This window comes from Bordetella genomosp. 4, from assembly GCF_002261185.1.
Taxonomy (GTDB): domain Bacteria; phylum Pseudomonadota; class Gammaproteobacteria; order Burkholderiales; family Burkholderiaceae_B; genus Bordetella_A.
Genome location: NZ_NEVQ01000016.1, coordinates 56,608 through 113,038, shown reverse-complemented (window position 1 = coordinate 113,038; position 56,431 = coordinate 56,608). Strand labels below are relative to the sequence as shown.

Annotated in this window: 53 protein-coding genes (2 of these 53 running past the window's edge); 26 read left to right on the top strand and 27 right to left on the bottom strand. The window is 58.5% G+C overall.

The annotated features are described in order from the left end of the window. A protein-coding gene (locus CAL20_RS17270) for an MFS transporter (protein ID WP_217903913.1) crosses the window boundary here: on the bottom strand, positions 1-520 show its 5' end (the start). 710 nt of this gene lie to the left of the window's left edge; only the first 520 of its 1,230 coding nucleotides appear in the window; it begins with the start codon at positions 518-520; its stop codon lies beyond the left edge, outside the window. A 168-nt stretch (positions 521-688) separates the two neighbouring features. Then, positions 689-2,272, bottom strand: coding sequence for a GGDEF domain-containing protein (locus CAL20_RS17265; protein WP_094838491.1), 1,584 nt, complete (start codon positions 2,270-2,272; stop codon positions 689-691). A 283-nt stretch (positions 2,273-2,555) separates the two neighbouring features. Between CAL20_RS17265 and CAL20_RS17260 the strand changes: the two genes are divergently transcribed. Then, entirely contained in the window at positions 2,556-3,473 is a 918-nt protein-coding gene (locus tag CAL20_RS17260; protein WP_094838485.1) for an MBL fold metallo-hydrolase, read from the top strand. An 18-nt stretch (positions 3,474-3,491) separates the two neighbouring features. On the opposite strand, the gene CAL20_RS17255 is transcribed toward CAL20_RS17260, so the two are convergent. After that, positions 3,492-4,205: a GntR family transcriptional regulator gene (locus CAL20_RS17255; protein WP_094838484.1), complete on the bottom strand. Its 714-nt coding sequence runs from the start codon at positions 4,203-4,205 to the stop codon at positions 3,492-3,494. Between the two features lie 193 nt (positions 4,206-4,398). Here CAL20_RS17255 and CAL20_RS17250 point away from each other — a divergent pair, with 193 nt between their 5' ends. Continuing rightward, on the top strand, positions 4,399-5,640 hold the full coding sequence (locus CAL20_RS17250; RefSeq protein WP_094838483.1) for a pyridoxal-phosphate-dependent aminotransferase family protein: 1,242 nt from the start codon (positions 4,399-4,401) through the stop codon (positions 5,638-5,640). A gap of 35 nt (positions 5,641-5,675) precedes the next feature. On the opposite strand, the gene CAL20_RS17245 is transcribed toward CAL20_RS17250, so the two are convergent. Further along, the gene (locus CAL20_RS17245; protein WP_094838482.1) at positions 5,676-6,737 is read right to left on the bottom strand and encodes an NAD(P)H-dependent flavin oxidoreductase; all 1,062 of its coding nucleotides are present in this window, start codon (positions 6,735-6,737) and stop codon (positions 5,676-5,678) included. A gap of 126 nt (positions 6,738-6,863) precedes the next feature. Here CAL20_RS17245 and CAL20_RS17240 point away from each other — a divergent pair, with 126 nt between their 5' ends. The 6 genes from CAL20_RS17240 (at position 6,864) to CAL20_RS17215 (ending at position 13,894) form a co-directional block, all read left to right on the top strand. Further along, positions 6,864-7,727 (top strand): LysR substrate-binding domain-containing protein, encoded by an 864-nt coding sequence (locus CAL20_RS17240; RefSeq protein WP_094838481.1) that lies wholly within the window; start codon positions 6,864-6,866, stop codon positions 7,725-7,727. Between the two features lie 140 nt (positions 7,728-7,867). Continuing rightward, complete coding sequence (locus CAL20_RS17235) at positions 7,868-8,731, top strand: SDR family NAD(P)-dependent oxidoreductase (protein ID WP_094838480.1); 864 nt, start codon at positions 7,868-7,870, stop codon at positions 8,729-8,731. A 21-nt stretch (positions 8,732-8,752) separates the two neighbouring features. Then, positions 8,753-11,041, top strand: coding sequence for an alpha-ketoacid dehydrogenase subunit alpha/beta (locus CAL20_RS17230; RefSeq protein ID WP_094838479.1), 2,289 nt, complete (start codon positions 8,753-8,755; stop codon positions 11,039-11,041). Then, the gene (locus CAL20_RS17225; protein ID WP_094838478.1) at positions 11,041-12,381 is read left to right on the top strand and encodes a pyruvate dehydrogenase complex dihydrolipoamide acetyltransferase; all 1,341 of its coding nucleotides are present in this window, start codon (positions 11,041-11,043) and stop codon (positions 12,379-12,381) included. The genes CAL20_RS17230 and CAL20_RS17225 overlap by 1 nt, the downstream gene beginning before the upstream one ends. Before the next feature lie 21 nt (positions 12,382-12,402). Beyond that, positions 12,403-13,164, top strand: a complete 762-nt coding sequence (locus CAL20_RS17220) for an SDR family NAD(P)-dependent oxidoreductase (protein ID WP_179266693.1) — start codon at positions 12,403-12,405, stop codon at positions 13,162-13,164. Then, positions 13,151-13,894 carry a FadR/GntR family transcriptional regulator gene (locus tag CAL20_RS17215; protein ID WP_176456470.1) on the top strand — a complete coding sequence of 248 codons (744 nt, stop codon included), beginning with the start codon at positions 13,151-13,153 and terminating at the stop codon, positions 13,892-13,894. The genes CAL20_RS17220 and CAL20_RS17215 overlap by 14 nt, the downstream gene beginning before the upstream one ends. An 82-nt stretch (positions 13,895-13,976) precedes the next feature. Here CAL20_RS17215 and CAL20_RS17210 read toward each other — a convergent pair whose 3' ends face one another. From CAL20_RS17210 to CAL20_RS17185, 6 genes are all read right to left on the bottom strand, one after another. Beyond that, a complete protein-coding gene (locus CAL20_RS17210) occupies positions 13,977-14,738 on the bottom strand; it encodes an SDR family oxidoreductase (RefSeq protein ID WP_094820643.1) in 762 nt (253 codons plus the stop codon). A gap of 5 nt (positions 14,739-14,743) precedes the next feature. After that, positions 14,744-15,739: an NAD(P)H-quinone oxidoreductase gene (locus tag CAL20_RS17205; RefSeq protein ID WP_094820644.1), complete on the bottom strand. Its 996-nt coding sequence runs from the start codon at positions 15,737-15,739 to the stop codon at positions 14,744-14,746. Positions 15,740-15,771: 32 nt separating this feature from the next. Then, complete coding sequence (locus CAL20_RS17200) at positions 15,772-16,476, bottom strand: ABC transporter ATP-binding protein (RefSeq protein ID WP_094820645.1); 705 nt, start codon at positions 16,474-16,476, stop codon at positions 15,772-15,774. Beyond that, positions 16,469-18,250, bottom strand: a complete 1,782-nt coding sequence (locus tag CAL20_RS17195) for a branched-chain amino acid ABC transporter ATP-binding protein/permease (RefSeq protein ID WP_094820646.1) — start codon at positions 18,248-18,250, stop codon at positions 16,469-16,471. Before CAL20_RS17195 ends, CAL20_RS17200 begins: the two co-directional genes overlap by 8 nt. A gap of 13 nt (positions 18,251-18,263) precedes the next feature. Continuing rightward, the gene (locus CAL20_RS17190) at positions 18,264-19,130 is read right to left on the bottom strand and encodes a branched-chain amino acid ABC transporter permease (RefSeq protein ID WP_094820647.1); all 867 of its coding nucleotides are present in this window, start codon (positions 19,128-19,130) and stop codon (positions 18,264-18,266) included. 143 nt (positions 19,131-19,273) lie between these two features. Next, the gene (locus tag CAL20_RS17185) at positions 19,274-20,473 is read right to left on the bottom strand and encodes an ABC transporter substrate-binding protein (protein WP_094820648.1); all 1,200 of its coding nucleotides are present in this window, start codon (positions 20,471-20,473) and stop codon (positions 19,274-19,276) included. 334 nt (positions 20,474-20,807) lie between these two features. Between CAL20_RS17185 and CAL20_RS17180 the strand changes: the two genes are divergently transcribed. Genes CAL20_RS17180 through CAL20_RS17170 form a run of 3 tightly spaced genes read left to right on the top strand, consistent with a single transcriptional unit; the run spans position 20,808 to position 23,470 of the window. Further along, positions 20,808-21,590 (top strand): SDR family oxidoreductase, encoded by a 783-nt coding sequence (locus tag CAL20_RS17180; protein ID WP_094820649.1) that lies wholly within the window; start codon positions 20,808-20,810, stop codon positions 21,588-21,590. A gap of 13 nt (positions 21,591-21,603) precedes the next feature. After that, a complete protein-coding gene (locus tag CAL20_RS17175) occupies positions 21,604-22,548 on the top strand; it encodes a 3-hydroxyacyl-CoA dehydrogenase (RefSeq protein ID WP_094820650.1) in 945 nt (314 codons plus the stop codon). Further along, entirely contained in the window at positions 22,535-23,470 is a 936-nt protein-coding gene (locus tag CAL20_RS17170; RefSeq protein ID WP_094838477.1) for a 3-keto-5-aminohexanoate cleavage protein, read from the top strand. The genes CAL20_RS17175 and CAL20_RS17170 overlap by 14 nt, the downstream gene beginning before the upstream one ends. A 132-nt stretch (positions 23,471-23,602) precedes the next feature. Here CAL20_RS17170 and CAL20_RS17165 read toward each other — a convergent pair whose 3' ends face one another. Both CAL20_RS17165 and CAL20_RS17160 read right to left on the bottom strand, forming a co-directional pair. Continuing rightward, the gene (locus CAL20_RS17165) at positions 23,603-24,670 is read right to left on the bottom strand and encodes a glycerol dehydrogenase (protein WP_094838476.1); all 1,068 of its coding nucleotides are present in this window, start codon (positions 24,668-24,670) and stop codon (positions 23,603-23,605) included. A 9-nt stretch (positions 24,671-24,679) separates the two neighbouring features. After that, positions 24,680-25,384 (bottom strand): GntR family transcriptional regulator, encoded by a 705-nt coding sequence (locus tag CAL20_RS17160; RefSeq protein WP_094820772.1) that lies wholly within the window; start codon positions 25,382-25,384, stop codon positions 24,680-24,682. 114 nt (positions 25,385-25,498) lie between these two features. On the opposite strand from CAL20_RS17160, the gene CAL20_RS17155 reads away from it, so the two are divergent. The 4 genes from CAL20_RS17155 (at position 25,499) to CAL20_RS17140 (ending at position 29,840) form a co-directional block, all read left to right on the top strand. Next, the gene (locus tag CAL20_RS17155) at positions 25,499-26,371 is read left to right on the top strand and encodes a transketolase (protein ID WP_094820653.1); all 873 of its coding nucleotides are present in this window, start codon (positions 25,499-25,501) and stop codon (positions 26,369-26,371) included. 2 nt (positions 26,372-26,373) lie between these two features. Beyond that, the gene (locus CAL20_RS17150; protein WP_094820654.1) at positions 26,374-27,354 is read left to right on the top strand and encodes a transketolase family protein; all 981 of its coding nucleotides are present in this window, start codon (positions 26,374-26,376) and stop codon (positions 27,352-27,354) included. A gap of 81 nt (positions 27,355-27,435) precedes the next feature. After that, positions 27,436-28,242: a shikimate dehydrogenase family protein gene (locus tag CAL20_RS17145; RefSeq protein ID WP_094820655.1), complete on the top strand. Its 807-nt coding sequence runs from the start codon at positions 27,436-27,438 to the stop codon at positions 28,240-28,242. Beyond that, the gene (locus CAL20_RS17140; protein WP_094820656.1) at positions 28,242-29,840 is read left to right on the top strand and encodes a GMC family oxidoreductase; all 1,599 of its coding nucleotides are present in this window, start codon (positions 28,242-28,244) and stop codon (positions 29,838-29,840) included. Before CAL20_RS17145 ends, CAL20_RS17140 begins: the two co-directional genes overlap by 1 nt. A gap of 3 nt (positions 29,841-29,843) precedes the next feature. On the opposite strand, the gene CAL20_RS17135 is transcribed toward CAL20_RS17140, so the two are convergent. From CAL20_RS17135 to CAL20_RS17115, 5 genes are all read right to left on the bottom strand, one after another. Next, on the bottom strand, positions 29,844-31,328 hold the full coding sequence (locus CAL20_RS17135; RefSeq protein ID WP_094820657.1) for a SulP family inorganic anion transporter: 1,485 nt from the start codon (positions 31,326-31,328) through the stop codon (positions 29,844-29,846). 318 nt (positions 31,329-31,646) lie between these two features. Beyond that, positions 31,647-32,828, bottom strand: a complete 1,182-nt coding sequence (gene argE / locus CAL20_RS17130) for an acetylornithine deacetylase (protein ID WP_094820658.1) — start codon at positions 32,826-32,828, stop codon at positions 31,647-31,649. A gap of 51 nt (positions 32,829-32,879) precedes the next feature. Further along, a complete protein-coding gene (locus CAL20_RS17125; RefSeq protein WP_094820659.1) occupies positions 32,880-33,857 on the bottom strand; it encodes a LysR substrate-binding domain-containing protein in 978 nt (325 codons plus the stop codon). A gap of 179 nt (positions 33,858-34,036) precedes the next feature. Continuing rightward, complete coding sequence (locus CAL20_RS17120) at positions 34,037-34,708, bottom strand: DUF1028 domain-containing protein (protein ID WP_094838475.1); 672 nt, start codon at positions 34,706-34,708, stop codon at positions 34,037-34,039. A 19-nt stretch (positions 34,709-34,727) separates the two neighbouring features. Then, positions 34,728-35,141 carry a RidA family protein gene (locus CAL20_RS17115; RefSeq protein WP_094838474.1) on the bottom strand — a complete coding sequence of 138 codons (414 nt, stop codon included), beginning with the start codon at positions 35,139-35,141 and terminating at the stop codon, positions 34,728-34,730. A gap of 299 nt (positions 35,142-35,440) precedes the next feature. Between CAL20_RS17115 and CAL20_RS17110 the strand changes: the two genes are divergently transcribed. From CAL20_RS17110 to CAL20_RS17075, 8 genes are all read left to right on the top strand, one after another. Next, positions 35,441-36,205: a maleate cis-trans isomerase family protein gene (locus tag CAL20_RS17110; RefSeq protein ID WP_256981590.1), complete on the top strand. Its 765-nt coding sequence runs from the start codon at positions 35,441-35,443 to the stop codon at positions 36,203-36,205. A 99-nt stretch (positions 36,206-36,304) separates the two neighbouring features. Further along, positions 36,305-37,075 (top strand): transporter substrate-binding domain-containing protein, encoded by a 771-nt coding sequence (locus tag CAL20_RS17105; protein WP_094838472.1) that lies wholly within the window; start codon positions 36,305-36,307, stop codon positions 37,073-37,075. A 102-nt stretch (positions 37,076-37,177) separates the two neighbouring features. Continuing rightward, positions 37,178-37,891, top strand: a complete 714-nt coding sequence (locus CAL20_RS17100; protein WP_094838471.1) for an ABC transporter permease — start codon at positions 37,178-37,180, stop codon at positions 37,889-37,891. Further along, positions 37,881-38,570 carry an ABC transporter permease gene (locus CAL20_RS17095; RefSeq protein ID WP_094838470.1) on the top strand — a complete coding sequence of 230 codons (690 nt, stop codon included), beginning with the start codon at positions 37,881-37,883 and terminating at the stop codon, positions 38,568-38,570. The genes CAL20_RS17100 and CAL20_RS17095 overlap by 11 nt, the downstream gene beginning before the upstream one ends. A gap of 112 nt (positions 38,571-38,682) precedes the next feature. Next, the gene (locus CAL20_RS17090; protein WP_094838469.1) at positions 38,683-39,474 is read left to right on the top strand and encodes an amino acid ABC transporter ATP-binding protein; all 792 of its coding nucleotides are present in this window, start codon (positions 38,683-38,685) and stop codon (positions 39,472-39,474) included. A gap of 144 nt (positions 39,475-39,618) precedes the next feature. Continuing rightward, positions 39,619-40,644 (top strand): ABC transporter substrate-binding protein, encoded by a 1,026-nt coding sequence (locus CAL20_RS17085; RefSeq protein ID WP_094838468.1) that lies wholly within the window; start codon positions 39,619-39,621, stop codon positions 40,642-40,644. A 94-nt stretch (positions 40,645-40,738) separates the two neighbouring features. Continuing rightward, the gene (locus CAL20_RS17080; RefSeq protein WP_094838467.1) at positions 40,739-41,593 is read left to right on the top strand and encodes an ABC transporter permease; all 855 of its coding nucleotides are present in this window, start codon (positions 40,739-40,741) and stop codon (positions 41,591-41,593) included. Then, positions 41,593-42,414: an ABC transporter permease gene (locus tag CAL20_RS17075; protein ID WP_094838466.1), complete on the top strand. Its 822-nt coding sequence runs from the start codon at positions 41,593-41,595 to the stop codon at positions 42,412-42,414. Before CAL20_RS17080 ends, CAL20_RS17075 begins: the two co-directional genes overlap by 1 nt. Positions 42,415-42,479: 65 nt before the next feature. Here the strand turns inward: CAL20_RS17075 and CAL20_RS17070 are convergent, their stop codons facing one another. From CAL20_RS17070 to CAL20_RS17050, 5 genes are all read right to left on the bottom strand, one after another. Beyond that, positions 42,480-43,451 (bottom strand): 2-hydroxyacid dehydrogenase, encoded by a 972-nt coding sequence (locus CAL20_RS17070; protein WP_094838465.1) that lies wholly within the window; start codon positions 43,449-43,451, stop codon positions 42,480-42,482. Between the two features lie 11 nt (positions 43,452-43,462). Continuing rightward, the gene (locus tag CAL20_RS17065; protein WP_094838464.1) at positions 43,463-43,951 is read right to left on the bottom strand and encodes a type II 3-dehydroquinate dehydratase; all 489 of its coding nucleotides are present in this window, start codon (positions 43,949-43,951) and stop codon (positions 43,463-43,465) included. 73 nt (positions 43,952-44,024) lie between these two features. Next, a complete protein-coding gene (locus CAL20_RS17060; protein ID WP_218830716.1) occupies positions 44,025-44,642 on the bottom strand; it encodes a glutathione S-transferase in 618 nt (205 codons plus the stop codon). A gap of 66 nt (positions 44,643-44,708) precedes the next feature. Further along, the gene (locus CAL20_RS17055; RefSeq protein WP_256981589.1) at positions 44,709-45,707 is read right to left on the bottom strand and encodes an NAD(P)H-quinone oxidoreductase; all 999 of its coding nucleotides are present in this window, start codon (positions 45,705-45,707) and stop codon (positions 44,709-44,711) included. A gap of 3 nt (positions 45,708-45,710) precedes the next feature. Continuing rightward, the gene (locus tag CAL20_RS17050) at positions 45,711-46,832 is read right to left on the bottom strand and encodes an ABC transporter ATP-binding protein (protein ID WP_094838462.1); all 1,122 of its coding nucleotides are present in this window, start codon (positions 46,830-46,832) and stop codon (positions 45,711-45,713) included. 434 nt (positions 46,833-47,266) lie between these two features. Between CAL20_RS17050 and CAL20_RS17045 the strand changes: the two genes are divergently transcribed. Beyond that, positions 47,267-48,517 (top strand): flavin-containing monooxygenase, encoded by a 1,251-nt coding sequence (locus CAL20_RS17045; RefSeq protein ID WP_094820668.1) that lies wholly within the window; start codon positions 47,267-47,269, stop codon positions 48,515-48,517. A 161-nt stretch (positions 48,518-48,678) separates the two neighbouring features. On the opposite strand, the gene CAL20_RS17040 is transcribed toward CAL20_RS17045, so the two are convergent. From CAL20_RS17040 to CAL20_RS17025, 4 genes are all read right to left on the bottom strand, one after another. Continuing rightward, positions 48,679-49,683, bottom strand: a complete 1,005-nt coding sequence (locus CAL20_RS17040) for a Bug family tripartite tricarboxylate transporter substrate binding protein (protein ID WP_094838461.1) — start codon at positions 49,681-49,683, stop codon at positions 48,679-48,681. A gap of 26 nt (positions 49,684-49,709) precedes the next feature. Then, a complete protein-coding gene (locus CAL20_RS17035; protein WP_094820670.1) occupies positions 49,710-51,149 on the bottom strand; it encodes an FAD-binding oxidoreductase in 1,440 nt (479 codons plus the stop codon). Then, the gene (locus CAL20_RS17030; RefSeq protein WP_094820671.1) at positions 51,149-52,162 is read right to left on the bottom strand and encodes a tripartite tricarboxylate transporter substrate binding protein; all 1,014 of its coding nucleotides are present in this window, start codon (positions 52,160-52,162) and stop codon (positions 51,149-51,151) included. Before CAL20_RS17030 ends, CAL20_RS17035 begins: the two co-directional genes overlap by 1 nt. Positions 52,163-52,232: 70 nt before the next feature. Further along, positions 52,233-53,024, bottom strand: coding sequence for an HpcH/HpaI aldolase family protein (locus tag CAL20_RS17025; protein WP_094820672.1), 792 nt, complete (start codon positions 53,022-53,024; stop codon positions 52,233-52,235). Between the two features lie 83 nt (positions 53,025-53,107). Here CAL20_RS17025 and CAL20_RS17020 point away from each other — a divergent pair, with 83 nt between their 5' ends. Then, positions 53,108-54,031, top strand: a complete 924-nt coding sequence (locus CAL20_RS17020; RefSeq protein WP_094820673.1) for an NAD(P)-dependent oxidoreductase — start codon at positions 53,108-53,110, stop codon at positions 54,029-54,031. Between the two features lie 22 nt (positions 54,032-54,053). Next, positions 54,054-54,776 carry a FadR/GntR family transcriptional regulator gene (locus CAL20_RS17015; RefSeq protein ID WP_094820674.1) on the top strand — a complete coding sequence of 241 codons (723 nt, stop codon included), beginning with the start codon at positions 54,054-54,056 and terminating at the stop codon, positions 54,774-54,776. Between the two features lie 29 nt (positions 54,777-54,805). On the opposite strand, the gene CAL20_RS17010 is transcribed toward CAL20_RS17015, so the two are convergent. Further along, positions 54,806-56,431 carry the 3' portion of a TonB-dependent siderophore receptor gene (locus CAL20_RS17010; RefSeq protein ID WP_254923969.1) on the bottom strand. It continues 771 nt past the right edge of the window, so 1,626 of the gene's 2,397 nt are visible here — the last part of the coding sequence; the start codon falls outside the window, past its right edge — the gene reads right to left on this strand; it ends in the stop codon at positions 54,806-54,808.

Here is a 56,431-nt window from a genome sequence, read left to right as displayed (position 1 = left end):
CGATACTGGCGATGATCAGCATGGCGGTGCGCCAGTCATGGCCGTCCACCAGCCAGGCAGCCAATGGCGACATGGTCATGGGCGCGACGCCCATCCCTGCGGAAACCAGCGACACGGCGAGACTGCGATGGGTATCGAACCAGCCGGTGACGCTCGCCATGATCGGCACCATGATGGCCGCGCCGGAGGCGCCGACCAACAGGCCAAAAGCCAGTTGAAAGACCAGCAGCGATGGGGCTTTACTGGCCAGCGCCAGGCCAGCGGCCAGCAGCACCGAACCGGTCAGTACTACCAGCCTGGGGCCCAGCCGGTCTGACAAGGTGCCCCAGAGGGGGCTGGCAACGGCCAAGGCGAGAAAACCGATGGTCATGGCGGTGGAGATCCCCGTCGTCGACCAGCCGGTATCTTGGGCAATCGAAAATAGAAACACCGGCAGGCAAAACATGGCGCCGATGGCGATACAGCCCAGCACGCCGCCAGTCGCGACGATCACCCACCTATAGACTTGGTTCTGCAGCATGGCAATTCCTCAGTAAACGATGTCAAGAGCACGACGAATGAATCCGCCGGAAATCGACATCGTTCCGAAAATTTTGCAGCCTGGCCCCAAGCCGGAGCGCGATGCGGAGGGATCCCGGTTTTGAATCCCCAGCACCTCGCCCAGTACTGCCGCCGTGGTAATTGATTTTTATGCCGTTTGCAGCGCCCGCCTTGCCTGTTTGTCGGCATACATCAGCCTGTCCGCTTTTTTGAGCAAGTCTTCCACCGAGCTGACCGACGGATCGGCGCTGGCGATACCAAAGCTCGCGCCGGCATAGTCGAAACTGCACTCGTCGAAAGTGTAAGTGCCGATCAACAGCGGAGCCAGACGGCTGCGTAGCGCATTGGCTGTTGCATCGGGATCATCGACCTCGGCCGGAGCGGCCAGACCGATCACGACGAATTCGTCTCCACCAAACCGGCCCAGCATGTCGCTCGCGCGCAGGGCGGCAGACATGCGCCGGCCGACTTCGATCAGGAATTTGTCGCCGACCTCGTGGCCGTAGGTGTCATTGATTGTCTTGAAACCGTCCAGATCGATAAACGCCACCATTACCCACGATTGCGTTTGCTTCGCTACGGCAAACAAACGGTCCAACTGAGCTACTACCGCGCGCCGATTCGGCAGACCGGTCAAGACGTCATAGTTGGCCGCATACCGTTCGTCCTGGCGGCGTATCAACATCTGGCCCACCACATGGCTGGACAGTAGGAGCAGAGCCAGTCCGACCACCGCCACCAGCCCCGCCGTCCATGCGTGCCGTTTTCCCATGGGCGCCAAGTCATCCAGCGACGCCAGTGTGAGCAACTGGTACTGCGTATTGGGCAGCGGCTGGCTGCGCAGCAGATAGGGCCTGCCGTCGATGAACCATCCGCCGGTATGGCTCTGGAGGTCCATTGCCTGTACGTTCAGGGGGTCTCCCGACTCCTCGCCGTCGGGCGATGGTACTGTCGATCCCGGTGGCAGCAGAGCCGCTACGTTGCGTAGCATGAACGGCTCTGACGAGCTGGTGATGACACGCCCTTGGCGGTTTATGATCAGTGAAATATGCCGGCCTGTCAGATACAGCGCCATGTCTGACGCGTCGAATTTCACCGTCACAGAGCCTAGCGGCCTGTCGTTTGCGTCGTCAATCCGGCTGGACACGAAATAGGATGGCATTTTGAGCAGACGGGCGATACCGAATGAGCTGCCGTTACCTGTGCGCAAGGCGTCCATGAGGTAAATGCGGCCCGTGTAAATCATTCCCACGATACTGTCGGGCGAGGCCCAGTTGCTGGCCGTCACGGTGTCGTCCGACATATTGTTCATATAGATGCGGCCATAGCGCAGATCGCCGGCAAGCGCATTCATATAGTCACCAACCTTGCGTACCAACGGGTCACGTGTAAACTCCGCGGCACGTTGCTTATGCGTCAGCTCGGCAAAGCCGGGCGGATCCGTGCGATACCGGGTGGCGAGCTCCACGACCTGGCTTTGGCGTGCCACCATATTGGTCACGCTAACCATTTCCGTAAATAGCCGCTGTATGACGCGTGCCGTGGTTGTGGTTTCGTATTCGGCGCTGGCCCCCAGGCTGCTCAGCCACGTGTTCGTCGCCCGTTGCGACATCCACCAGCCCGCGCCGGCCACAAGCCCCAGCCAGGCCACACTCAGGCCCAGCGTCACTCGGCGCACGATCGGCCGTATCTGCCGTCCCCGAAGGCGCTGCGCAGGCGTGTCATTGTTCATGCCGCTACTACCGGCAAGATCGTGATTCAAGACGGCTTCGTTCATTATTTGTGATCTTCGGATGTAAACATCATGGGGTTGGCAGCGTCATTTCGTTAATGTAGCAATTCTAAAAAACTTGAAATGTTAGGAAATTATAAGGCTGGCCTGGTGCGTATTGGGCAACACAGTGAGCACCTTCGCATGCCTACCGGCCATTTCCCTTGCTACCTACCATGACGACGTGCGGCGTTTTGCCGCGTGGGCCCAGGCGATTGGGCCGCCACCTCTAGGAGAGTTCATCATGTTCAGCGTAGACAACACCGTGCAGTCAGCTAAGCAGCAGTTCGACGAACAAGTCCCTTCACGTTATGCATTGCGTATTGGCGAGATAGAAGCGCTGGTGATCAGCGATGGAGTGCTCTTGTTGCCCGCTGAAACCATGTCTACAAATGTCGACCCAGTTGACAGGGCGGTCTGGCTGGACGACATGTTCTTGCCGCCGGATGCATTCGATTGGCCGCTGAACGTGATGATGGTGCGCCGCGGCGATCGGAACATTCTGATTGATAGCGGCCTGGGCGCAGAATACCCGGACTTCCCGCGCGCCGGGTTGCTGCCGCAGCGACTCGCGGCCGCTGGTATCGATCTCGGCGATCTGACCGACATCATCATCACTCATATGCACATGGACCATGTGGGCGGCTTGCTGGTCGAGGGGATCAAAGAGCAACTGCGTTCTGATCTGCGGATCCACGTAGCGGCATCAGAAGTCGAATTCTGGAAATCGCCGGACTTCTCTCAGGCTTGCATGCCGGAGCCCATACCGAGCGTGCTGTGCTCGGCCGCAACGCGATTCTTGAACGAGTATGGCAGCTATCTGCAGACATTCGACGAGGAATGTGAAGTCGCGCCGGGCGTCACCGTCCATCGCACCGGCGGCCACACCGCCGGCCACAGCGTGGTATGTCTGGAGTCCAGAGGCGATCGGCTGACGTTCGCAGGCGACGCCATATTCCCTGTCGGATTCGATCATCCCGATTGGCATAACGGCTTTGAGCATTACCCCGACGAGTCCGCCCGCGTCCGGGTCGACCTGCTGAAGAAAATCGCCGCCACCGGAGAACTATTGGTGGCGACGCACCTGCCGTTTCCCTCCGTTGGTCACGTGGCCATCGAGGGCGACGGTTTTCGTTGGGTGCCGGTCATTTGGGATTTCTGATTTCTGAGGATCGATTCGCTACGCGCTGCGCCGCGTTTCGCCGTGCGGCGCTGGCGCGCCGGGATAGAGCTTGCCCGCATGCAGCAATTCCAGCACCAGATCCCGTTTACGCTGCAAGTGTTCGAGCAATATCGCGCGCATTCCAGCCGAGTCGCGCTCGGATAATGCCTGCATCATTTGCTCGTGCTCTTGGATGGCATGCTTCCATTTGGCAGCATCCTGGTTGGTGCGATAGCGCAGCGACTGCACGCGCGCGTTGATCGAGTGATAGGTGCTGGCCAGCACAGGGTTGTGCGCGGCTGCATTGATGGCGTTGTGGATCTTTGCGTTGAACTCGTAATAGCCGGGCAGGTCGTTCCGCTCATAACAAGCCAGCATTTCGTAGTGCAGGGCGCGCAGTTCGGCGAGTTCTTCTTTGGAAATGCGTCGCGCGGCCAGTTCGCCGGAGGTGGCTTCGAGCACACCCAGCATTTCGAAGGTGTGCAGGACATCGGCCTCGGTCAGCCGTACAGCCACGGCCCCCCGATTAGGAATCAGGTCCACCAATCCCTCGGCAGCCAGCAGTTTGATCGCTTCGCGTAATGGCGTGCGCGATACGCGCAATTGCTCGCAGAGCTCGCGTTCATTCAGCTTGGCACCGGGTGCAATGCGACCCTCTATCAGCAGCGTGCGCAATCGCGTGACGACTTGATCGTGTAGCGCCTGTCGAGAAATTTCGAGAACTTCAGCCATAAGGTGGGCCGGACTGCTGTCCAGCTGGATTGCTTGAATAGCCGAATTATAAATACAAAAATCCGCGTCACTTTAAGGGTTCATAGGGTAAACCATGAGGTAAAAATGTATTTTGAATGCAAAAATAGGCCCCGGAGGATAGTCTCTAAAACGTTCTCGCTATTTACCACTTTCATCATTCGGAGGGGCGCCCATGATCCCGCTCGATTTCCATCCTACAGGCCGTCATTTTTTGCAGATACCCGGTCCCAGCCCCGTGCCGGATCGTATCCTGCGCGCGATGAGCCTGCCGACGATTGACCATCGTGGGCCGGAATTCGGCGCGTTGGGCCTGAAGGTGCTCAAGGGCATCAAGGATGTCTTCCAAACCAAGCATCCCGTCATCATCTATCCCGCCTCGGGCACGGGGGCCTGGGAGGCGGCCTTGTCCAATACGCTCAGTCCCGGCGATCACGTCTTGATGTATGAGACCGGCCATTTCGCGACGTTGTGGAACCGCGTGGCGACGCGCTTGGGTCTGTCTGTCGAGTTTTTGACCTGGCCGGGCGATGACGCCGAACTGCCGAACGCGGCCGGATGGCGGCATGGCGTGCAGGCCGCTCTGATCGAGGAACGCTTGCGCCAGGACACGCAGCATCGGATCAAAGCCGTCTGCGTCGTGCACAACGAGACCTCCACCGGCGTGACCTCAGATATCCCCGCCGTGCGCCGCGCCATCGATGCGGCCCAACATCCTGCGCTGTTGATGGTGGACTCGATCTCGGGGCTGGGCTGCGCAGATTTTCGTCATGATGAATGGGGCGTGGATGTCACCGTCAGCGGTTCGCAAAAGGGTCTGATGCTGCCGCCGGGCATCAGCTTTAACGCCATCTCTCCGCGCGCCTTGCAGGCCTCGCAACAAGCGAAGCTGCCGCGCTCGTTCTTTGCGTGGGACGAGATCATCGACATGAACGCTACCGGCTATTGGCCTTATACGCCCAATACGAACCTGCTGTATGGTTTGTCCGAGGCCCTGGATATGTTGCAGGACGAAGGATTGGACAATGTGTTTGCGCGTCACCAGCGCTGGGGCGAGGGCGTACGCGCCGCTGTCAATGCGTGGGGTTTGCCGATCCAGTGTGCAGACCCGGAGGTGTATTCCCCGGTGTTGACTGGCGTTATCACGCCCCAAGGCATCAACGCCGACGATGTGCGCCGATTGATTCATGAACGCTTTGATCTGTCGCTGGGAACGGGCTTGGGTAAAGCCAAAGGCCGTATGTTCCGCATGGGGCATCTCGGCGACAGCAACGACCTGACATTGCTGGCCATGGTGGCCGGTGTGGAAATGGGGCTGAAGCTCTCCGGCGTCAAATTACAGCAAAGCGGCATTCATGCCGCGATGGATTATTTCGCGGCGCACCCGGTCAGGCGGGTACTGAACCGGGCAGCCTGATCTCGGGGTACCGCGGGCAGACGTCGGTCGATGCTTTAGGCGGCCAGTTCTGTGACCAAAGTGGATACCAACTCTGCCGCCGGCATCTCGCGCGCGAGCGGCGCGCCTTGGCCCGCCCACTGAGCGGCGAATTCGTTGTTGCCTTGCTTCGTTGCAGCGGCACTCAATTGCTTTGCCGCGTCGTACGCATAGGGATATCCGGCAGGCTGGGGGCTGCCGGCTGCTTCGCCGAATTCGATGAATCGATTAACCATGCCGCGCGCTGGCCTGCCCGACAACACAGGCGTCAACCTCGTGGTGGCGGCACGGTCGCTTTTCAGGTTCTCGCGATAGCTGGCGTTTGCCGCGGACTCTGGGCATAGTATGAATGCCGTGCCGAGTTGTGCAGCGGCAGCGCCCAGGTTCAATACCGCTTTGATGCCTTGGCCGTCCATGATGCCGCCGGCGGCAATGACTGGCAATCGGGTCCGTTGCACTAGCAAGCGGACGAGCACGGATGTGCTGAGCCGTTCGTCGATCGCTTCGGGGTCGAACATGCCGCGATGACCGCCTGCCTCGATGCCTTGGGCCACGATCGCGTCAATGCCGGCTTGTTCGATCAGTGTGGCTTCGTGCAGATTGGTCGCGCTGGCGATGGTATAGATCCCGGCTTCGCGCAGCGCGTAGATATGTTTGGCCGTGGGCAGGCCAAAATGAAAACTCACGACCGCGGGGCGCTGTTGCAGCAGCATCTCAAACACCGCGTCGTCTTGCAGGAAGCTCTTGTAAATTTCCTTGAGCGCCGTGGGTGGCGCAATACCGGTCTCTGCAAACAGCGGGCTCAGATGGCGCAGCCATGCATTGTCGCGCGCGGCGTCATAGGCCGATGGCGCGTGGCAGAACACGTTGACGTTAAAGGGGCCGTCCGTCAATCGGCGGGTGTCTTCGATCGCTAGTTGCGCCTGGTCGGCGGTATTGGCGCCAATACCGAGCGACCCCAAGCCGCCCGCGTTCGACACGGCCGCGGCCAATTGCGGGGTGGACGTGCCTGCCATCGGGGCTTGAATGATGGGATGCTTGATGCCGAGCCGGCTCAGAAATGATGCGGACGTGTTCATGCAGAAATCCTCGATGGTTTAGGCAGAATGGCGGTCTAGCGGTCTGTTTAAGGACGCCGGCCCTGAAGTTCTATAATTTCAGTATTGGGAATATAATACATAAATTGTTCTCTAATTGGGAATTAAATGGATTCGGAATCGCTCAAGATTTTTTGTTCGGTGGCCAGTGAGCTGAGCATCACCCAGGCTGCCGTTCGCCTGGGCCGTGCGCCATCGAACGTCACCACGCGCATCCAGCAACTAGAGGCCGACGTGGGCACGAATCTGTTCGTGCGCACGGGAAAACGCATGGCGTTGTCGGCGGCGGGCGAGCGCTTTCTGGATTATGCGAAACGGCTGCTGGCGCTCGAGGATGAGGCGCGTCATGTCGTGACTGGCGGGCGAGAGGGCGGTGCGTTGCGCATAGGCAGTATGGAAAGCACCGCCGCGAGCCGTTTGCCTGCGTTGTTGGCACGCTATCACGCGTCCTATCCCACCACGCGCCTGACGTTGAGTACGGGGCCATCGCGCACATTATTGGAACAGGTGAGAACAGGCCGATTGGACTGCGCATTTCTGGCGTTGCCGCCGTCGTTGCAAGACGCGGCCGCATTACAGGAGGCAGGCCTGAGAGCCCAGCAGGTATGGCGCGAGGATCTCGTGTTACTGCTGCCCGCGAGCGAATCCCGCGCGCGCAAGCCCAGCGATGTGCAAGTCCGGGCCTTGGCGGCTTTTCCGCAAGGATGCACTTATCGCGGCATGGCCGAAGAACTGCTGGGAATGAACGGCGCGGCCGATTGGACGGTGCTGGAAATGGCCTCGTATCACGCCATGATTGCCTGCGTGGCGGCCGGGGCGTGTGTGACGTTGTTGCCGCAAAGTGTGCTGGCGCTCACCAGCGCGCCTGACACCTTAAAGACGCTATCCGCGGGGAAGGCCGATACGGTGTTGGTGTGGCACGAGGGGTTTGAAGCTCCCGCGTTTCAGCACCTGCTGCAATTGCTGGATTAAGCGCCGGCGATCTTTTGATATGAGGGTTTATACCTAATTGTAAGATAAGCTGATAGCAACGTATGCTGTCCTCTTAAGACGGCGGCGAGCACTGATCGACGATCAACGTTCGCACGCTGCGATAACAACGAGAGACAAGCATGTTCCTGTCAGAGTCGAGTGACCATCGATCCCGGTCATTGCCACCGGATCGCGAGGTGGACGGCCAGTCGCACGCGCAGCGCCCAAGCTACTACCCAGGCCTGGCCGGGAAAGTCGTCGTATGCACGGGCGCTGCGGCGGGCATAGGGCTGGCCATGGCGCGCGCTTTCGCGCGGCACGAGGCGCATCTGGTGTTGTTGGATGTGAATCCGGACACCTTGTCCGCCGCACAGGCTTCGCTCAGGCAGCAATATCGGAACATCGATGTCGATGCGATCTGTGTGTCCGTCATGGATAGCGAGGCGGTCGAACGCGCATTCCAGGCTATAGACGCTCGCTATGGTCGAGTCGATGTGCTGTTGAATAACGCTGGCATTTCAATGAACCGGCCCACGCTGACGCTAGCGCCGGACGATTGGCGGCGAGCGGTCGATATCAATCTGAATGGGTTGTTCTATTGCTGCCAACAGGCGGCTCAGCGTATGACTCGCGACGGTAGCGGGGTGATCCTGAATACGGCATCGATGTACGGCATCGTGGCCGCGCCCGAACGTGCGGCGTATTGCGCATCCAAGGCCGCCGTCGTGGCGCTGAGTAAATCACTGGCGTTGGAGTGGGCGCCCCACGGGGTGCGCGTCAATGCGATTTGTCCAGGCTATATCCGCACCGACTTGGTCAACGATCTGGTGGCGCGCGGTGCGCTCGATGCGGATGTGCTGGCCGCTCATACGCCGATGCGGCGATTGGGTACCCCTGAGGAAATTGCCGAGGCAGCCTTGTTTCTGGCGTCGGATGGCGCCGCCTTTGTGACAGGCCATGCCTATGTTGCCGATGGCGGGTGGACTGCCAACGGTTATCTTTGACTCAACACGACGATCACGCTTATGCCCGAACTTTGCCGCTTGACCCCGCAGTCTCCCTGGTGGGAACTGACAACGACTGATCAGGATTGGGACGAGGCTGACCCGCAATTGCTGGGCACCTTGCTGGCGCATTGTGCGCTGATAAGAGGGTTCGAGGAAACCGTACTGGATCTGGCGGCACAGGGCCTCGTGCATGGCCCGGCCCACTCAAGTATCGGCCAAGAAGGCGGCGCCGCAGGATCCATCGTAGGCCTGAAAGCGAGTGATGGCGTCAACGGCTCGCATCGTGGACATCATCAATTTTTGTCTAAAGCGTTGGCGTACCTACACCCGCGCGGAATCGATCCGAAAGCGAAAATCGATGCGGCCGTGCAAGGTCTGCTGCAGAAGGCGTTGGCCGAGATTCTGGGCCTGTCACAGGGATACTGCCGCGGGCGTGGCGGGTCTATGCATTTGCGTTGGGCCGAGGCCGGCGCGCTGGGCACGAATGCCATTGTGGGAGGCGGTGTGCCGATGGCTGCGGGCCAAGCCTGGGCGTATCGTCACGCGGGTACGGACGATGTCATGATCACCTACTTTGGTGACGGCGCGGTCAATATCGGTTCGGTGCTGGAGACGATGAACCTGGCAGCGGCGTGGAAACTGCCACTGTGCTTTTTTATCGAGAACAATCGCTATGCGGTCTCGACGGCGATCGAGGACAGCACGGCGGAGACGCGATTGTCGTCACGCGGATCGGCGTTCAATATCCCGAGTTGGAAGGTCGACGGCATGGACCCGCTGGCGGTGCACGTGGCCATGCAGCAGGCATTGGCCCATATGCGCTCGGGTCAGGGCCCGACGATCATCGAGGCCGACGTGTATCGATTCTTTCATCAAAACGGCCCCTATGCAGGCAGCGCTTTTGGCTATCGCACAAAGGAAGAAGAAGCCGCGTGGCGCCAGCGTGACCCGCTGCTGCTGCTGGCCCGCCGTATGACGGCGCGCGGACTGTTGACGGAATCGGATGTGCAAGCCTTGCATGATCGCGTAAAAGCGGCCATGGACGACGCGGTGCAAGCCTTGACAGTTATAGAGGGGCCGGCCGCAGGGGGCGATGAGGCGCCAAATGCCTCCGGTACCAGCAGCACTGCCGCGCGTCATGCCGGTAAGCGCCAGATACGCGCCGCGTTGTGGCCCAGTCCGGATTTTCGAGATGTGGGTATTCTGGGCGATCTCTCTGAAATGCAGGGCGCGCGCTACGCTGCCGAGCCGGACATGGCAGAGGGGGCGAGCGGCTCTCCGGGCAGCGCTGATGGTTCGAATCATGTCGCGGTGTCTGATCGCAAATTTATCGATGTCGTGGCCGATGTGATGGCACGTCGTATGCAGCAGGACGCGTCGGTGATTGTGATGGGCGAAGACGTTCATCGCCTGAAAGGAGGCACCAATGGTGCCACCCGTGGCTTGAGCCAGTTGTATCCAGATCGATGCCTGGGAACGCCTATCAGTGAAAACGCCTTTGTCGGATTGGCCGGCGGGATGGCGCTGGACGGCCGCTATAAGCCGGTGGTCGAGTTCATGTACCCCGATTTCATGTGGGTAGCTGCCGATCAGGTTTTCAACCAGATCGGCAAGGTACGTCATATGTTTGGCGGCGATAGCGATGTGCCGCTCGTGTTGCGGACCAAGGTCGCAATGGGAACGGGATATGGCTCGCAGCATTCGATGGACCCTGCGGGCATCTTTGCTACCAGCCCGGGGTGGCGCATTGTTGCGCCTTCCACGCCGTTTGATTACGTCGGGTTGATGAATACGGCCCTGCGCTGCAAGGATCCGGTATTGGTCATCGAGCATGTCGATCTATACAACGCCACGGCCCTGGGGCCGATCGACGATTACGACTATTGTTTGCCTGTAGGCCGAGCCTGCGTGCGTCGACGCGGGACCGAACTGACAGTCATCACGTATTTGTCTATGGTCCACCATGCCGCAGAGGCGCTGGACCAGACCGGCATATCGGCTGATCTGATCGATCTGCGCTGGTTGGATCGTGCCAGTCTGGATTGGGACACGGTGGGGGAGAGTATTCGAAAGACGAACAATGTGCTCATCGTCGAGCAAGGCGCGCGCGGGACCTCCTATGGCGGGTGGCTGTCCGATGAGATCCAACGCCGCTTTTTTGACTGGCTGGATCAGCCTGTACAGCGTGTGACCGGAGGCGAGGCTGCGCCCAGTATTTCCAAAGTGCTGGAGCGCGCCGCCGCCGCGCGAACAGAAGAGGTCATCGAAGGGTTGCGTTGTGTCATGCAGCAAAAAGGAGCCGCATAATGGCCAGTGTTGTCCGTATGCCTGAAATCGCAGCGAATGCCGAGTCCGCGACGCTCTTGTCGTGGGAGGTCGACAGCGGTGCCTCCGTACGCGCAGGAGACACCCTGGCGTTGATAGAGACGGACAAGGCGACAGTGGACCTCGTAGCCGAACATGATGGAACGCTGTCGCATATCCTCGCACCGGCGGGGCGAGATGTCGCCGTGGGGGCTGCCGTTGCCGTGTTGTTGGCAAATGGCGAGTCGGAGGCGCAAGCTCAGGCGCTGCTGGCTTCTTTTTCGGCCGAGAGTGCTTCGCTTGCCGCGGACGCCGCGTTGGCTGAAACCCCCTCACATGGTGCGGATGCATCCTGCCGCGCCGGTGGCCAGGACCTGCCTGGACCGGAGACTGCGTCCGCTGCAGATTCAACACAGCAGATGGCGTCCGTGCAGACAACAGAGAGCTCTCAACATCGGCAATTCGCCAGCCCATTGGCGCGCCGCTTGGCGGCCGAGCGCGGTATTGACCTGCGCAGTGTGCGAGGTTCGGGCCCCAATGGGCGTGTGGTGAAGCGTGATCTGCCACAGGCCGCATCGCAGCCCTCTACGCAGGCAGAGCACGACACGACCGTAGGGACTAGTGTACGAAGCGGACCAAGCGAGCAGCTTGCCGCGATTCTGAATGCCGTCGTTCGTGTGCCGCACTCCAAGATGCGCAAGACCATCGCGCGGCGCTTGTCGGAAAGTAAAGCCACGGTACCGCATTTTTATCTCGATGCAGAATGCCGCGCCGGAGCATTGCTGACGATGCGGGATCAAATCAATGGCTCGATCGAGGGAAAAATCTCGATCAATGATCTGATCATCAAGGCCGCGGCTTGTGCGTTGAGGGACCTGCCAGAGATGAATGTCACCTGGACAGAGGAGGACATGCTGCGTTATCGCGATGTCGATATCAGTGTCGCGGTGTCAACCGACAAAGGACTGTATACGCCGGTGCTGCGGCGGGTAGAAAAAATGTCTCTGACCGAAATCAGCCAGAGCGTGCGTACATTGGCGCAGCGGGCACGTGACGATGAGTTGTTGCCCCACGAGTATCAGGGCGGCGCGTTCAGTATCAGCAATCTAGGCATGTATGGGGTGTCGCGTTTCAGCGCCATCATCAACCCCCCTCAATCCGCCATTCTCGCAGTCGGCGCAGTGCAACGTGCGCCGGTGGTGGTGAATGATCAGCTCGGCATCGAGCCCGTGCTGAAGTGCACGCTATCTGTCGATCATCGCGCGATTGACGGTGCACTGGCGGCCCAATGGTTGAGCCGCTATACACGATACATCGAGCAACCCTGGGCCATGCTGGTCTGAATATCAATAAGCGATTGCATCATGGCTATCTACGATTTTTCTGGGCGCACATTGGTGGTGACCGGGGCGGCAGGCGGTATTGGGCGTGCCGTGGCGGAACGCTTTTTTCGTTCTGGCGCCAATGTGTTTCTGTTGGATCTGGATCAGAGCGCGCTAGAGGCCTTTGCCGCGACCTTGCAGGACGGCACTGATTCCGCCCATTTACCCGTCATTGCCACCTTTGCCGCCGATTTATCCGATGCGCAGTCGGCCGCCCGGGCGGCGGTTGAGATTGAGCAAACGTTTGGCGGTGTTGATTTTCTGGTGTCATGTGCGGGAATCTATCTGGCCGAGCCGTTAGCGCAGATGACGGACGAGCAATGGCGCCGCACACTGGCGGTGAATCTGGATGGGGTGTTTTACCTGACCCGCAGGCTGGTGCCGTTACTGCGCGAGAACAGTGCGATTGTGAATCTGAGCTCTATGGCGGCGCATCGAGGTGCGTTCTACAACGCACACTACAGCGCCTCGAAAGGGGCGCTGTTGAGCTTTACGCGCAGCATCGCACGCGAGCTGGGGCCGCGTACACGTGTCAATGCGGTCTCGCCTGGTATCATCGAAACCCCGATGACCTCGGCATTGCTACAGACTCGCGCCGCCGAGTCGATCGACCAATCCATCGTAAAGCGCCTGGGACAGGCTCACGAGGTCGCATCGGTGGTGGCGTTCTTGTGCAGCGATGACGCCAGCTTTATTACCGCCGAGGTCTTGCACGTCAATGGTGGACTGTATGTCTCAGGATGATCCTGTGGTGTTGCCTGATCCTTTGCGAGAGAGCCTGATTCCTCGTCCGGCAACCTTGCCGAGCGAGGTCGCCGACCGTTTGCGCCAGGCGATTTTGCAGGGCGATATCGTCGATGAAAATCACAAATTGCCATCTGAGGCGGCGTTGGCTGCTACCTATGGTGTGAGCCGGCCGGTGATCCGCGAGGCTATCTTCATGTTGAAATCGGATGGCCTGATCATCTCGCAGCAAGGCAGGGGGCAGTTCGTCAATCCACATGGCAGCAATGTGTTCCGCCTGGATACGAATATGGGCAACGGCGGCGAGATCGACGCGTTGTTCGAGTTTTTATTGTCAGTGGAGGTCTCGGCGACGCGTCTGGCGGCGCAACGCCGTACTGCTGACGATCTGGAACGTATTCGTGCATGCTATCAGCGGCTGTACGATGCCACGCGAGAGTTGGCCGACGGTTCGGAGGAGGACGGGCAGTTTCACAAGTCCATCGTGTTGGCCAGCCACAATCAGCATTTCATTGCTTTTGCGGGATTTCTGGACGGGCAGGTTCGCCGACTCATACGCACGGCGCGCAAGAATACCCGTAATCGTTCGCCGGATTTGATGTGGCAGGTACAGGCCGAGCACGAGGCGATCCTGAAGGCGATCGAAGCAGGCGATGCTGAGCAGGCCGCGCAAGCCGCCAGTGATCATCTGCAAAACGCATCGGCCCGACTGGCGTCCTATCGATCGTAGGGGTTTTGGTCTCGCCGTGGCGGTTGGGTGCGATATGGTTTTTGGACCGGCTCAACGCGACTTGCCGCAGTAACGCGCAGCGCTACGTCATCAGCCATCCTCCTGCCACATCCAACACTTGGCCGGTGACGAATCGGGCCTGGTCGGATGCGAAATACAGGCATGCATCGGCTACCTCTTGCGGAGTTCCCAGGCGCCCCAGGGCCGTGACTTTTACCACTGCATCGTTGATTTCCTCGGGGACAGTTTTCAGCAGCGGAGTGGCGATACGGCCAGGCGCCAACGCATTGACGGTGACCTGATGCGGGCCCAGTTCGGCCGCCCAATGTCGGGTCAGACCGATCAGTGCTGCTTTGGTCGCGGCATAATGTGCCGCCACGATATCGCAATACGCCCGGCCTGCGACTGACGACATATTGATGATACGACCGGTGTTTTGCTGCACCATGTGCGGGGTGACCAGGCGCGTCATGTAGAACACGCTGTTGAGGTTCACATCCACGACTTTGTCCCATTCCTGCGGGGACATTTCCCAGACATTCAGCGCACGGCCATTCGTTTTCGGGGAGATCCCGACATTGTTGACCAGAATCGTGGCCGGGCCGAGGGTCGCGGTAATGGCCTCATAGGCCTTTTGGCATGAGTCAAACTGCGAGACATCTGCCTGCACGAAATGCACTCGATGTCCCCGTTTGCGCAGGTTATCGGCATATTCATGTCCGGTCGACGCGTTGGCGTCGATCAGGCCCACCTGCGCGCCCTCGGCCAGCAGGCCCTCGACAATGGCGCTGCCGATGCCGCCTGCGGCGCCGGTCACGATCGCGATTTGATCGTTAAAACGCATGGTGGTCAGTCCTTGATCTTTAACATGATCTTGCCAATATGCTTGCTGCTTTCCATCAGTTGATGCGCCTGTACCACTTGGTCCAGCGTGAACACCTGATGGATCAATGGCAGGCAACGGCCCGATTCCATCAGAGGGAAGACCCGTTCCACCAGTGCCTGGCCGATAGCGGCTTTATCTTCGTCTGTTCTGGGACGCAGCGTAGAGCCGGTGAACGACAGTCGCTTCAGCATGATAGGCATGGCGTCGATCTGCGCCTTGCTGCCTTCCAGAAAGGCGATCTGCACCAGACGGCCGTTCAGCGCCAGGCTGCGCAGGTTTTTGTTGATATAGTCGCCGCCCACCATGTCCAGAATGACATCGACTCCCTTGCCTTGTGTGGCCTCGCTCAGTACTTTTTCAAAGTCCTGGTCGCGATATTGGATCGTGTGATCGGCGCCGGCCTTTGTGCAGGCAGCTGCCTTGTCGGCATTGCCTACCGTGGTCCATACGGTGGATCCCAAAGCGTGCGCCAATTGGATTGCCGTCAGACCTATGCCACTGGATCCGCCGTGCACCAACAATGTCTCTCCGGGCTTTAACGCCGCGCGTTCGAATACATTGGCCCACACTGTGAAGTAGTTTTCCGGAATCGCCGCTGCGTGCAGCAAGTCCAGGCCCTTTGGGATGGGTAGACATTGCCGTTCGTCGGTCAGGCAGTATTGCGCGTAGCCGCCGCCAGGCGTCAACGCACATACGACGTCACCGACGCGTCGGTCGTGTACATCCGGGCCTACGGCAATGATGCGGCCAGAGACCTCCAGGCCCAGGTGAGGCGATGCGCCGGGCGGCGGAGGATACGACCCCGCGCGTTGCAGGATATCGGGGCGATTGACGCCGGCGTAAGCGACTTCGATCAAGACCTGCCGTCCCTGGGGTTCCTCCATGGGGCGGGTGGCTATTTTCATGCAGTCGGGCGTTCCGCCCTTGCCGTGGTCGATATAGGTGCAGTTCAGCGACATGACACCGGTCCTCATAGGAAACAGATTGACGGTCAGTGGCCCAGATAGGCCTTCTTCACGTGTGGATTGACCAGCAGTTCTTCGCCAGTGCCAGAGAGGACGATGGCGCCGTTCTCCAGCACATAGCCGCGATCTGCCAGGCGCAGGGTGCGAAACACATTTTGCTCGACCAGCAACACGGTCATGCCATGTGAGGTGACGTTGCGGATGGTGTCGAACATCTGTTGCACCAGCAGCGGCGACAGGCCGAGCGACGGCTCGTCAAATACCAGCAGTTTCGGATCAGCCATCATGCCTCGTGCAATCGCGACCATCTGCTGTTCGCCGCCAGACAGCGAGCCGGCATATTGATTCAGCCGTTCCTTGACGCGGGGAAAAATGGTGAGGACTTCTTCCAGCTTGCGATTCACAATCGGCCTGGCTGCGCGTTTGTACGACCCCATCAGCAGGTTGTCGCGCACGGTGAAGTGGGGGAATAGCTGGCGGCCCTCGGGGATCATGGTAATGCCCGCGTCAACAATGTCGTAGGGCGTCAGATTGGTGAGATCCCGGCCTTCGAACTCCACTTTGCCCGCCGTGCTGGCAATGACGCCGCACAGCGTTTTCAGGGTCGTCGTCTTTCCCGCGCCGTTCGCGCCGATCAGCGTGACGATTTCCCCGGCACGGACTTCAAAATCCAATCCGTTCAGGACCTGAGTCTTGCCATAACCCGAGGTCAGGTTCGATACCTTAAGCATCTTGGTACTCCTTGCCGAGATAGGCTTCGATCACCGCGGGATTCTCGACCACTTCTTTAGGGGAGCCCGTCACGAGTACGGCGCCTTCGTTGAGAACAATGATGCGATCGGACAGCGCCATCGTGGCCTGCATCATGTGCTCGATCAACAGCACCGATACGCCGGAATCGCGAATGCGCTTGATCATTTGAATGGCTTTTTCGATGTCGGTGGGATTGAGCCCAGCCATGACTTCGTCCAGCAACAGGATGCGTGGCCGTGTGGCCAATGCGCGGGCGATTTCCAGGCGTTTCATGCCCCCCACGGTCAGGCTGCGGGCTTCCGCGTTCAGGTACTTCAACAAATCCGTCTGTTCGGCGACGGACAAGGCGATTTGTTCGGCTTGCTCGCGGTCACGGGTGTTGATGAACGCGCCTAGCATGATGTTTTCCAGCACGGTCAGGCCGGTGAACGGCTTGGCAATCTGAAAGGTGCGCCCCAGGCCTTGGTGCGCAAAGGCATCCGGCGTGTTGCACGATATCCAGTTGCCGTTCTTGTCGCGCAGCGTGACCGAGCCTTTGTCCGGCGACAGGAAGCCCGACAGCAAGTTGAACACCGTGGTTTTTCCCGCGCCGTTCGGGCCTATCATGCCCAGAATCTCGCGTTCATTCAGCTGCAGCGACACATTGTTTGTCGCGCATAGGCCGCCAAAACTTTTGAACAGCTTTTCTGCGCGCAGGACGGGCTCGCCACGATGGGGCGTGTCGGTGTGTGCCAGGCCGTGCTGCATCGGTGGTTTCGATTTTGGCGTGCCGAGATAAGGCAGCCGTGCCATCAGGCGCCCCAGCGCCGGGCCAAATGCGCCAGCCAAACCGCGCGGAATCGTCAACACCACCGCGACCAGGATCAGGCCATAGATCAATCCATGCATGCCGCTGCCGACACTGCTGAGCCAGCCGCGAGCCAGCTCTGCGATCGGCAATACGAGGAACGTGCCGGCAATGGGGCCGCCCACAGTGCCTAGGCCGCCGATCAGGGCGAACATGGCGATCTGTATGGACAGATCCAGAGAGAACGCCGAGCTAGGATCCACAAAGGTCAGATAGGTGATATGAAACGTGCCGATCAAGCTGGTCAGCATGGCAGAGACCACGGCGGCCAGGATCTTGACGCGTACGGTATGGATGCCGACGGCCAGCGCAGCGTCCTCGCGCTCGCGAATCGCGATGAGGTAATGGCCTACGCGCGATTTCCGGATGAACCACGATACCCAGACGACAAAGAGGAACAGAGCAAACGCAATGATGACGTAGTTGATTTTTTCGCGGAAGACGATCCAGGTCCAACCGATGTTCAACGGCAGACTGATACCGCTCGATCCGCCGGTCCAGCTTTCCTCATGGATGACCAGCAACCGCACGACCTCCAGGATCGCGATCGTCGCCAGGGCAAAGAACGGCCCGCGCAGACGCAGGGTAGGGTAGGCGATCACGATGGCCACCACGCCGGAAATCACCGCACCGGTCAACATGCCGATCCACGGTGAAATGCCGAAATTCTGCGTCAACAATGTGGCGGTATAGCCGCCTATGCCGTAGAACACCGCGTGGCCCAATGACAATTGGCCCGCGTAGCCGCCCACGATGTTCCAGGCCACGGACAACGACGCGTACACAAACAGCAGGACAAACAAATTGGTCCAGAAGGGCGTGCCCATGATGACGGGCACGAGGAACATCACCAGGAACAGGATGAGGCTGGTGTAAACCTTGGGATGACGGATATCGGGAAACACGGCGGGCTCCTTGTTATTCTGTGCCGATGCCAAACAGGCCGGTGGGACGCAGGACAAGGATCAGCAAAAAGATCCCGAAATACACCACCTCTTTCAGGTCGGGGGCGATGTAATAACCTGCCAGCGTATCGACGACGCCCAGAATCATTGAGCCGGCAACCGCGCCATAAAGGCTGCCCAGGCCGCCCAGCACCACAATCACAAATGCCGTGAGCACGAAATAGGTTCCCACCGTGGGAAAGACCGGGTACTGCGGTGCCAGCAATCCGGCGGCGACGCCGACAAATGCGGTGCCCAGCCCGAATGCGATGGCATAGACGGTGTGGACGTTGACACCCATCAGCATCGCGGCGTAGCGGTGTTGAGCAACGGCGCGCAGCGCGCGGCCCAGATAGGTGCGATGCATGAATAAATGCAGCAGCACGGCCAGCGTCAGACCGATAATGAATGTGATCAACTGCCCGGTCACCACGGTGTACGTCCCGACGTTGATCGTCGAGGTGCCGAGCTCTACAGGGGCACGATAGACATTGGCGCCAAAGATCACCAGGGCCAGGTTCAGCAGTATCGTCGATACGCCTACCGTGGCAAAGATCTGTATATGTTCATCGGCATTGAGCAACGGTTGAATAATTGCCTTTTGCGTCATTGCGCCGAGTGCAAACAGAATCACCGCAACCGGAATCAGGCCGGCATAAGGGTGTACGCCGAAATGCGTGGCGATCAGATAGACCATGTACATGCCTATCATGAGGAATTCGCCGTGCGCGAAATTCACCACTCGCACCACACCGAATATCAACGTCAGCCCCAGACTGATGATGGTGTAGGCGCCGCCTAGCAACAGGCCATTGATGACCAGTTGAACAAAAATGTCCATTGTGCAACCTCTGTGATGGGAAGCCTCCCGGTGTCCCGCGCGGACCAGGAGACTTTTGAGGGGCAAGGAAACGTGAGGCGGTCCCGCATTTCCTTGAGAGCCGCGGGCCGTTTCTCGTGAACGGCGCCGCGGCGGCAAATCATTTACTTGTTAAAGATGGGCTTGCCTTGAGCGAGATTGGACGGCGCGATCGTGACGAGTTTGCCGTCTTGCCACTGCATGACGTAGAACGTGGAGGCCTTGTTCTGGCCATCTTCGCCAAACTCGAAGCCCCAGCCGTTGGCGGTTTGTCCCGCCGGCTTCTTATAGGCCAGCACAGCCTCGCGGATTTTTTCGGGATCCGTGGATTTGGCGTTGCCGATGGCTTCGAAGAACGCCTTGGCGCCCACGTAGTTGGTCAGGCTGTGGCCGGATTGCGGGTCGCTTTTATAGGTGGTTTTATAGGCTTGCAGGAATTTATCCAGCCCTGGAGCGCCTGCCGGATTGATGGAGGATTGTGGAAAATCCAGATCGAAAACGCCGTTCATATCGGCGCCCACGGCCTTTGCGGTATCCGCCAACGAATAGCCGCCGCCCGCACCGATGACGACTTTGGGTTTGAATCCGCCAGCGCGTGCCTGACTGAAATACAGGATCGCGTCATTCTGATAGGCCGTCTGCAGTACCACATCAACTTTGGCGCCTTTCAGGCGCAAGATCAACGAGGACAGATCGACGGTCTTGGCGGAGTAGGGCAGGACTTCCGCTACGGTATAGCCGAGTTCCTGCGCCCGCTTTTTCTCTGTGGCTGCGACGTCGGTGCCGTATGGACCGTCTTCGTGGATGATGCCTATTCGGATATCTTTGGGGTTCAGGCCCATGCCCGGTGCGACGATGTCATGCAGGGCGTCGATCACTGCAACCCCATACAACGCCGTGTTCGGATTGCTGCGGAACAGATATTTGTAGCCGCGAGTCGTGATTTTGTGCGCGGTCGCGCCCAGTTCAAAATAAGGGATGCCGGCGAGTTCGGTCACGGGTGACGCGGCGTAGGAAATACCAGACGCGTAGCTGCCGAATACTGCCGCCACACCCGAGGAGACCAAGCGTTTGGTTTCGGATACTGCCTGGGTCGGGTCGACTGCGTCAGCTTTGAGGATTTCGATCTTCTCGCCGTTGATGCCGCCGGCGGCATTGATTTCATTGACCGCGAGTTCCAGACCTCGATAGCTCTCCTGGCCTAACAGCGCCAGGGCGCCGCTGAACGGAAACAGAGCGCCCACCTTGATATCGGCCCATGCGGTAGTGACCGAAAGCGCGCTGCATAACCCCAGTGCCAGTGTGAATTTTTTGATTTTGAACATTGTCTCGCTCCATGCGTTGATGTGGGAGTACGTGGGACTTTTTAGGGAGTCTGTCTTGGTTTTTATAATATATGATATATGAAATTTTGGGCTAAAAACGCCCTGTTCGATTCTAGTTGCCAAGGGAATGCGAAGAATCGGGGATTTCCCTAAAGCCGCATAAACGCTGGATTTTGAAAGAATTTTTTGCGTTTTCCGGACCTTTCTTCTTCTCCTCGCGATGGACGGTAGACGAAGTCGGCGTTGCAAAAAATTTCTGCGCACGAAGTGAAATAATCATATATCGTATATCACGATCGAGGCGATGCTCGTATAACAATTCGGAGACTCAGGTATGTTCGAAGAGGTTAATTACGTAGGTAAAAAGGTGCTGATCACCGCGGGTGCGGATGGGCTGGGCCTGGAGATGGCCAAGGTCTTTCACCATGCGGGCGCGACCGTGTTTATCTGCGATGTGAACGACACTCGGCTGGCGGAAGCGGCGAGCCAATTACCTGGACTGCATGCGGCGCATGCGGACGTGTCCAATGAAGTCAGTGTCGAGCGGCTGTTTGCCCAGGTCCGCAATGAGTTGGGCGGACTGGATATCCTGGTCAACAACGCGGGTGTGGCTGGGCCGACAGGCTTTGTAGAGACGCTCAGCAAGGCCGATTGGGATCGCACGTTGGCAGTGAATATCACGGGACAGTTCCTCTGCGCCCGTCAGGCGGTGCCGCTGCTGAAGCAGTCGCAAGCCGGCGTCATGATCAATCTGTCGTCGGCGGCCGGGCATCTGGGCTTTGCCGGCCGCTCTGCTTATTCCGCATCGAAGTGGGCGGTGATCGGTTTCACCAAGACACTGGCGATAGAACTGGGGGCTTATGGCATACGCGTGAACGCCATACTGCCTGGTGCGGTCGAGGGACCGAGAATCAGGGCCGTGATCGAGGCCAAAGCCAAAACGCTGGGGCGCCCGGTCGCAGAAATCGCCGAGCAATACGAAAGCCAGGCTGCACTGGGCCGTATGGTGAGCGCGCGCGATATCGCCAATATGGTGCTGTTCAATGCCAGCGAGGCTGCCCGCAGTGTCAGCGGTCAGGCGATCGTGATCGATGGCTTTACGCAAAAGCTCTATTGACCGGAGATCTCTTATGCGCACCGTTGCCATTATTGGAGCCGGCCTGATAGGACAGGGCTGGGCCATTGTTTTCGCGCGCCGCGGCTGGAATGTCAGGCTGTATGACGTGCAGACCCAAGGGCTGGGCGGGGCTCGCGAACTGATCGTGCAGCAACTGGCTGAACTGCAGCGCTATGGCTTGCTGGAGGACGTACAGGCGGCCGCCGATCGCGTCAGTATTGCCGAATCGTTGCAGGCTGCATTGGCGGGTGCAGACTATGTGCAGGAAAATTCGCCCGAACGATTGGAAATCAAGCGCGCCGTCTTCGCCGAGCTGGACCAGTACGCCGAACCCCACGCCGTAATCGGCAGCTCGACGTCCAGCCTGCCGGCCAGTGAATATACGGAGTCGTTACCCGGCAGACATCGCTGCCTGGTAGTGCATCCCGTCAACCCGCCGTATTTGATTCCATTGGTCGAGCTGTGCGGGGCACCGTGGACCTCACCGCAAACGATAGAAACCGCGCGGCAGATCATGCAGGAGTTGGGCCAGAAACCCATCACGGTCCGGCACGAGATCGAAGGTTTTGTGCTGAATCGTCTGCAAGGCGCGCTATTGCACGAGGCGTTTCGGCTGGCAGCAGCAGGGGTGGCCAGCGCCGAGGACATCGATACCACAATCAAAGACGGCCTGGGCCTGCGTTGGTCGTTCATGGGACCATTCGAGACCATAGATCTGAATGCGCCTGGCGGTCTGGCAGATTACTGCGCCCGTTATGGCGGGCTGTATCAGTCGATCGGTGCGACGCAGTCTCAACTCGTGCCGTGGGACGAGGCATTGGTGGGCTCGCTGGAGCAGCAGCGACGAGAGCAATTGCCGGCGAGCCAATTACAGGAACGCCGATTTTGGCGCGATGATCAGTTGATGAAACTGATGCGTCACAAGAACCAAACTGGAGACAAGCATGGCCAGAGCTAAACCGAAGATCGTTATCACGTGCGCAGTGACCGGCGCGATTCATACGCCCAGCATGTCGCCGCACCTGCCGGTGACCGCTGACGAGATTGCCGAGGCGGCGATAGGCGCGGCCGAGGCGGGAGCTGCAGTATTGCATTTGCATGCGCGCGATCCCCAGACTGGCAAGCCGTCCCAGGACCCGGATCTGTTTCGGCCGTTTCTGCAGAAAATCAAGGAACGCACCAACGCTATCATCAACATCACGACGGGTGGCAGCCCGCATATGACGGTCGAGGAACGCATGCGTCCGGCGACAACGTTCAAGCCGGAGCTGGCGTCGCTGAATATGGGATCGATGAACTTCGGGCTGTTTCCCATGCTGGATCGGTTCAAGGAGTTCAAACACGACTGGGAGCGCGAACATCTGGAGAACAGCCGTTCGCTGATTTTCCGCAATACGTACCAGGATATCGAATCCATCCTGACCTTGGGCAATCAGAACGGCACGCGTTTTGAGTTCGAGTGCTATGACATCAGCCATTTGTATAACCTGGCGCATTTCGTCGACCGGGGTCTGGTCAAGTCGCCGCCGTTTATTCAGTCGGTATTCGGCATTCTGGGCGGCATCGGCCCTCATCCCGAAGACCTGATGCACATGAAACGCACGGCGGATCGGTTGTTCGGCAACGAATACGAGTGGTCCATCCTGGGGGCGGGGCGCAATCAGATTCCGCTGGCGACGATAGGCGCCGCCATGGGGTCGAACGTGCGTGTTGGGCTGGAGGATTCGTTGTGGATCGGGCCTGGCCAACTCGCTGAGTCGAACCGTTTGCAGGTCGAGCGGATCCGCACGATTGCGGAGGCCCTGAATCTCGATATCGCCACGCCTGATGAAGCGCGCGAAAAACTAGGATTGAAGGGCGCAGATAACGTGGCGTTCTAGCGAGGAGCAGGGAAAAGGGTAGGCCGTGACAACATCCCCGGCAAGATGATTGGCCGGGATGTTGCCACGCGAGGCCTGGTGCGAGCGATCATGTGAGTGGCTGGACATGAGTCTCGCGCGGGATGTCGCCGATCAACGTCGGCGTAGCGCGTCAACCAGCTCTTGCTCGGTTAGTCCGCGGTCGAAATTGGCGGCGTGGCGCGCGGCCAATGTCAGCGCAGCGGCCTCGTGCAACACCGCATCGTCGATGGCGGACGCCGCACCTAGTTCGCTCAACCGTGTCGGCAATCCCACCTGCGCATACCAAGCCAGCAACTCGTCCAGCATGGTGTCGGAACGATGTTCCAGATCCAGTTGTACCAACAGCCCCACGGCGACTTGCAGGCCATGCAGCGCCTGGCCTATGCCCGGGATGCGTGGCAGGCCGCGAGTCAGCGCATGAGCGATCGACAAGCCGCCACTCTCGAATCCGAGGCCGCTCATCAGAATCATGGCTTCAACGACTCGCTCAAATTCGGCAGTAGGTCGGCCCGTGCCTGCTGCGTCGAGCGCCGCAGCGCCGTCGGCCAGCAACGTGCGCATGCAGCCCTCGGCAATCAGTTGCGCCGTCAGTGTCGACGCCGCGTTGAACATGTTTTGTCCTTGATTGCGGAAACACTGTTCGGCCTCGAATTTTTTCGAGATGGCATCACCCATGCCCGCGCGGAAAAACAGGGCCGGCGCGGTGCTGATGACCTCGGTGTCCACCAGCACAATAGTGGGATTGAACAGCATGTGCTCGACCGCCAACAGATTGTGGTGCGCGTCGTACAGAACGTAGTTCTTGCTGGTGGGAGCGTCGTTGGAGGCCACTGTCGGCACGGTGATCAAATGCTGGTGTTGGGCTTTGGCCACCGCCTTGCCTGCGTCCAGGGCCTTGCCTCCGCCCACCGCGATCACCATGTCCACGGATTGCGTCTGCGCTTGGGCTCGCAGCGAGGCAATCGTATCCGGCGTCATTTCGCCCTCGACGATCAAGGGGACCAATGCCACGTTTGCCGGTTTGCAGAGATCGACCAATCGCTCATGCAGTACGCCATAGACATAGCTGTCGATGACCAGTGCGGCGCGCCGCCCAAACAGCCCAGCCGATTCGCCGAGCGTGCGCAATGCTCCGGGCCCCTGGAAATAGCGGCCCGGACCTCCGAAAACCTTCAGCATGGTGTCTCCCTATTTGCGTGGTGTCGCACTGAGAAATTGTTGTTCTTTCTCTTTCTCGACCAACCAGTCGATCATGATCTGTCCGCCCCATACCAGGTCGGCCTGGATCGCTGTGCGGGCAGCTTCGGGATCGCGGGCGATCAAGGCGGTCAGCACGGCCTCGTGGCGGTGTTCGTCGGTCGAATAGTCCAAGCCGGCGGTCTTGATATGAAAGACCTTCAGAATGGGGCCCGTGATCACCCAGAACGATTCCACGGTAGCGCGCAGGATCGGTTTGTTGCTGGCCTCGAGAATCGAGAAATGGAATTTGCGATTCAGGGCGCTGGCGCGCTTGGGATCCGTCGATGTGCAGGAAATGAATTCCTTTTGCAGCGCGATCAGGTTGTCCAGTTGTTTGCGGGTGATGTTTTTCGCTGCCTCGGCCGCACCCATGCCCTCGAGGTGAAAACGGATCTGCTGGATTTCCCGCAGTTTTTCCGAATTCACATAGGGCACGTAGACCGCCGTCGCGGCCTGCATTTCCAGGCCTTGTTCGCTGATCAGACGAAAGATGGCCTCACGTACCGGCGTAATAGAGACCCCCATTTCCGCGGCCAGTTCGCCGATGATCAGGCGCTCGCCAGGCTCGTATTGCCCGTTGATCAGGGCGTTACGGATCTCGTTATAGACCTTGACGGAGAGGTTTTCTTTTTTGACCGGTTTCAGGCTCGACATGACGTGAAAGCACTTGCAAGTGACGGGACGGGTGAATTCTAGCTTGCCATAGCGCATTGTCCGAATTTAAGTATATTATATATCATATATCTTGACAGAAAAGAGGAGACTGACATGGCATTGGACGAGCAGGGGCCGGCGGCCCAGCCCCCCACGGCGCAACAAATTGCGCTGTTGCGTGAAAAGGCGCGCTATATACGCCTGGAAACGATCCGCTTGATCGAGATCGCAAAAGTCGGTCATTACAGTTCAGTGTTTTCTTGCGCTGAGATATTTGCTGCGCTGTACTACGACGTAATGCGCCTGCGCGAGGGTGAACCCGATTGGCCGGATCGCGATCGATTCCTGATGGGCAAGGGCCATGCGGCCGTGGGCCTGTTCCCCGTGCTGGCGGATCACGGATTCATCTCGCGCGAATTACTGGATGGCTATACGCGGCTAGGCAGCCCGTTGGGAGACCATCCGGACATGACGAAGGTGCCCGGCATTGATTTCAGCTCGGGCTCGATCGGGCATGCCCTGTCCAACGGTGTCGGGATGGCCTTGGGTGGCCGCATGAACCAGCGCCCTTATCACGTATTTGTCATGCTCGGTGATGGCGAGATGCAAGAAGGGCAAGTATGGGAGGCAGCATTGTTCGCTGGCCACAACAAGCTCTCGCGATTGATCGCCATCATTGACCGCAACGGCTATCAACTGGACGGCAAGGTCGATGATGTCGTAGGAGTCGAGTCGCTGCGCGATAAATGGACCGCGTTCGGATGGGAGGTGCACGAGGTCGATGGCCATGATCTGAATGCCTTGACGTACACGTTGCGCAAGCTCAAGGCGGATAGCGCTCGCCAAAGGCCTGCGTGCCTGATTGCCCGTACGGTAAAGGGGCGAGGCGTGTCGTTCATGGAAACCGAGCCGGGTTGGCACTTGGGTTATCTGGCGCCCGCCGATGCACAGATCGCCATTGACGAAATCAAATCCCAGGAGATCTGAACATGACACATACCCTGAGCGCAGAGTCTTGGCAGTACCGCGCCCTGAATGCGATGAATCCCGGGTTGAGCTATCTGTCCAACGCTCTCATTGACTTGGCCCACGAGGGGCATCCAGTGGTAGCGGGGTCCGCCGACCTGCAATATTCAAACGGCCTGAATCGTTTTGCCGCCGCATATCCGGATCGCTACGTGCAGTTCGGTATTTCCGAACAAAACATGGTGTCCGCTGCGGCTGGGCTGGCGACAACCGGGGTGATGCCATTCGTAGCAACATTCGCATCGTTTCTGGGATTGCTTTGCTGCGAACAGATACGCATGGATGTCGCGTATACGAAACTGCCGGTGCGGCTGATCGGCCATCATACGGGGATCAGCCTGGGGTTCTACGGAACGTCGCATCACGCTACAGAGGACATTTCGACCATGCGCGCCATCGCCGGACTGACGGTGGTGTCGCCGGCGGATGGCGCGCAATTAGCGTCGGCCATCAAGGCCTCGGTTCATTGGCCCGAGCCGATTTACTTCAGGATCGGCCGCGGCCGAGATCCGGAGGTGTACCCGGACGGCGTTCCGTTTGAGTTCGGCCGCGCTATCGAGCATAGCGTGGGCAGTGATTTGAATATCATCGCGTGCGGCATTACCGTCAGCGCGGCATTGCAGGCTGCGCAGGCCTTGCAGGGCCAGGGCTACTCCGTGGGGGTGATAGATATGCCCACGGTCAAGCCTCTGGATCGTGATGCTGTACTCAAAGCCGCGCGCGCGTCATCGCGTTTGCTGACGGTAGAGGAACACAATGTATTGGGCGGGCTCGGATCGGCCGTAGCCGAAGTCCTGGCGGATATCGGAAGCGGCACGCGGCTGCGCCGGCATGGTATCTATGATGAATACAGCTTGATTGCGCCGCCGACTACCTTGTATGCGCATTACAAACTCGACGCCGAGGGGATAGCGGCTGTTGCCCTGGAGCAACTGCGGTCTTGATGTTTCGATCTTGGTGAGGCCATGCGTCGTATCGCTGCATGGCGTGCGCCGGCATTGATAAGTGCACAAAGGAATGACAACGTGAAAGAAATCACCGGTACGACCCGTCTGTACGGCATTCTGGCCGACCCCATTCATCACGTGAAAACACCTCAACGGTTGAATGAATACTTTGCGCAGCTTGGTCACGATGGCGTGTGTGTGCCGTTTCATGTGACGCCAGACAACTTGGCGACTGTGGTTGCGGGCTTGCGGCAATTGCGCAATCTGGGCGGGTTCATTGTCACCGTGCCACATAAAACTGCTATTTTGCAGCTGGCGGACGAGGCGTCCGACGCGACGACGTTGATTGGCGCGGCGAATGTGGTGCGCCGCGAACCTGACGGACGATTGGTCGCGGACATGCTCGATGGCGAGGGCTTTGTGCGCGGCGTGCTGACAGCAGGTCATGAGCTGCAGGGCAAGACCGCCTATATGGCCGGGGCAGGCGGTGCGGCAAACGCGATTGCCTTTGCATTGGTCAAGGCAGGCGTGGCCAGCCTGACGATCGCGAACCGCACGAGTGCCAAGGCGCTCGACCTGAAGCAGCGTATTTTGACCCTGTATCCCGATGCGCAGATTCAGGTGGGCACACCGGACCCTTCAGGCCATCAGATCGTGATCAACGCCACGTCGCTGGGCTTGGCAGATGGTGACGCGTTGCCGCTGGATGTCAGCCGCCTGACGCCGGACCAACTCGTGTGCGAGATCATCATGCAGCCCAAGGACACGGCTTTGCTGCAGGCCGCACAGGCGCGGGGATGCCGTATTCATTATGGAGCCCCCATGTTGGCGTGTCAGATTCCGCTGATGGCTCAGGCGCTGGGCGTGCCGGGGGCAGGGCAGTGATGCAGCAGTACGACTTCATCATCGCAGGCGGGGGGACGGCGGGCTGCATTCTGGCCAACCGATTGACGGCAGACGGCAAGTATCGCGTGCTGATGCTGGAAGCAGGCACGGATGCACGCAGTATGTGGATTTCGATTCCTGCCGGTTTTAGCAAACTGCTCGTGAATCCGGTGTTCAATTGGCGGTTTCAGACCGAACCCGAAGATAACGTGCTGGGTCGAACCATCTCTGTGCCGCGCGGCAAGGGCGTTGGTGGCTCGACCCTGATCAACGGCATGATCTATGTGCGTGGCCAACCAGGCGATTATGACGCTTGGCGTGATGATGGCGCCGTGGGATGGGGCGCGGAGGATGTCGCTCCGTATTTTCGGAAAATCGAGAACTACGCGCTGGGTGGCCCGAATCGCGGCACGTCGGGGCCCATGCATATTGAGCAGGTTTCTGAGCGTTATCCGATTGCCGAGGCCTTCCTGGCGGCCGCGCAAGAGGATGGCCAGTCTATCAACACCGACTACAACGGTGCCGATCAGGAGGGCTTTGGCTACTATCAGGTCGTACAGCATCGCGGGCGTCGCTGGAGCGTGGTCGATGGCTATCTGAAGCCCGCATCGGGTCGCAAGAATCTGACAGTGATCAGCGGTGCACATGTGTTGCGCTTGTTGTTTGAGGGGCAGCGCTGTGCGGGCGTGGTTTACCAGAAAGATGGCCAGCAACACACCGTGCGTTCGAACCGCGAGACGCTGCTGTGCATGGGGGCGATTCAGACACCGCAGGTGCTGGAGCTGTCTGGCGTAGGTGACCCCGAGAGATTGCGAACGCTGGGCATCGACGTGGTGCATGCGCAGCCCCGTGTCGGAGAGAACTACATCGATCATTTCGCCACGCGGATGAACTGGCGTGTGCGCGGCACGGTGACTCTGAACGAGATGTCCAGAGGATGGCGCCTGGCCAATCAGGTCTTGCGGTACTACGCGTCGCATAAAGGCATACTGACGCTGGGCACGGGCCTGGTGCATGGCTTTGTAAAGTCTACGCCGGACCTGCCGGCCCCCGACGTGCAGTACTTTTTTGTGCATGCCAGTTATGCGAACGCCGCGGAGCGCATTCTGGATCGTCACCCGGGCATGACCATAGGTGTGGCACAACTGAGGCCTCGGTCGGTAGGCAGCATCCATATCAAGAGCGCCGATCCATTCGCGGCGCCTGCGATACGGCCCAACTTTTTGAGTGCCGAAGAGGATCGCACGAGCTTGGTGCGCGGGATGCAGGTGGCGCGGCGTATTGTCGGCCAGCCTAGTATGCAGCCGTATATCGAACAGGAGACCAGCCCCGGTGCGTCTGTGCAAACAGACGATGAATGGCTGGATTTCGCACGCCGAAACGGGCAAACCATTTATCACCCGATAGGCACATGCCGCATGGGGGCAGACGCCACCGCCGTGACGGATCCCCGCTTGCGGGTACGGGGAATAACGGGCCTGCGCGTAGTGGATGCGTCAGTCATGCCGCGCATGGTGTCGGGGAATACGCAGGCCGCGGTGATGATGGTGGCAGAAAAAGCGGCGGATCTTATCCTGGAGGATGTCCGGACGCGATAATTCCTAATGCGAGAGGGGTTGCGTGGCCGTTGCTCCCTGCTTGTCATGCGTCGCGTATTTCTCGATCATCGTCGCGCTGGCTCGGTTCAGGCCTGTGACGGTCACTTCGATGCCATTACGACGGAATTTATGAACGATGCGATCCAGTGCCTCGATTGCGGTGATGTCCCAGAAATGGGCGTGCGACAGGTCCAGGCGTACGGATGAAATCGTTTCTTTGAAATCAAATTCCGATACCAAGGCCTCGGACGAGGCAAAGAAAACTTGACCGCGTACCCGGTAATGGCGCTCGCCCGTTTGCGGATCTAACGTGGAGTCCACCGTCAAAATGCGGCGGGCTTTTTCGGTGAAGAAGATAGCGCTCAGCAGCACGCCCAGGCCGACGCCAATGGCGAGGTTATCGGTTGACACTACCGCAGCGACCGTGGCCAACATGACGACCGACGAAGTCTTGGGATTGGTTTTCAAGCGGGTAATGGAGCGCCAGTCAAACGTACTGATCGACACCATGATCATCACGGCAACCAGTGCGGCCATGGGGATCTGTTGGACCCAGGGGCCCAGGAATACAACGAGCACCAGCAGGAAAGCACCCGCGACGAAGGTGGACAGGCGGCCGCGACCACCGGATTTCAGGTTGATGACGGTCTGGCCGATCATGGCGCAGCCAGGCATCCCGCCTAAAAATCCCGCGACGATGTTGGCGCAGCCCTGGCCGCGGCATTCGCGGTTTTTGCTGCTGGGGGTGTCGGTGTAGTCATCGACAATGCTGGCCGTCATCAGCGATTCGAGCAGGCCGACCAAGGCAATACTGACCGAATAAGGAAAGATGATGCGCAAGGTGTCCAGCGAGAACGGGACCTCGGGAAAGGCAAAGATCGGCAGCTCGTCGGGGAATGCACCCATGTCGCCGACGGTGGGCAGATCCAGATGCAGCGTCATGGAGATGGCTGTCAGGACGATGATGCAGATGAGCGGCGAGGGCACGGCCTTGGTCAAGCGCGGCAAGAGATAAATGATGGCCAAGCCGCCCGCGACCATGGCATAAACGTAGGGCGGCACGTTGTGCAGCTGGGGCAACTGAGCCAGAAAGATCAAAATCGCCAGCGCATTGACAAAGCCGGTGATGACGGAACGGGACACGAAACGCATCAGCGATCCCAGCCCCAGAAAGCCCGCGCCGATTTGCAGCAGTCCGGCCAAGATGCCGGCGGCGAGGACGTATTCCACACCATGAGTCTTGACCAGAGACCCAATCAATAGCGCTACGGCGCCGGTTGCAGCAGAGATCATCCCTGGGCGGCCGCCTGCGATTGCGGAGACGACGGCAATGCTGAACGCGGCATAAAGACCGACTTTAGGCTCAACGCCTGCAATGATGGAAAAGGCGAGGGCCTCGGGGATAAGCGCCAGCGCGACCACAATGCCGGCCAGGATGTCGCCTCGAATGTTGGAGAACCATTCGTCGCGTAGAGAATGCGTGTGCATGAAAGGGCCTGAAGAGAAAACATGAAGCAGGCCGGCAGGAAGGCGTGATGGGGCGTGACGATCGCAAACGAAGTGATGTCGTCACAGAAGGCGGCAAACGTCTCTGAAACACATCAGATGCTGAGGGAGAATCACAGCGGCGCCAATAAAGGCGCACGCAAACCACGAACGTCCTGTCCGGTCAGGGAAATGACAGAAAAGAGTTCGTGGCGTAGTTACATGGGTATAGGGGCTGGCGGGTTGAATCGCACGCGGCGCAGTGCGCGCCAGCGTTTTCAAGTGGGCCGGATTTTAGGCGATTGTTTGCAACGCGTCCAATCAGTCCGGCGAGCAGAGGTATGTCGTCAGTCGAGACAGCATCAAATCGCAGGCCTCGATTTGCGAAATTTCCACATATTCGTCGGCTTTATGTGCGACTTCGATGCTGCCGGGGCCGCAGATCAAGACGGGTGTCCGATCCCATTGTTGTCGAAACAGGCCGCCTTCGGTGCCAAAGGCAACCTTGGTGCGCACGGTGTCTGGCGGCAGCAGAGAGGTAAGCAAGCGGACTGCCGATGAGTCTTCGTCGGTGGCGAGGCCTGGATAGGCGTTGATCAGTCGAACATTGGGCGGGGCGGCATCGGGATGGGCGTTATTGGCCGTCATCCGTGCTCGCGTGACCTCCAGAATGTGGGCCAGGATTTGCGCGGGGTCGTCCTCTGAAACGTTGCGGATTTCGAAATCGAGTTCGCATTCTTCAGGAACAATATTCAGCGCACGTCCTCCGCGTATCGTGCCAACGTGCACAGTCGAGTAGGGAATGGCATAGCCGTCTTCCTGAGGCCCTGACTCGGCAAGTTCCTGCTGGACTTCGCGCAAGGCGGCGATGAGATCAGTGGCGGTATGGATGGCGTTGACAAATCGCGGCGCCAAGCCGGAGTGGCCGGCTTGGCCGCAACACATTGCACGGTAGGCGGCTTTGCCCTTATGGCCTGTGCCGATTTTCATGAGTGTCGGTTCGCCGACGATGCACAGCGAGGGCGCGGGCAGTTTGCCTTCCAGTGCGCGCAAGAGATGGCGTACGCCTACGCAGCCGATTTCCTCGTCAAAGGACAGCGCCAGCAATAGCGGGCGTTTCAAGGGTTGACGCGCCGCATTGATCATGGCGACGACGGCACAGGCGACAAAGCCTTTCATGTCCGAACTGCCTCGTCCATAAATGCGGCCATCGCGTTCGGTGGCCTCGAAGGGCGGAAAGGTCCAGGGCTGGCCCTTTGCGGGGACGACGTCGGTATGGCCTGACAGCAGGACCCCAGCGGTATCCTGTGGACCGACACTGGCGAACAAATTGCAGCGCGAGGCGTCTTGCGGATCCGATACCAAGGTTGACGCGATGCCGGCCTCGCTCAATAACGCCTGTACGCGTGCCATCAGATCAGCATTCGGGGTCAAGGATACTGAAGGAAAGGCAATCAGTTCGCGCAGCAAGTCAAGACTGCTCAAGGACGAAGTGTTGTTCATAGAGGGGGCGCGTAAAGGATGATGGGGCGTGGAAAGTGCCGTGATGATAGATCAAGTTTTTTTGCTTTCGGCTCTGTTGGATAGATGAGGGTCGAAGAAACTCGCTGCACTCATCCCAGGAATGTATTGATCGGAGATATAGGCGCGGCAGCGTTGCATGAAGGCTTGTGTCAGGCGGGATGGCTTCATCGGTTTGTAGGTGGCCAGGCCGAGCAACATCGGTCGTTGTTCGCCCACCAGGCGCAGGCGTACGAGCCGTTTTCCATCCAGAGATTGCGTGGATTTGGGGCGTACGTTGAACAAGGCATAGCCGATACCGTTGGCGACCATGGATCGGACGACGTCTTCCGAGCGGGAGCGTGCGACGATATTAGGTTCCACGCCGGCCTTGGAGTAGAGCGACGTGAAGTATTCCTTGCTCATGGGCAGGTCCAGCAGCACCATGGGTTGCGGGGCCAATTCCTCGAGCGTGACGGCCAATTGCTGTGCCAGCGGATGCAATTCGCTAACCAGCACGTGCGGCGGCAGACGTGCCAGGGTTTCAAAACCGATCTCTTCGCCCAATTGCAGGTCATAGGTCAGGGCGACGTCGATTTCCAGCGTGTGCAGCTTTTGAATCAGGTCTTGCTGATTGCCTTCGGCCATATGCAATTCGACCGTGTCAAAGGCACGCGAAAAGCCAAAAATGACTTCAGGCGCAATCATGGCCGCCAGCGACTGAAAGCACCCCACGCGAAGTACGCCGCGCAGGCTATCGCTGGAATCCGAGGCGATTTCGTACAGGCGAGAAGCGCGCTCGAGCAGGTCTTCGCATTCCTGCATCACTTGAGTGCCGACTGTCGTCAGCGCCAGGCCCTTGGACGGATGCCGTACAAATAGTTGCGTGCCCAATTCGGTTTCTATGTGCGCAATAGCGGCCGAAATAGAGGGCGGTGAAATATGGATCTGGGCGGAGGCCGAGGCGATGCTGCCGTGTTTGGCAGTGGCGACAAAGTACTCCATCTGACGCAGAGAAATGCGATTAAGCATGATGGCAACGGAATGGAAGCGAATGCAGTGGATGGGGGCGGTACGTGCGCCGTGGCTGAGATGTCGTCAGCGTTGACGCCGGGCGCCGGCGGCTGTGATACCGCAGTGTATCCACTCTGCTTGGTCCGGGGCGATGGTGTATTTCACAGATGCCCATGCCCTGTCGGCTCTGCGCACAATCAGAGGTCGCCGGGAACGCCAAAGCTTGGCGCTGCGCGCGGGTCCCGTGCTCGCGTGATGTAGTCCTGTACCTGCGGCTCATAGATTTTCCAGGCCGCATACAGCGCCTGGACGGGATCTGCATCGAGCCAGTCCATGCGCAAGTCGATCATGGGCCAATCCAGTTCTCCATAGACTAATAGGCCGGCGGAATGCACGGGGCCTTCTTCTCCGCCGGCCTCCTGTCCGGCCAGCATCGCCTGCATCAGCCGCTCGGCCAATGAACCCTGTGCGCTCTCGAACGCCGACAGCATGACGGCGGGTACGTCCAGCGACGCCAGCATGTTGCCTGCGCAAGCGGCGTGTTGACCTGCTGCGCTGGCCAGCGTCCCCAGGGCGCTTTCACCGGTAAAAATCATCGGCGGATGAGTGGCGTCGATGGCCATCAATTGGCGGTAGGCGATGAAAGGGCGCTGCTGCAGTGCTGTGAGCGCTTGCGCCGGCGTATTTCCGGCAGCCAGTAAGTCCAGGGCCAGAGGCCCCAGGCTCGGATCGGTGATGTTTTGACTGACTGCGGCACCCACACCTGGCCGGGCGCGAATGCAGCGTGACGCGACGGCAGGGGAAGAGGAAGCGACGGCCGCGCCGAATTGGCCCGTAGCGGGGCAGCGCGCAATGATCGAGAAAGTCATGGTCAGCGCCTGGTAGGGGTTAATCCGGAATGACGGCAGTAGCGTCGATTTCCACCAGCCATTCCGGGCGGGCCAGGGCGGAGACCACTATCCCTGTGGATACCGGGAAAACGCCTTTGAGCCAGCGTCCGACGACACGATATACCGCTTCCCGATAGCGAGGGTCAATGAGGTAGATGGTGATCTTGCACACGTGTTCGAGTTCGCCGCCGGCTTCTTTGAGCAGCATGGCGATGTTCGCCATTGCTTGCTCGGCTTGGCCTGCAACATCGCCAATGCATACGCTTTCCGAGGTTTCCAGGTTCTGCCCTATCTGGCCGCGCAGGAAGACCGTGCTGCCACGTGCGACTACGGCCTGGCAGAGGTCGTTGTCCAGATTCTGTTCGGGATAGGTGGTCTTGGTATTAAAAGTGCGTATGCGGGTGTGTTTCATGGTCGTCCACGGTGAGTGAATGCGTGCGATGCGCGTTGTGAAGCCGGTGTGCCGTTGAGGCGAGGCCTTTCATAGTCAGCTCAAGCGTGGATCACGCCAATTTGTTTTTTCCGGTGGGGTGGTCTCGGAATTTCCGACCGTGAACGTGGCGGGGCAGCCGGGGGAGGCGGCGTCAGGAAAGGCGAGTCATTCCTAAGGAAATCGCGAATTGGCCGGGTGGGCGGCGGCTCTCATACTTGTTTGCGTCTGAGGGGAATCCACCTGATCACTAGAGGAATTTAATGACTCAAGAACACACAATGCCGAGATTTCGCTATGACGGTGCAGGCAACATGGCCCGTATTGGATTGATTTACATCGCCTCTAGCGTGGTCATGGAAGAAGAAATGTGGGCCATGTCTGCACCTGGGGTTTCTACCCATACCGCCAGAATCAAATTGCCGAAGGTCACGGTGCAGGGCATTGAGGAAATGATGGGCGCGCCGGAATTGGAGCAGGCCGCTCGCCTGGTGGGCTCTGCACCGATTGATGTACTGCTATTCGGCGGAACCAGTGCGTCTTTCCTGCATGGCACAGCTTATGACCATGCGCTGATCGAAAAACTGCGTCAATGGGTACCGGGGATTCAGGTCACGACTGCCTCTACGGCCACACTGGCGGCGCTGAAAAAGGTCAGGGCCGGCAAAGTGGCGCTGGCGACTCCGTATCTGCCGGAGATTCACGAGCGCGCTATCCGTTTTCTCTCGGAAAATGGCCACGAGGTGGTGAAGAGCGCCTATCTAGGCATTTCCGATGATCACGCGCTGGCCGAAGTGCCGCTGGAAAAAGTGTATGAACATGTGTTGTCGGTCGATCATCCCGATGCTTCCGCGATTTTTGTCTCGTGCACCAATTTCAGAACGGTAGGCGCCATCGAGGCGCTGGAGCAACGCTTGGGAAAACCGGTGATTTCCGCAATCCAGGCATCGTTCTGGCATTGCCTGGCATTGATGAATGCTGCTGGCGCGAAGCCCGGCTACGGCGAGCTGTTTACTGACAGCCTTACCCAAGAAAGCAAGAACTGAGCGAGGCTTGTCCCTCATTCTGTTTGAGGGCCGATTGGTCATCCAACGTCAATAACGCAAGGGGAAGTCAAGATGCGTAGAGGTCAAGTTTTCTTTTCAATGGCAGCAATCGTTGCGGCATGGTCGGCAGGGGCAATGTCGCCGGCGTCAGCGGAAAAATTGGTGCTGGGCAATGAAGGCAGTTATCCGCCGTTCAGCATGGTCGCTGCTTCCGGCCAGCTCACCGGGTTCGAGCCCGATCTTGCACGGGAAATGTGTAAACGCATGAATGTGCAGTGTGAAATCGTCGTGATGGATTTCAAGGGGCTGATTCCCGCGTTGTTGCAGAAAAAGCTGGATGCGGTGGCGACACAGACCAAGCCACTGCCCGAGCGCAAAGCCAAAGTGCTGTTCGGCAGGCCCGTGCTGTTCAATCCTGACTCTTATGTGGTCCCCGCGGATAAGGACTATGCGTTTACAAAAGAGGGATTGAAAGGCGTGCGTATCGGGTTGCAGCGTGGGTCTGCACAGGCCAAGTATGTGACGGAAACCTTCGGGGATGCGGTACAGGTCGTGTTCTACGACAATCCAGATCAGATCCGCCTGGATCTCGCCAGCGGCCGTCTGGATATGAGCTTGGGGCCAAAGATCAGCTGGACGAATGAATTCTTGTCCAAGCCCGCCGGGAAAAACTGGAAATTCGCTGGCGGCGATTTATGGACAGGGGGCGGCGAGGCCGGCTCCAGTTGGATCGCACGAAAGGATAGCCAGGCTTTGCTTGACAGGATGAACCAATCTATCGACAGCATTATTCGCGATTGCACGTTCACGAAACTGCGCAAGCAGTACATGGAAGTGGAGCTGTTGCCGGAAGAGGCTGCCTGCCGGTAGACGCCATCGATGCGGACCATCGCGTGCGCCCGCGTGCGATGATCCCGGCACGTTCTCGGGCCCGCACGGGCTCAAGGTCTCTATGTTCACAAGGATACTCCCATGCCTTTGTTGGGATTTGTGCAACAAATGGGTATTGGTGCGCTGATGACCATTCAGGTCGCGGTGTGCGCCTATTTGTTTGCGCTCGCCATCGGAATACTGTTTGCGCTGGCGACGCTGAAACCCAAGAGTTTGATGAGAATCGTCTGGGTGCCGTATTCCTCGGTTTTCACGGGCGTTCCGTCGTTGCTGATTGCCTTTCTTTTCTTTTACGCCGGGTCCGGCATGCTGAACCAACTCGGTGCGTTGATCGGGATGGACATACAGATCGAAATCACGCCCTTTATGGCGGCGGTCACGGCATTGGGCATGGTGTACGGCGCCTATTTGACCGACCTGATTCGCAGCGCCATCCAGAATGTGCCGCGAGGGCAGTTCGAGGCCTCGGATGTGTTGCTGGTGCCGCGGCCGGTAACCTGGATCAAAGTCATTTTGCCGCAGGTATTGCGCCTGGCGCTGCCAGGAATGACCAACATGTGGATCGTGGTGTTGAAGGACACTGCATTGGTCTCGTTGATCGGGCTTAAAGAAATCATGGCCTATGCGAAACTGGCGTCGGGGGTGACGAAAGAGCCGTTTGTCTATTATCTGTTGGCGTCGGTCTTTTTTCTGGGCATGACCTGGTTGACCTACGTTGTGGCCAGGCGGGTCGAAAAATGGACGGAATGCGGCTTTCGGCCCATGGTGACCAAAGGACGCGCTCATGCACTTTGATGTCGAAATCGCGTGGGAGAGCCTGCCCGCTCTGTTGAACGGCCTGGGAACGACATTGACCGTGTTGATCCCGGTGCTGATTCTGGGTTTGTTGTTTGCATTGCCTGTCGCGCTGGCGCGTCTGCAGCCCGGACCCAGATCGACTGTTGCCGCCATGTATATCGGTTTTTTTCGTGGTGTGCCCAGTTTGGTCTTGCTATACCTGATCTATAGCGGTCTGCCTCAACTGACAATCGTGCGCGACACGTTTTTATGGCAGTTTTTCTCGAATGCCTATGTCTGTGCCTGGCTAGGTCTGGCGTTGACGCATTCGGGATTCATGGCGGAGATCATCCGGGGAGGGCTGGCTGCGATCCCGGCAGGGACCGTCGAGGCGGCGGCCACGCTCGGGCTGACTCCCCGGCAGATTTTGTTTCGACTGCGTCTGCCAATGGCTGCGCGCTACGTGCTCAAGGCCTATCAAAACGAACTGCTCATCATGGTCAAGAGCACGGCGGCGGTGAGCGCGATTACGCTGGTGGATCTGACCTCCGCAGCCAATACGGTGTTCGATTACACCTACGATCCGTTTACGCCATTGATGACGGCGGCAGCGATTTATTGGTGTCTCATCAACATGCTGCGTTTCGGTTTTGCCACGGCGGATAGGAAGTTTAACCGTCATCTAGTCAAATCCTGAGCTCGAACGGGAGCGTCGAACGGACACGTCCGTCGTCTTGACGACACGATGCGTCGAGGAACGGGATTTTTCTTCACTACTTCTGTCTAGGCACATTGATATGCAAGCTGGAATGAATACTTCTGTGCGGATCGAGGCTATCGATCCGAAGGTACCGAGCGCACCTGCTGATGTGCAGGCCGCGATATCCATCAAAGATCTGAATAAGTTCTATGGGTCGTTCCAAGCGCTGTGTCAGATTAATTTAGAGATTGCCAATGGTGAAATTGTTGTGCTGTGCGGGCCGTCGGGCTCTGGGAAATCTACGCTCGTTCGCTGCATCAATTATCTGGAGCCGCATGACTCTGGCCAGATTCTCGTCAACGGGACGAGACTGACGTCGCGCACGGCGGATATCGAGCATGTTCGTCGTCAACTGGGGATGGTCTTCCAGAGTTTTAATCTCTTTCCGCACATGACAGTGCTGGAAAATTGTACGTTTGCGCTGAGATTGGCATTGAAGATGCCGGTGAAGGAGGCGGAGTCAGTCGCCTGCGGCTACCTGGAGCAGGTCAACGTACTCGAGCAAGTGGACAAATATCCGATTCAATTGTCAGGGGGACAGCAGCAACGCGTGGCAATCGCGAGGGCGCTTTGCCTGAAGCCCCGCATCATGCTTTTCGATGAGCCGACCTCCGCGCTGGATCCGGAGTCTGTTGGATCGGTCTTGCGCATTATGGAAGATCTGGCCGCGACGGGGATCACCATGGTATGTGTGACGCACGAGATGGGTTTTGCTCGACGCGTGGCGGATCGCTGTGTATTCATGGAGCGGGGAGAAATCATTGAGCAGGCCGAGTCGAAATGCTTTTTCCGGACGCCCCGAAGCGAGCGATTGAAACACTTTCTCGACCAGGTGTTGTGAACCTGGCCAGAGCCCGGGATCGTCAGGAAAGGTGAGCCATTCCTAAGGAAAAGGCGAATTGGCCCACTAGCGTCTCTCTCGCATTATTGGTGCTGCTCCACTCGGAAATTTTGGCGCATCTATACACACTACAAGGGGTATGCAATGATTCAAAAAATCTTGACGGCTGGGGTTTTATCCAGCGTATTGTTTGCGGGCGCCGTACAGGCCGAGGATGCATTGGTGATCAGCACCTGGGGCGGCAGCTTTCGGGACCTGATAGACGAGAACATCGGCAAGGAATTTACTCGCCAGACGGGCGTGCCGGTCAAATACATCACCGGCGGTACGATAGACCGGCTGAATAAGGCGAAATTGGCCACCACTCCCGAAAGCGATCTGACCTTTACGACATCCCATATCGGATGGCTGTACGTCAATGGAGGATTGTTTGAACAGCTGGACACAAGCAAGCTGACGAATTATTCGCATTTGGTTGACCGCGCCAAAATCAGTCCGTATCACATCGGCAGTTGGGCATACGTATACACGATTGGGTATCGCCCCGATCTGGTGCCATCGAGCATCACGTTCAATAGTTGGAATGACCTGTGGAATCCCGAGCTAAAAGGGAAAATTGCTTCGCCTGATTTCGATCCCAGCCACATCATCGATATCGCTGCGATTCTGTCCGGCGGCGATGCCAGTACCTGGGAAAAGGGTCAGGAGAAACTCAAGGCACTAAAGCCTAATTTCAAGGCTTTTTACACTAACGATGCCAATAGCCAGCAGTTGATCTCCACCGGTGAAACGCCTGTGCAGATCCTGTTGTCGATGAATGCCTATCACATGGTAGGCCAAGGCGTACCTATCAAGGTGGTCATGCCCAAAGAGGGGGCGGTTCTGGGCGTGGATTCCATGGGCATCATGAAGGGGTCGAAAAAGGTCGACTTGGCTTATAAATTCATGGACATCGCGTTGTCGCCCGAGGTGCAGTCCAAGATCGTGGCCTATAAAAAAGCCAGCCCTGTGGTGGATAACGCCAAGGTTTCATCGGAAGACGCGGCGTTGCCTGGCGTATTCACGACTAAAGAGCAGTGGGCGACTCAGGCCATCGTGATTGACGACAAATTGCGCGCCGAGAAAACGGCTGAATGGCGCAAGTGGTTTACCGAAAATATCATGAACTGATGGCCCCAGCACTTGAGATGATGCCCTGGCCGTCCAGTCGCCGGGGCATCTGCGTTCCGACATAGGACAACGTAGACGGGAAATCATTCGAGTTATGGACACACGTTCCGGACTAAGAGCATGGTTAGTGTCTCCGGCGGTTTTGGTGGCGTTTTGCATCTGCGTGGCGTTGATGACGGTATTTCAGTACAGCCTGCGTGCGTACGTGCCGGGCTCGCTGGATGTCGGTGGGCTGACGCTGGCCAATTTCACTGGGTTGAACAAACCGATTTATTTGGGCGCCTTCTGGAATACGCTGCTGTTAAGTGCCGAGACGACAGTTTTATCGTTGCTGGTGGCGTATCCCTTGGCCTATGCGATGGTGAGAGTGCGCAATCGTGCGCTGAAGTCTTTCATTCTCATTGTCTCAGTCACACCTTTGTTTCTGGGCGAGATCGTGCGCACGTATTCATGGATCATTGTGTTGGGAAACAATGGTTTTATTAATACGATGCTGCGAAAGTTGGGGTTGAGTGAATGGCCGCTTGAGCTGATGTTTACGCACTTGGGCGTGCTGGTCGCGCTGGTGCATGTCACGATTCCCATTGTGGTGTTGATGCTGGCCACCGCGATTTCGCATATTGATCGCGATTACGAAAAGGCTGCTCAGAGTCTAGGGGCGGGGCCGATTCGGACTTTCCTGACGGTGACTTTGCCCTTGTCGATGCCGGGCATCCTGGCAAGTGTGACGACGGCGTTTGCATGGACGTTCAGCGCATTCGCCACGCCGCAAATGATAGGCGGCGGGCGCGTACCGACGGTGTCGACGCTGGTGTACCAACTTGGTTTTTCTTCGATGAATTTTCCGCTGGCAGCCAGTCTGAGTGTCGCTGGGCTGGCGTTGACGGCGGTGGCGCTATGGTTGCTTGGCCGAATGACACGGCGGCTCAAGGCAGTGGGAGGTCACTGATGAAGATTAGAAGTTCTTTGCCGCTGCCGTTGCGCGTAGCGGCCCCGGCGCTCGTATGTCTGATACTGGCTTTTGTTTTATTGCCCGTGGTGGTGGTGACGATGGCGTCGTTCAACGACAAGGCGCTATTGACGTTTCCTCCGCAGACGTGGTCGTGGCGATGGTTCATCCGGGTGTTTACGTACGCGGACTTTCAACACGGATTCCGCGCCAGCCTGATAGTCATGTTCTGGTCGTCACTGATTGCTTTGGTGATTGGAACCGGATTGGCGATTGCAGTGAAAAGGATGGCGTTTCCGGGGAAAGATACCCTGCAATCGATCTTGCTTTCGCCTTTGGTCATCCCCCATTTCACTCTCGGGCTGGGCCTGCTTATTCTGGTGGCGCAATTCAGGATAGATCGTGGCTATGCATTGGTGATCTTATGCCATGTGATGCTGGTGCTGCCTTTTGTATTGCGTAGCGTTTACGTCTCGATGGAGAATTTGGATGAACGCCTGGAGCAGGCGGCGGCGAGTTTGGGGGCGTCGCCGCTCAAGGTGCTGTTGACGGTGACGATTCCCTTGCTGGCGCCTGGATTGTTTGGCGGCTGGCTGTTTGCCGCCATCATGTCTTTCAGTGAGTTCACGGCATCGCTGTTTGTGACGACACAAAACACACAGACGCTCCCTGTGGCGATGTACAACTATGTGCGCGAGTTCGCAGACCCGACATTGGCCGCGTTATCGGTGGTCTACATTGCGGTGACTGCCAGTTTGCTGGCGTTTGCCAATTATTTTCTGGGTCTGGGCCGGGTGTTGAATATCGAGGACAATCATTAGGGCAACATTCGAGAAAAAAGGAGGCGGAAGTGTCGCCTCCTTTTGGCCGCAGTTCATTCCGCAGTTCAGTAACCGCGTAACGGGTCGATCTGATTGTTGGGTTGTTCGCCTCTGGAGGCTCTGAGGATATTTTCAGCGATCTGCGCGGCAGCGGATGAGGGAATGGCGACAGATGCAAGATGCGGCGTGATCAGCACATTGTCCATGCGCCATAATGGGTGATCCGCAGGCAGCGGTTCACGTGTAAAAACATCCAGCGTCGCCGCGCCAAGATGACCATTGTTCAGCAGGTCTGTCATTGCATCCTGATCGATCAAGGCGCCCCGAGCGACGTTGATCAGGGCGGCGCCTCTGGGAAGCCTTGTGAGTTTTTCACGGCTGAGCAGGCCCTGCGTCTGCGGCGTCAGCGGCAGCATGACAACCAGGATATCGGCCTGGGACAGCACCATGTCGAGTGTGTCCAGGCCCGCAAAGCACTGTATGCCGGCAAGCTGCCGAGGCTGTCTCGACCAGCCTAGTACCGTCAGCCCTTGACGTTGCAGCTCATTGGCTGCATAGGAGCCCAACTCCCCCAGGCCCAGGACGGCGACGCGGATGTCTTCGGGAGACCGAGGATGGCGATAGGCCCATTCGCCGCGCCGCTGCGCTTGCTCAAAGTGAGGGATATCCCTGGCATAGCGTAGCGTGGCAAAGAGTACGTAGCCCGCCATCATGCGAGCCATGTGAGGATCGGTGAGCCGCGTAATGGGTACGCCGGCAGGCAAATCTCGGCGGCCGACGAGCGAGTCTACGCCTGCGCCCAGATTGATGATCAGGCGCAGGCTGCTCATCTCGTCGAAAAAGCCCTCCGGCGGCTTCCACGCTAACGAGAAATGTACACGGGCCGGGTCGGCGATTTCGCTAGCCTGCAGAATGCGCAACGTGGGAAGTTGTGCCTGAAGGGCGTTTTTCCAAACGGTGAAGTCATCGAATTCACTGTAGAAGACGAGGTCCCCCGATGGCACGGTCGCGGGGGCGAGGGTGGAGCTCTGGGGCATGATTTTGTCCTTCAGGTTGGACGCCGGATCAGGCGCGCCATGGCTTCGAGAGCGAGTTCGTAGCCTTCGCCGCCGAGGCCAGCAATGACGCCATCGGCAGCTTTGGAAATATAGGAGTGATGGCGAAAACTCTCGCGCCGCCAGATGTTGCTCATGTGGACTTCAATGATGCGGCCGGGAAAGGATAACAGCGCGTCGAGAATGGGTATCGAGGAATAGGTCAGGCCCGCCGCATTGATGATGATGCCTTGCGCCGTGCCGCGCGCCTGCTGGATCCAGTCGACCAATTGCCCTTCATGGTTGGACTGCACAAAGTGCAGCGCCATCTGCAGCGCCGCGGCTTTACGCTCGCATCGCTGTTGCAGGACGGGAAAACTCTCAGAGCCATAAACTTGATTCGTGTCCAGGCCATACAGATTGGCGTTTGGGCCGTTGAGAAACCAGACTGTGGTCTCGGTGGTGTCGGTTGAGGAAGCGGGAGTCTGTGCAGGTGTATTCATGGGCTATTCCTGGGGTTTCGGCATTGGGAGGCCGATGCGATCATTGTCGTCAAAGGCGGGCGGTAGCCCGAGACTAGCTGTCGCGGGGGATAGTGGCGAGCATGGCAGGCAGGTTCTGAAAGGCCTCATTCCAACGGGCAGCCTGTGGATGGTCGGCACGCCAGTCGATGTCGGGAAAGCGAAAATCCAGATAGCCCAGAGCGCATCCCAATGTGACTTCGCCGATGGTGGGGGCATCTACCGAGAGTGTCGATGCCTGTGCTTCGATATCGTTCAGGCAAGCGGTAACCTTGACCAGTTGGGCCTCGCGCCAGGCCGTCCATTGCTTTTCAACGGGGCGGGCGGTCAACTCGTAACGGGCCAGCAGGGCTGCATCCAACAAACCATTGCCCAGTTCCTGGCGCATGAGCGCTGGCCATCGTTGGGAACTCTCGTGGGGAAAGAGTCGGGTATCGCCGGCCAGGTTAGCCAAGTATTCGCAGATGAGGCGGCTGTCATATAGCGCCTGGCCATGGTCCAAGATCAATGTGGGAACCTTGGCCAAGGGGTTGTGCGTGGCAATGCGCGCATCGCGTTTGATGGGGTTGGCCGCGCTGTCGAGCAATTGGATCTGATCAATCAGACCCGTGAGGTGTGCGCAGACCGTGACCTTGCGTACAAAGGGGGACGTGGGGGCATATAGGAGTTGCATCATAGGAGGAGTGCTCCAATCTGGCGATGGTTTTGTCGAGGTGGTGGTTGCAGGACAGAGACCAGACTATGGGACTAATACGACTTTGCCAAACACGTCGCCGTTTTCGAGCAGCTCATGCGAGCGGGCAGCTTCGGCCAGTGGCAGGCTGGCGTGCACGCGTGGGCGGATTCGATGGTCATCGATCAAAGGCAAGACCCGTTGGGCAATGATTCTGGCCAAGCGGGCTTTCTCGTCTGCGCTCTGGGGGCGCATGGTTGACGAATGCAGGCTTAATTGCTTTTGCATCAATGTGAGCAATTCGATTTGCACCGAGGAGCCTTGCAGAAACGACAGGCTCACATGATGTCCGCCAAAAGCCAAGGCTTGCAGATTGCGGCGCACATAATCCCCGCCAACGACGTCGAGTACCACATCGACGCCGCGTCCTTGCGTATGATCCAGGCAGGCTGCGACAAAGTCTGTGTCGCGATAGCAGATGGTGTGATCTGCGCCGATCTTGTGCAAGGTAGCGGCGCGATCGCTACGGCCTACGGTCGCAATGACTTTGGCGCCAGCGGCGCGGGCCATGCTGATGGCCAGGGTGCCGATGCCGCCGGCAGCGCCATGGATCAGTACGGTTTGACCCATGGTCAATTGACCGAGTTCGAACAGGTTGTGCCAGACGGTGAATAGGCCCTCTGGTAGTGCGCCGGCAGAAATATCGTCCAGGTTGTCGGGAACGGGCAGCGAGTGTTCTACGCGCGCGACGCACCACGGCGCATATCCACCACCTGGCAACAAGCTCATCAGCCGTTTACCGAGCAGATGTTGCGGCACGCCTGGCCCGCAGGCAATGACTTCCCCGCAGGCTTCCAGGCCCAAGACGTCGGTGATGCCCGATGCGGGCTTGGACAATCCCTGGCGCTGCATAACGTCGGGTCGATTGACTCCTGCTGCGAGCACGCGCAGCAGGACTTCGCCAGCAGCCGGCGTTGGCACGGGCCGTTCTGCCAGGGTGAGAACGCTGGCGTCTCCCGGCTCGCGGGCGACAACGGCATGCATGGTGGTGGGAGGATTTTTCATGGCTTATCGCTCTGCTTGAAAGACACTGATGCCGTCGCTCGGCAGAGCGAGCCCGGCAACTGCGCCGATGGGCCATTGATGCATTGCGTCCAGGCCGGCGCTACGCACCATGACGCGTTGACGACCCGCGACAGGTAGATCCACGTCGAAATAAGAGTCGATGTGATCCCCTTGGAAAACGTGGTTGACCACGGTGCCGCTGAGGACGGAGTCCGAGTGCAGGTTCTCCAGGCGGATCTGTTCTGGTCTGACATAAATATCCAGACGTCCCCCTTCGTGCGACCCGCCGACCAAGCGTTCCCGGCACACGCGCAGCAGCTTCGCGCCCAGGCGCAGTTGCAGGCCGTCAGCGTCGGAGCCATGGTAGTAAGCCGGCAGGATGTTGACATCACCCAGGAACGAAGCGACGAACGGATCCTGGGGATGGCGATAGAGCGTATCAGGCGCGGCGATTTGTCGTATGGCGCCGCCGGACATGACGGCGATGCGATCCGACATGCTCAATGCCTCGCCTTGATCGTGCGTCACAAAGACGGTCGTGACGCCTAGTTTGCGTTGGATTTCGCGGATCTCGACTTGCATGGCGCCGCGCAGGCTTTTGTCCAAGGCGGAGAAAGGCTCGTCGAGCAGCAACACCCTTGGATGAATCACCAGCGCGCGCGCAAGCGCGACACGCTGTTGTTGGCCTCCTGATAGCTCGCGCGGCTTGCGTTGGCCCAGGCCATCCAGTTTGACCAGGGCCATGACCTCTTGTACGCGTTGGGTGATTTCCGCCGATGGAACGCGGCGCATGCGCAGGCCATAGCCGATGTTGCGCTCTACGGTCATATGCGGAAAGAGTGCGTAGTTCTGAAAGACGATGCCGATTTCCCGGTTGTGGGGTGGTTGGTCGGTAATGACTTTGCCATCAATGAGGATCTCGCCGTTATCGACGGGGGCAAAGCCGGCAATGATGTTAAGCAAGGTGGTTTTGCCGCAGCCAGAGGGTCCCAGCAACGTCAAAAATTCGCCATGTCGGATCTTGAGCGAGATGTCATGCAGAACGGTCTGTTCGCGATACTTTTTCACCACGCCCTCTAGGCTGACAGCAATGGGCGACTCCTGGGATAAGGGACTGTTCTGCATGTGCAATCTGGCTCTCAAGGAAACGTTGCTGCGGCCCAGCCGGGTCTCCTTCCTCTCGCGGATGAGATCTGCCGCCGGGACGCTCAATGATCAGTGGCTGTGTTGCAGAATACGGGAAAAGCCCGGCGGTAATGCTTTGGGGATACTGATGCGGATCATCGGAAAAACGAAACGTCTCCCAGGCCTTGCGATATCTGTCTGACGCCATTCGGCTATGACACGGCTGTGCAGCGAATGGTGCATGCGCATTGGCGCGAGGGGTATTTGCTTTTTCCTAAGCCCAGCGTCCGAAAAACGAAGTTATCAAAAAGCGGAAGTTTGATCACACTGCATTCCACCCGTGATCGAGTCTTTTTGTGCGACTTGAGTCATTGCCCGCGTTTTTCGTGTTGGGTTCGAGAGAGAGCTCTCGGTTCTATTTAGGAAATAAACAAATGTCAGTTGAAAAAATCAATACGCTGGTGATTGGAGCCGGTCAGGCTGGCGTCGCGATGAGCGAGCATCTCGGTTTATTGGGTATCCCTCATCTCGTGCTGGAGCGCAAGCGTATTGCCGAGCGCTGGCGCTCTGAACGCTGGGATTCGTTGGTGGCCAACGGGCCGGCCTGGCACGATCGTTTCCCGAGTTTGCAGTTCGACGATGTTGGCCCCGAGGTGTTTCCGCCCAAAGAGCGTATGGCACAGTATTTTGAAGACTACGCAAAAATGATCAAGGCGCCGATTCGCACCGGCGTGGAGGTGAAACACGTCAAGCGTAATGATGGTCGTCCGGGGTTTACGGTCACTACGACGGATGGCGTGATCGATGCGATGCATGTGGTCGTTGCGACGGGGCCGTTTCAGGTGCCGAGCTACCCCAAAATTATTCCTGACGATACCGGTATCCAGCAACTTCATTCTTCGGCGTACAAGAACCCGGGGCAATTGGAGGACGGCGCGGTCTTGGTGGTTGGTGCAGGCGCGTCGGGCTCTCAGATCGCGGAAGAGCTGCGTCAGGCAGGTAAAAGGGTTTATCTGTCGGTCGGCGAACACTATCGTCCGCCGCGGTCCTATCGGCAGCGTGACTACGTATGGTGGCTGGCTGCGCTGGGGATGTGGGACGAGGTGAAAACCAAGCCGAAACGAGCCCATGTGGCTTTTGCGGTCAGTGGCTACGAGGGAGGGAAAACCGTTGATTTCCGTCGGCTGGCGCAGATGGGTATCACTCTGGTCGGCATTACCAAAGGCTATGAGAATGGCATCGTGAGCTTTGAAGAAGGCCTGGGACGCAACATTGCACAAGGCGACGAGGATTATTTTGAAGTGCTGCGAGAGGCCGATGCGTTTATCGAACGCAATGGCCTGGATCTGCCGCCGGAGCCCGAGGCCTGGAAACTGCTGGAAGATCCGGAGTGCCTGAAGAACCCGTTGCTTGAATTGAACCTGGCTGAGGCGGGCATCAAGACCGTGCTTTGGGCGACGGGGTTCAAGTTTGATTTCAGTTGGCTGGAGGTCGATGCTTTTAATGACAAGGGCGAGCCTTTGCATAAGCGTGGCATCTCGGCAGAAACGGGGGTTTACTTCTTGGGGTTGCCGAATCTCACCAACCGGTCTTCATCATTTATCTGGGGGGTTTGGCATGACGCCAAGTTCATCGCTGATCACATTTCGGTGCGTATGGAATATCTGGCGTATACAAAAGAATAGGTTGGCTTGATCTGTAGGTTAAATAATCAGGGCTCCAAGTCGTGTGATTGGAGCCCTGATGGCGTGAGGCGTTGTCAACGCTAACCTTACATTCGTACGGCTTACGAGGATGCGAAGCCGCAGGAATTGCCTGTGTAAACCAAGGTTAAATCAGGCAAGTCTCAATCCGCCGTGATATTTGCATCTTTAATGACCTTGGCCCATTTCGTGAATTCCCCATCCAGGAATTGACCGAACTGCTTGGACGTGCCGCCAACCGGCTCGACGCTTTGTGCTGCAAAGACTTTGCGTACGTCTTCTTCTTTCAGGATGGCATTCAATGTTGTGTTGAGTTTCTCGACAATCTCAGCCGGTGTGCCAGAGCGCACGACCAGCCCATACCAGGCCGTCATGGCATAGCCCGGGACGCCTGCCTGTGCAACGGTGGGAACACCAGGCGCATACGGCGAGGGTTCGGCGCTGGTGACCGCCAATGCACGCATCTTGCCCGACGTGACGTACGGCATGAGGTTGGGCGTGTTATCGAACATGATGTCGACTTGGCCGCCCAACAGGTCGGTGGCCATCGGAGCACCGCCTTTATAGGGGATATGCACGAGGTCTACTTTCGCCATGGATTTCAGCATTTCCATCGATAGGTGAGGTGACGAGCCGACGCCGGACGAGGCGTAGCTGAGTTTGCCTGGATGTTTGCGCACATAGTCCAGCACCTCTGCCAGCGATTTGTACGGCGATGCGCTGCTGACCACGAGCAGGTTCGGCGTCTGGCCCAGGAAAATCAACGGTGTGAAATCACGGGCGGTATCGTAAGGCAGATTGCTGCGCAGTGCCGGGTTGGTGCCATAGGCAAAGGAGACAACCAGAATGGTGTAGCCGTCCGCAGGCGATCGTGCGGCATTGGTGGTGCCCAGTTGCGATCCTGCGCCGGGTTGGTTTTCAACCAAGACAGGCTGTCCCATGGCGTCCGACATTCTCTTGGCGAGCAAACGGCCCACGGTATCGTTGAATCCGCCCGGTGGTTGCGGAACGATCATGCGGATGGGCTTGTCTGGGTACGCTGCCTGGGTGGCCGGTATGGAAAAGGGGCTCAGCAGTAGGGCCGCCAACCCGGAAACTTGTACCAGGCGGCGTACGCCGCGGGTGCAGCCCGCGAATGAAATGGTCATGGTGTCTCCTGAATATCAGATAATCGTTAGCGCAGGACTTTGCCTGGATTGAATAAGCGTGCCGGATCCCAGGCATTGCGCAGGCGTTGCATGAGTTCGAGTTCCAGTGGCGGGCGCAGTCGTTCAAGCTCGTCGATCAGAACGGACCCCACACCATGTTCGGCGCTGAATGTCCCGTTGAACTGACTGGCGGCATCGTGCACCAGGGCGCGTACGGCATCGGCGGTTTCTGCTTGATGGGGCAGCGCGTTCCAGTCGTCGAAACTGAAGCGAGGAATGAAATGTACATTCCCATCGCCCATATGAGATACCAATACGATGGTGGCCTGCGGGTAGCGCGCTGTGACGGCACGCGAAGCGGTTTCGATGAATGCGGCCAGGTCTCTGACAGGGACTGCAACATCGGTGGATAGCCCCATGCCGGCTTTTCGATTGGCCTCTGAAATGCCGTGGCGCAGGTGCCAGAACGCGTGGCGTTGCGCGAGCGAACCGGCAATGGCGGCATCTCTCAGCCAGCCCTTTTCGCTTAGTTGCGGCAGAACGTCTTCCAGCATGCCGTCCAGATTCGCCTGGGCATAGGTGTCGCTCAGTTCCAGCAACACGGCATAGGGCGCCTCCGGATCCGTGGGCAGGCGAGCCTCGGGAAAATGCGCGAGTACGGTGCGCAGCTGTTCCTGATTAAGCAATTCAAACGCCGCTATACGGTCGCCTGCGATGGATTGCAACGCAGCCAGGCATTGTTGTGCGTGGTCGACGCTGTCCATGGTCAGCCACGCCGCAGCCATGACCGCGGGCTTGGGATGCAGGCGCAGGGCGACGGCCGTCACGATACCCAACGTTCCCTCGGCGCCCACGAACAGATGGCGTAAGGCATAGCCTGTGTTGTCTTTGCGCAAAGTGCGCAAGCCGTTCCAGACACGGCCGTCTGGCAACACTACCTCCAGGCCGAGCACCTGATCCCTGGTGGAACCGTATTTCAACACGCCGGTACCGCCCGCATTGGTCGAGACGTTGCCGCCGATCTGGCATGATCCCTGCGCACCAAAGGTCACGCCATAGAGGCGATCGTGCTGTGCGGCGGCCTCTTGTATTGTTTGCAAAATGCAGCCGGCTTCGGCGATGAGGGTGTTGCCGACGCTATCGACATCGCGTATGCGATTCATGCGCCGCAGATTGATAATGACAGGCGCGGTGCCGTCAGCGAACGATGTTCCGACCGGAGTGCCGCCTCCGACGAGGCCTGTGTGTCCTCCCTGAGGCAAGACGGGAACGCTGGCGCGCACGCAAGCGCTGACCAGCGCGCTGGTCTGTTCGGTGTTGGCGGGAAAAGCGACACCATGGACCTGTCCACGATAACGCCCGCGCCAATCCTCGGTATAGGGGTGGATGTCGGCAGCGTCTGTGAGGACATGATCCGTGCCGACGATTCCGCGCAGTTCATTGAGCAGCATGGCGGTGTCTGGCATCACTTCAGGATTTCCCGCAGATTCAGCTGTGCAATCACGTTGGTTTCGTTGCGATAGGAGTCTTCAATGTACGCACGGTATTCGGGCGCGTCTTGATACATGACCGTCATGTCATATTGATCCAGGGCTGCCTGAAACTGAGGGCTCAGTGTCGCGGTGCGGAACGCCGTGCGCAGGCGTTCCTGGATGACGGACGGCAGGCCTGCAGGTGCGCCGACACCGCCGGGCGCGCTCATGACGAGCTTGTATCCCAGTTCCTGTAGAGTAGGTGTATCGGGGAATCGCTTGAGCCGCGTTTCTCCCCAGGTGGACAGCAGCCGCAGACGGCCGTCGAGCACGAGAGGCGCCCAGGTGCTGGAGTCCGCCACCAGATCGACATGCCCGCCCATAAGCGCCTGTATGGCTTCGTTACCCCCTTTGTAGGGCACATGGACCATGTCGATTTTTTCGTCTTGCAGCAAGACTTCCATGCCGATGTGGGTCTGGTTGCCCACGCCCGGGGATCCATAGGTCAGTTTGCCGGGATTCGCCCGGGCATACTCCATGAGCGATTTCAAATCCCTATAAGGCGAATCGCTGCGCACGACGATGCCAAAGGCCAGCCCTGCAGCACGTGCGATGTAGTCGATGTCCTTTAAGGCGTCGATTTTGATGGTGCCCAATTGCGAAAAACGGGTGACTGAGAGCGGGACCTGTCCAATCGTGTAGCCATCGGGCGGCGCGGAGATCATTTGCTTCAGGCCCAGCATGCCGGACGCGCCGGGGCGGTTCTCCACGACGAGCGGCTGGCCCAGCGCATCGCCGGCGGCTTTGGCGAGGACCCGCATGGTGTTGTCAGAGACACTGCCTGCCGGCCACGGCACGATGAAAGTGATGGGGCGGACGGGATAGGCGTCGCTAGCGGTTTGTGCCAGCGCGGTTTTCCGGATGTCCAGCACAGAGGTCAGGGCAAGCGCGCCGGTGCCGAGCAATAGTCGTCGGCGAGTCGCCGATGGTGGGGTCGATGACGTCATGGTGTCTCCTCGTAAAGCCGGTGCATGCGCCTATGGATGGCGCTTTGAGCAGTGCAGGCCGGCGTTGTGATTAATAGGCTGCGGCAGGTGAGTGCTTGGCCCGGGCTTGGTCCAATTGGGCGAACAATTGTTGTTGCGCGATAGCGAGCAGGCGGCCGTCATTGGAGACGGTCAGCATCTCGAATTTTTTGTCCGCCATGTACACGGCGTATTCGATGGGCGAGCAATGCATGACAGCGAATTTGCCGGCCTGTTGTGCGCGCGTGCGGATATCCTCGATGACCGCTAATACCTCTGGCGTGCTTTGGTCATCGACGGGATCAAAACCCAGCGACAGGCTTAGATCAGCGGGCCCGATGTAGACGCCATTCAAGTCAGGTACGGCCAGGATGCCATCCAGGTTTTCGAGTGCCTGTTTGGTTTCGATCATGGCGATGGTCAGCACGTTGTCGTTGGCGCCTTTCCAGTAGTCCGCTCCCGCATATAAGGGCGCGCGCGTGGGCCCGAAACTGCGTGCGCCCGCCGGGGCGTACCGGCAATAGCTGACGAACTCCCGGCATTGCTCGGGCGTGTTCACCATGGGGCAGATGATGCCGTAGGCGCCCGCGTCGAGGATCTTCATGATGATGCCGGGCTCCAGCCACGGTACACGCACGATAGGGGTGACTTTGGTCGTAGAGATGGCGCGCAACATCTGCACTGTGGTTTCGTAATCCGACAATCCATGCTGCATGTCGATGGTCAGGCTGTCCCAAGGCTGATGGGCCATGGCCTCGGCGACAGCGACGCTGCCTAATGTCAGCCAGCCATTGAGGGCCGGTACGCCCGTTTTCAATCGGGCGATCAGGGGATTGGTGCGCATGTGATTGTCTCGTTGGGAGGAAAGTCTTATGATAACAATTAAACAAGTAAAGAATTAAACCATAAGACATAAAGGATACGAGTATGGGTTTACCCCAATTCCGCAAGGATTCACGCCGAGTAGGTTTTATTGGTGTGGGCCTGATGGGCCACGGTCTGGCAAAGCACGCGCTGGCGCGCGGCTATCCCGTGTCGGTGTTGTTGCGCAGTCCGGCGGCGCGCGAGCGCAATAGCGACCTGTTGGAGGCGGGGGCGGCCGTGCTGGATACCGCGGGCAGTTTGGCCGCGCAATGTGATGTCGTGATCATTTGCGTCACGGGGTCGCCCCAGGTGGAAGAAGTCGTATTCGGTCCGTCTGGCCTGCTGTCACAGGTGCGTGCAGGCACGGTAGTGGTGGACTGCTCGACCTCCTTGCCGGAGTCCTCTCGGCGTATCGCTGCGGCTCTGGAAACCGCCGGGGCTTTTTTTCTGGATGCCGCGCTGACGGGGACGCCGAAGGAAGCCGAAGAAGGGCAAGTGAATCTGTTGGTGGGTGGGAGTCCCGTCGTGTTGAATCAGGTACGCGATGTGTTGTCTTCGTTTTCGCGCCACATATACGAGTGTGGCGGTGTGGGTGCGGGCCACAGTGTGAAGCTGTTGCATCAGTTTGTGGTGTTGAGCAACGCGGCAGTGCTGGCCGAGGCGTTTTCTTGCGCGCAAAAGACGGGCGTGAATCTGCAGACGCTATGTGATGTGATTGGATCAGGCGGCGCGAATAGTACGGCGTTTCAGCGCTTGAGCGCATTCGTGGCCGAAGGCAACGATCAGTTATTCCGCTTTTCCCTGGCAAACGCGTTAAAGGATATGCAGTACTACACGCGCATGGCGAGCGATGCGCAGGTGGTATCCGCCGTGGCGGGTGTCGTGCATAACAGCTATGCCGTGGCCAATAATGTGGGCCTAGGTGAACGCTATGTGCCGCACCTGATTCAAAGTCTGAATAAAATGAACGGCAATAAATCTGCTTAAAACCCTGAAACCTAGGCAATCCATGACCCTACGCGAGCCCGGCATCGGCACTGAACTGAGCAAAGGCAGCACGCTGACCGACAAGCTCAGCAAGGCGCTGCTGGACGTGATCAACGCGGGCGAATTTCAGCCCGGCGAAAAGCTGCCCACGGGGCAAGAACTGGCGCGCCGATTCGGTGTCAGCTTGACAGTGGTGCGTGAATCGATCTCCACGCTAAAGGCCGATGGCATCGTGGAAACGCGCCAGGGTGCCGGCGCATTCGTCAGCAAGTCAGCGCACTTGAGGCCGTTTCGGATTACGCCCTCGGGCGCTTCGGAGGACCAGCCGGCTATCGGGCCAGAGCAGATTTTCGAGTTGCGCACTGGCGTGGAAATGCAGGCGGCGGCCTTGGCCGCCGAACGGGGCAGCGATGCACAACTCGCGGCGATTCGCGATGCTTATGCTGCGATGCAGGCCGATATCGAAGCCGGCGGGGATGGGGTGAGTGCGGACATCCTGTTTCACCGCGCGATCGCGGAGGCTGCAGGCAACGCCTTGTTTGGATCGTTCCTCGATTTCCTGGGCGGCTATATCCGGGAAAGCATCAAAGGATCCCGGCAGGACCAGGCATGGGCAGAGCATCAGGATGCGGTCATGCAGGAACATCACGCCATTATGGAAGCGATTTGCCGGCGTGATGGGCAGGCTGCTCGCGATGCCGCCCACGCGCATATGGCGAACTGTCTGCAACGCTGCCTGCCGTAGCGGGCAGCGTTGGGTAGCAGGCGTCCCTCTTACATCCGCAGGCCCAGCGACAACATGAAATTACGCGGATCCCCATAGTAGTTGCTGATGCCTGTCGCATCGACCTTGCGGTAGTACACCTTGTCGAAGACATTGTTGACGTTTAACTGCAGGCGCACATTCTCGTTGAAATCATACGCGGCCATCAGGTTGTAGACGGCATAGCCGCCTTGGCGGGCTTCGATACCTCGGCTGGTCGCGTAGGTGCTGCTTTGCGCCTGCACGCCGCCGCCGATGGTCAGGCCGTGCAAGGCGCCGGGGAAGCGATAGGTGGTGAACAGGCGCAGCAGGTGGCGGGGATCGAGCGTGCGAATGGGTTGCCCGATGTTGGTGTCGGACGCATCACGCACATATTTGGTCTGGGTGTTGGTGTAGCCGGCCATGATGTGCCAGTTTGGCGTGATCTCGCCGGTCAGCTCCAGTTCCCAGCCCTGGCTGCGCGTTTTGCCGCCCGCGACTTTGCAGTAGCCGTTGGGGTAGTTTGGCAGGCAAGGATTGGCGCTGTTGGCATCGTCCATCGCGCGGCCCGTGTTGTTGATGCGGAATACCGACGCGCTGAAATTCAAGCGGCCATCGAGGAATTCGCCTTTTAAGCCGGCCTCGTAGTCTTCGCCGGTGATGGGGTCCAGCAGATTGCCGGTCGAATCGTAGGCATCTTGCGGCACAAAGATTTCGCTGTAGCTGCCGTAGAGACTGAAGTTGTCGTTCAGATCATAGATCAAGCCGACGTAGGGAGTGATCTCGCGATCGATGCTGTAGTTGCTGTCGGAATCACCGGGGACTTTGTAATCCCACCATGTGGCGCGCGCGCCCAGCAGAACAGTCAAGGGATCCGTGACTGAGATACGGCCTACGGCATAGGCGGCTTGTTGTTTGACGATGTTGTTGGTGGCTTCGTAATAGGTGCCCGCGGTTTCATCGGTGGGCTCGGGGTAGCTGCTATAGGGATCCCAGTCGCGGATGTCGACGTTGTTCAGGGGACCGAGATTGAAGTAACCGCTTGAACCGGTGGTACGGGTGTAGTTGCTTTCCAGTCCGACCGTCAGGTGATGTTTGCGGCCGAGCACTGTCAACGGACCATCGGCCACGAGCGCTAGGGCATTTTGATCGCTTGCCGAGTCGGGATAGACCGATGTCGTCACGTTGTATAGATACGGGTTTGTCGTGCTGGCGCGCGTGATGTAACTCTGCTTGAAGCCGCCATCGAAATAGCGGAATCGTGTATTCGCGGCACTGGCTTTGACTTTCCAGTCGTTGTCAAAGCGGTGTTCCAGTTCTAGCGAGGCTTGCTGGTTGTAGCGGTTCCAATGATTCCACGCCGCGCCCAGGTAGGTGTCGCGCGAGAAATGCAGTGAGCTGCCATCGAAATCCCTAGGCAGTCCCCCCCACGCGCCGGTCGCTTTGAGTTCGGTGTGTTGGAAACTCGCGGTGAGGGTGGTGTTGTCCGTCAGATCGGCTTCCAGCACGCCATAGAACACGCGGCGTTTTTCTTCGCGCGCGTCCTGGAAAAAATCTTTGTTGTCTAAGACAGCGACGACACGGCCGCGCAGGGTGCCCGATTCGTTCAGCGGGCTTGAGATGTCGGCCTCGACGCGGTTGCGATCCCATGAACCCGT

What these genes read in the sequence shown, in the direction of transcription:
- CAL20_RS17265 (WP_094838491.1), bottom strand. Translation starts at nt 2,272, where the DNA reads ATGAACAATGACACGCCTGCGCAGCGCCTTCGGGGACGGCAGATACGG.
- CAL20_RS17260 (WP_094838485.1), top strand. Translation starts at nt 2,556, where the DNA reads ATGTTCAGCGTAGACAACACCGTGCAGTCAGCTAAGCAGCAGTTCGAC.
- CAL20_RS17255 (WP_094838484.1), bottom strand. Translation starts at nt 4,205, where the DNA reads ATGGCTGAAGTTCTCGAAATTTCTCGACAGGCGCTACACGATCAAGTC.
- CAL20_RS17250 (WP_094838483.1), top strand. Translation starts at nt 4,399, where the DNA reads ATGATCCCGCTCGATTTCCATCCTACAGGCCGTCATTTTTTGCAGATA.
- CAL20_RS17245 (WP_094838482.1), bottom strand. Translation starts at nt 6,737, where the DNA reads ATGAACACGTCCGCATCATTTCTGAGCCGGCTCGGCATCAAGCATCCC.
- CAL20_RS17240 (WP_094838481.1), top strand. Translation starts at nt 6,864, where the DNA reads ATGGATTCGGAATCGCTCAAGATTTTTTGTTCGGTGGCCAGTGAGCTG.
- CAL20_RS17235 (WP_094838480.1), top strand. Translation starts at nt 7,868, where the DNA reads ATGTTCCTGTCAGAGTCGAGTGACCATCGATCCCGGTCATTGCCACCG.
- CAL20_RS17230 (WP_094838479.1), top strand. Translation starts at nt 8,753, where the DNA reads ATGCCCGAACTTTGCCGCTTGACCCCGCAGTCTCCCTGGTGGGAACTG.
- CAL20_RS17225 (WP_094838478.1), top strand. Translation starts at nt 11,041, where the DNA reads ATGGCCAGTGTTGTCCGTATGCCTGAAATCGCAGCGAATGCCGAGTCC.
- CAL20_RS17220 (WP_179266693.1), top strand. Translation starts at nt 12,403, where the DNA reads ATGGCTATCTACGATTTTTCTGGGCGCACATTGGTGGTGACCGGGGCG.
- CAL20_RS17215 (WP_176456470.1), top strand. Translation starts at nt 13,151, where the DNA reads ATGTCTCAGGATGATCCTGTGGTGTTGCCTGATCCTTTGCGAGAGAGC.
- CAL20_RS17210 (WP_094820643.1), bottom strand. Translation starts at nt 14,738, where the DNA reads ATGCGTTTTAACGATCAAATCGCGATCGTGACCGGCGCCGCAGGCGGC.
- CAL20_RS17205 (WP_094820644.1), bottom strand. Translation starts at nt 15,739, where the DNA reads ATGTCGCTGAACTGCACCTATATCGACCACGGCAAGGGCGGAACGCCC.
- CAL20_RS17200 (WP_094820645.1), bottom strand. Translation starts at nt 16,476, where the DNA reads ATGCTTAAGGTATCGAACCTGACCTCGGGTTATGGCAAGACTCAGGTC.
- CAL20_RS17190 (WP_094820647.1), bottom strand. Translation starts at nt 19,130, where the DNA reads ATGGACATTTTTGTTCAACTGGTCATCAATGGCCTGTTGCTAGGCGGC.
- CAL20_RS17185 (WP_094820648.1), bottom strand. Translation starts at nt 20,473, where the DNA reads ATGTTCAAAATCAAAAAATTCACACTGGCACTGGGGTTATGCAGCGCG.
- CAL20_RS17180 (WP_094820649.1), top strand. Translation starts at nt 20,808, where the DNA reads ATGTTCGAAGAGGTTAATTACGTAGGTAAAAAGGTGCTGATCACCGCG.
- CAL20_RS17175 (WP_094820650.1), top strand. Translation starts at nt 21,604, where the DNA reads ATGCGCACCGTTGCCATTATTGGAGCCGGCCTGATAGGACAGGGCTGG.
- CAL20_RS17170 (WP_094838477.1), top strand. Translation starts at nt 22,535, where the DNA reads ATGGCCAGAGCTAAACCGAAGATCGTTATCACGTGCGCAGTGACCGGC.
- CAL20_RS17165 (WP_094838476.1), bottom strand. Translation starts at nt 24,670, where the DNA reads ATGCTGAAGGTTTTCGGAGGTCCGGGCCGCTATTTCCAGGGGCCCGGA.
- CAL20_RS17160 (WP_094820772.1), bottom strand. Translation starts at nt 25,384, where the DNA reads ATGTCGAGCCTGAAACCGGTCAAAAAAGAAAACCTCTCCGTCAAGGTC.
- CAL20_RS17155 (WP_094820653.1), top strand. Translation starts at nt 25,499, where the DNA reads ATGGCATTGGACGAGCAGGGGCCGGCGGCCCAGCCCCCCACGGCGCAA.
- CAL20_RS17150 (WP_094820654.1), top strand. Translation starts at nt 26,374, where the DNA reads ATGACACATACCCTGAGCGCAGAGTCTTGGCAGTACCGCGCCCTGAAT.
- CAL20_RS17140 (WP_094820656.1), top strand. Translation starts at nt 28,242, where the DNA reads ATGCAGCAGTACGACTTCATCATCGCAGGCGGGGGGACGGCGGGCTGC.
- CAL20_RS17135 (WP_094820657.1), bottom strand. Translation starts at nt 31,328, where the DNA reads ATGCACACGCATTCTCTACGCGACGAATGGTTCTCCAACATTCGAGGC.
- argE (WP_094820658.1), bottom strand. Translation starts at nt 32,828, where the DNA reads ATGAACAACACTTCGTCCTTGAGCAGTCTTGACTTGCTGCGCGAACTG.
- CAL20_RS17125 (WP_094820659.1), bottom strand. Translation starts at nt 33,857, where the DNA reads ATGCTTAATCGCATTTCTCTGCGTCAGATGGAGTACTTTGTCGCCACT.
- CAL20_RS17120 (WP_094838475.1), bottom strand. Translation starts at nt 34,708, where the DNA reads ATGACTTTCTCGATCATTGCGCGCTGCCCCGCTACGGGCCAATTCGGC.
- CAL20_RS17115 (WP_094838474.1), bottom strand. Translation starts at nt 35,141, where the DNA reads ATGAAACACACCCGCATACGCACTTTTAATACCAAGACCACCTATCCC.
- CAL20_RS17110 (WP_256981590.1), top strand. Translation starts at nt 35,441, where the DNA reads ATGCCGAGATTTCGCTATGACGGTGCAGGCAACATGGCCCGTATTGGA.
- CAL20_RS17105 (WP_094838472.1), top strand. Translation starts at nt 36,305, where the DNA reads ATGGCAGCAATCGTTGCGGCATGGTCGGCAGGGGCAATGTCGCCGGCG.
- CAL20_RS17100 (WP_094838471.1), top strand. Translation starts at nt 37,178, where the DNA reads ATGCCTTTGTTGGGATTTGTGCAACAAATGGGTATTGGTGCGCTGATG.
- CAL20_RS17095 (WP_094838470.1), top strand. Translation starts at nt 37,881, where the DNA reads ATGCACTTTGATGTCGAAATCGCGTGGGAGAGCCTGCCCGCTCTGTTG.
- CAL20_RS17090 (WP_094838469.1), top strand. Translation starts at nt 38,683, where the DNA reads ATGAATACTTCTGTGCGGATCGAGGCTATCGATCCGAAGGTACCGAGC.
- CAL20_RS17085 (WP_094838468.1), top strand. Translation starts at nt 39,619, where the DNA reads ATGATTCAAAAAATCTTGACGGCTGGGGTTTTATCCAGCGTATTGTTT.
- CAL20_RS17080 (WP_094838467.1), top strand. Translation starts at nt 40,739, where the DNA reads ATGGACACACGTTCCGGACTAAGAGCATGGTTAGTGTCTCCGGCGGTT.
- CAL20_RS17075 (WP_094838466.1), top strand. Translation starts at nt 41,593, where the DNA reads ATGAAGATTAGAAGTTCTTTGCCGCTGCCGTTGCGCGTAGCGGCCCCG.
- CAL20_RS17070 (WP_094838465.1), bottom strand. Translation starts at nt 43,451, where the DNA reads ATGCCCCAGAGCTCCACCCTCGCCCCCGCGACCGTGCCATCGGGGGAC.
- CAL20_RS17065 (WP_094838464.1), bottom strand. Translation starts at nt 43,951, where the DNA reads ATGAATACACCTGCACAGACTCCCGCTTCCTCAACCGACACCACCGAG.
- CAL20_RS17060 (WP_218830716.1), bottom strand. Translation starts at nt 44,642, where the DNA reads ATGCAACTCCTATATGCCCCCACGTCCCCCTTTGTACGCAAGGTCACG.
- CAL20_RS17055 (WP_256981589.1), bottom strand. Translation starts at nt 45,707, where the DNA reads ATGAAAAATCCTCCCACCACCATGCATGCCGTTGTCGCCCGCGAGCCG.
- CAL20_RS17050 (WP_094838462.1), bottom strand. Translation starts at nt 46,832, where the DNA reads ATGCAGAACAGTCCCTTATCCCAGGAGTCGCCCATTGCTGTCAGCCTA.
- CAL20_RS17045 (WP_094820668.1), top strand. Translation starts at nt 47,267, where the DNA reads ATGTCAGTTGAAAAAATCAATACGCTGGTGATTGGAGCCGGTCAGGCT.
- CAL20_RS17040 (WP_094838461.1), bottom strand. Translation starts at nt 49,683, where the DNA reads ATGACCATTTCATTCGCGGGCTGCACCCGCGGCGTACGCCGCCTGGTA.
- CAL20_RS17035 (WP_094820670.1), bottom strand. Translation starts at nt 51,149, where the DNA reads ATGCCAGACACCGCCATGCTGCTCAATGAACTGCGCGGAATCGTCGGC.
- CAL20_RS17030 (WP_094820671.1), bottom strand. Translation starts at nt 52,162, where the DNA reads ATGACGTCATCGACCCCACCATCGGCGACTCGCCGACGACTATTGCTC.
- CAL20_RS17025 (WP_094820672.1), bottom strand. Translation starts at nt 53,024, where the DNA reads ATGCGCACCAATCCCCTGATCGCCCGATTGAAAACGGGCGTACCGGCC.
- CAL20_RS17020 (WP_094820673.1), top strand. Translation starts at nt 53,108, where the DNA reads ATGGGTTTACCCCAATTCCGCAAGGATTCACGCCGAGTAGGTTTTATT.
- CAL20_RS17015 (WP_094820674.1), top strand. Translation starts at nt 54,054, where the DNA reads ATGACCCTACGCGAGCCCGGCATCGGCACTGAACTGAGCAAAGGCAGC.